We start from the raw sequence: 57100 nt of genomic DNA, 5'->3' as shown, positions 1-57100 counted from the left end.
CATGTAGTTCCTTGCGGGCAGCTGATCCACGCGCTCGGTGAAGTCTTGGGTCTTGGAGGTGATGCTTTCTGCGTCCTCCGGAAAAGAGTCATCGAGCTTGTGCAACTCTTCTGCCAAGCCCTCGGCGAGCTCGTTGACCTTGTCCATGTCCATCCACATGTGCGGATCGTCGGCGAATGCCGCGCCGTGGTTATGGCCGGAGTGATTGGCGCCGCTGTCTTCCTCGGAACCAGAAGCAGCGTGGTTGTGCTCGTCTTCGGCGTGATCGTGGTTTCCGTGATCGTGGGTATGCGCCTCGGCAAGTGGAGCGGCGGTCACCATGGGTACGGATTCGTTGACGTTATCGGTCAGCCAGTTATCGTAGCCAGCGCCGTTAGCCGCCACGAGGTCTGCGGAGCGTATCTGCGCGATATTGCGTGCGGTGGGCTCAAACTCGTGGGGATCGTCGTTGGTGGAGGACAAAATAGAGGTCACTTCCACCTTGTCGTTGCCATCGGTCAGAGCCTTGGCTAGGTCGCCGTAGATGGACGTGGAAGCCACCACGGAGATCTTTCCGTCGTCTGCGGGGCTGTCATTGGATCCGCCTTCGGCACAGGCGGTCAGGCCCAGGGTGAGGGTGGTAGCGCCAAGGAGTGCAGCAAGTGAGCGTTTCATGATCTTGAGATTAAGTAACCTGACAACCATTGTCAATTAAGGCTGTTAAAGACAAACCTCCTCCTCGTGGGCACGTTGTCCGGCCACGCCATAGACTAGAGACCATGAATCGATCCGCCCGCCGAGGCACCCTCGCCTCCATCGCTGCTGAGCTGGGCGTTTCTCGAACCACCGTCTCCAATGCGTACAACAAGCCGGATCAGCTATCTGAAGAGCTGCGGGAGAAAATCCTCAACACCGCCACGCGCTTGGGATACCCCGGTCCAGATCCCACGGCGCGTTCGCTGCGCACCCGGCACGCGGGAGCCATTGGCGTTCTCCTCACTGAGGAGCTCACCTACGCATTCGAGGATCAAGCCTCTCTGGAGTTCATGGCCGGAGTCTCCGAGTCCTGCAGCAAAATGAACGCCTCTATGCTGCTCATCCCGGCCGGCGTGGATCCCGAAACCTCTGCGAATCGCGCCGCAGAGCTGATCAACCAGGCCAGCGTAGATGGGTTCATCGTGTATTCGGTGGCGCAGGATGATCCTTTCCTCGAGGCCGTTGTTCGACGCAACATCCCCACCGTCATCTGCGATCAGCCCGCCGATGCTCATCGCATCCACTACGTGGGCATCGACGATGGCCAAGCGATCCAGCCCGTGGTGCAGCGGCTAGTGGATGCTGGACACCGCAAGATCGGCATGCTGTGCATCCGCTTAGATAGAACCCCCAACAACGGCCCGGTATCCGCAGAACGGCTGCGCACCGCAAAGATGCACGTGCAGCGCTCCCGCATCGAAGGAGCTCTCGCCGTGCTGGCAGAGGCCGGGATCTCGCAGGACAATGTGCCCATCGTGGAGCGGCACATCAATGATCAGGACAATTCCCGTAGCGCGGCCGAGGAGCTCCTCGATGCACATCCAGAGCTCACGGCAGTGATATGCACCGTGGACTCCATGGCGCTGGCCGTAGCCGACGTGGTGGAAGGCCGCGGCGGCATGATCCCGCGGGATCTGTCCGTGACCGGATTCGATGGCATTCCGCAGGCAGTCAACCGGGGCATCGTCACCGTCCGTCAGCCGTCCAAGGATAAGGGGCGGTCCAGCGGGGAAATGTTGGCGTCGAACATTGAACAAACACACAACGAACACACCGGGCGCATCAAGAAACGGGGGGCGGGCACGGGGGCCACGAGGATCCTGCTGGAGACGTCCGTGATGGACGGAGAATCGATCGGTGCACCACGAACAGGGGCTACCGAGTAGCTTCGCGCCAATCTAGCCGCGAGCGGCGCGGGCCTGCGCCAGCTGTTGCAGGAAATCGCGGACGGCCTCTGGATCTGGCAGTCGGCGGGTAGCTGCGGACTCGCCCTCGCCGACCTTGATGCCGATGTCCTGGCCAGGGCGCAGGATGTTCATCACGGTCTCGTCGGTGGTGTCATCACCAGCGAAAACCACTGCATCGATGCCTGGGTTTGCCTGCGCCACAAACTCGGAGACGTAGCCGCCCTTCGTTGCAGAGACCACCGATACCTCCACGATGTCCTTGCCCACCGTGACCTTCGCCCCCTCACAATCCAGGGCGAAATCCTGATACTCCTGCGCCGCAGTCACCGCCACAAAGCGATCCTTGGCCCCGCGAGTGTGCAGACCGACAGCAACCGGCTTGCGCTCCACCCACATGCCCGGATCCCGCTGCGCCTGCTGCTCAGCGAACAACGCCAACTGGCTGAGCAGCTCCCGCTGCGGATCGCTGAGCTTGACCAAAGGTTTATCCGCAGGTTCAGCGCCGTGGCTGCCCACCATGCGGATGATGCCATCGCCACCCCGGGCAGCCTGCGCGCTCCTGCTTGCATCCAGCTCCGTGACAGCGGAAAGCAACTCGATGTTTCGCCCCGAAATGACCATCACCGACGTACCCGGCAAACCAGCCAGGGTATGCAACGCATCCATCGCGCCGGGCACCGCACGGCAGTTAAACGGGTCCACAGAAAAAGGTGACAAGGTGCCATCGAAATCCATGGCGACCAGCAACTCTGGAACCTCGGCGAGATAAGAAACGTCAGCAGCAGATAGCACAGTCACGTGCTCCTTCACAGATGAAAATGGTGTGGTGAGGCAACAGCGCGGTGAACTTTACGCGCCGCTGATGAATTCTACGGAACCGGTGGCCTGCCACTGCGGTGAATCAGGATCCACGCGCTGCAACCGCAGGGAAGTGTCCGAGGGGCGAGACACGTGTAGGGTGCCATCGCGCAGAACCGAGCTGAGGCGATCCGCCACGTCCTCGTCACCCGGCACGCACCGAGCATCGCCGAACTCTTCGGAGTGCACCTCACCAATGGACATCTCGGAGGCGTCCTCGTTCCACTGCAGGTCCCCGCTCAGCGAAATGCAGCCGCTTGCCCCCGTGAAGGAATCTTCACCGAAAACTAGGAAAGAACGGCCCTGCAAAGATTCGGCGAGTTGGTGCGGCCGGTTGCTTGCGTCGAACACAGAGGTGACTTGCCACTGCGTGGAACCCAACGGTGCCTCGTCAGTGCCGCAGGCAGAAAGACCCAATGCACTCACGGCGAGCAAGCCCACTGCGCTCGCTCCGCGAAACCTCCGGGTACCCAGGACTGTCACTGACGTGCCTCCTTTAACTGGTGCAGGAAGGTATTGGCCCAATGGTTCACGTCATTGACCTCCACGTGCTCCCACATGGCCTTCATGCGCTCGCGGCGAGTCTCATTGGGCTCCTCCATCGCGCGGACAATCGCATCGCAAATGGACTGATTATCGTGAGGATTACACAGATAGGCCTGTGTGAGCTGCGTGGCCGCACCCGTGAACTCGCTGAGCACCAGCGCGCCGCTACCATCCGCATGGCTGGCCACGTACTCCTTGGCCACCAAGTTCATTCCGTCCTTGATGGCGGTGACCAGCATGATATCCGTGGCGGCATACAAACCCACGATCTGCGCAAACGGTAGGCCGTGGTGGATGTAGTGCACCAGCGGACGGCCCAGCTGGCCGTAGTTTCCGTTGATGCGGGAGACCACCTTCTCCACCTCTTCGCGCGCCTTGCGGTAGTCATCCAGACGCTCGCGAGAAGGGGTAGCCACCTGCACCATCACGATGTCTTCCGGATCCAGCTGGCCGGAATCCAGCAGGGATTCCACGGCCAGCAATCGGTGCAGGATGCCCTTGGTGTAGTCCAAACGATCCACGCCAGTCAGCAGGTACTTCGGCGAGCCCAGTTGAGCGCGTAGCTGGGTGGTCGCAGCCAACGTCTCTGCGGCCATGGACTGCTGCTGAACCTGTGCGGAATCGATGGAGATGGGGAATACCCCGATCTTCGCGGTGCGGCCATCCTCGAGGGCGACTCGCCCCACGATGCAGCCATCCTCCGGCATCCGCGCGCCGTGGAAGAACTCAGCGGCATCGGCATCGTCGTCGGTGGAGACCTCGTGGCCGAGCGCGCGCAGCGTATCGAGGAAGTTGCGTGCGCTGTCCTGCGTATGGAAACCGATGACATCCGCGCCCAGCGTGCCCTTGAGTAGCTCGTCGCGCCACGGCAGTTGGCGGAAAAGCTCCGGGTTGGGGAAAGGAATGTGCAGGAAGAAGCCCACGCACACATCGGAACGCTGGTCGCGGAGCAGCTGCGGAACCAAGTGCAGCTGGTAGTCCTGCACCCACACCGTGGCATCTTGGGCAGCGGTGCGCGCGGCTTGGTCGGCGAAGCGCTGGTTGACCTCTTGGTAGCACTCCCACCAGTCACGATCGAAGCGGGGCGGGACGATCAGGTCGTGGTACAGCGGCCAGAGTGTGGCGTTAGAAAAGCCCTCGTAGTACTGCTCAAAATCTTTAGCGGTGAGGTTGACGGGGATGGCGCGCAGACCGCCTGCCTCTTCCACCGTGGGCATGTCCGAATCTTCCACGCGGTCGGTGGTGCCGGGCCAGCCGATCCACGCGCCGTCGTTGGCTCGCAGTACCGGGCGTAGCGCGGTGACCAGCCCTCCGGGCGACGGCGTCCAGGACTGTTCTCCGGTCTTGGGATCTTTCGCGCGATCCACTGCCAACCGGTTGGCCACCACAACAAAATCGGCAGCGCCGGGTGCGGACGCGTGGTCAGTGGATTCTGGCTGATCAGTCACGGTGCAGCGCGTGCCTATCTGCGGCTTACTTCGCCGCCTTCTTGGTGGTTTTCTTGGCGGTGGACTTCTTCGCGGTGACCTTTTTAGTTGCCTTCTTCGCCGTCTTCTTGGCAGCCTTTTTCGCTGCCTTCTTGGTGGTCTTGCGGGTGGTCTTCTTGGCCTCTTCCTCTTCGGCGGCCAAGTCCGCGACGACCTTGCGGTGGATTAGACCTTCTGGCTCCACACCCAGCATGGACATGAGGGTGACAGCATCGAGGAAGTCTTCCGAGTACGTGGCGACGATTCGCTGAGCGGCCTCTGCAGTCTCCGCCTCCACCGCGTGCAGTGATTCGGTGTTGGCGGTGCGGTTATCGGTGACCTTCGGCGGCACGTGTCATCCCCTTGTTTCTGTGGTTCTACTTGCTGGTCTTGCTAACCATCCTACTCTAGCGGGTCGGCGTTCTTTTTTCCGCCGACGCCATACTCTGCCCCTTCCGCTTCGGAGTCCTCATCTGCCGAGTCCTCCAATAGTGGAGCTTCACGTTCGGCGACCTGGGCGTCCAGCTGCCACAGTGACTGCGAGCCCTTTTCCTGGCGCTTACGCCAGTGCAGTGGTTGGCGCACGCGGCCAGATTTGGTCATGCGTGGAGTAATGGCGATCTCGCGCATCCGAGGCAGATTAGGGCGACGGATACGGCGCGCCGTCCACTCACCCAGAACTACACCGGCGGCCAATGCCGTGGCGGTTGCCAGCGCGATGGCGAGGTTGGAGATACCAACCACGAACTGATCATTGAGGATCGAGCTCATGCCGCGGTAGAGAGCCAGACCGGGGAGGAACGGGGTGATGCCCGCGGCGGCGGTGATTTGCGGCGGAATCATGAAACGACGGGACAACACACCACCGGCAAAGCCCACGCTAATCGCCGCGATTCCACCGGCGGCAACGCTGGTGAGTTCCCAACTGTCGATGAACAGGTAGTAGAAAAAGCTGGCGATCAGTGCAGCGGCTGAGGCGACGATTGTGGCTTGACGCTCGGTAAAACACGCCACACAGAAAAACGCCGTGGCCGCGGCACCGGCGAGGATCTGAACGGTGGTGGTGCCGAAGGCGCCGACAGTTTGCGAAGTATCCAGTGGTGGAAGGGAGAAACCGAAGGCCGTGGACACTTGGATACCGGTACCGATACCGGCGATAATGCCTCCCGTATGCAGCAAAGTTTCAAAGAACCTGGCGGAAGACGTCACGGGGGCACCGGTCACGCCGTCTTGCAGGGCCTGGACCAGAGTCAAACCTGCCAGCAAGGCAACGATGCAGGAGGCGACCACCAGCGAAGGCGGCAAGTACACGCCAATTTGGTCCGCAAGGCGATAGGCCACGCCAGCAGGAATCACCGCGATGAAGCCACCGATGAAGTTCTGGAAGAACACCGGCAGAGACTTCGACGCCAGCCATGCGTTGACGAACACCGTGAAAATGGTGGTGAACGTGGCCACGACAGCTACGGCCCATCCACCGCCCAGCAACAGTGCAACAGCACCAGCGAAGAATCCCCACGCGCCCAAGGCGTAACGGTTGCGGTAGGGAAGCGGGGAGACCTCGATCTCGAAGAGAATCTTTTGCGCTTCTTCCAACTGCACACCACCGCGAACGATGGAACGGACGAGCCGATCCACCTCGGTGAGCCGAGAGAAGTCCGTGGTTAGGCTGTGCACCACGCGGAACGTGGACGCGGGATTCTTGGACTGGTCATAGTAGGCGTAGATCGTGATGGTGTTCAGCGTGATGTCCACGTGAACGTAGTGCAGACCGTACGCGGCGGTAATGCCCTTGATCTGGGCTTTGGCATCCGAATTGCCAGTGCCCGCCGCCAATAGCAGGTCGCCAATGCGGGCGGCCAAGTCCATCACCGCGTGAATCTTGGCGGTATCGGTGAAATCGATAGGGGCCAAGGGAGAAGGGGGCGGCGCCATGCGTATGGCGTCGATCGTCGCCCTATTACCGGAGAACATGAGGTCCGCACCCTTGCGGACTACATCCTTGATCTTGCTAACCACGCCCTTACCGTACATGTTGGACGAGACACGAGAATAGGGGGCGGGCGAATTGGTGGAAGCCCCGCACACACTGCTAATCTTTGGACTGCCTAAGCACGTTAAAAGTGCACGGGTGACGCTGGAGTGGCGCAATTGGCAGCGCAACGCACTTGTAATGCGTAGGTTGCGAGTTCGAGTCTCGTCTCCAGCTCAAAAGCCCCAGGTAGAACATAGTTTCTGCCTGGGGTTCTTGTGTGTTTATCTGAGGCTAGTTGTTTCAGCTCAGTGCTTCGCGAAGTCGTAGAGCATCACGTGGCACGTCTCGTCGTCGTTGAGCCCGCGATCCTCAAAGCCCAGCTTCTCGTACACGTGGAACGCGCGATCATTGCCCAAGTCCACCGCGAGGCTCACACCGGGCTTGCCCTTATCTCGAGCCACTTCCACGGCCGCCATCAGCAGCTTTCCGCCGAGACCGCCGCCAGTTTTGCCCTTGGCTAGCGCAATGGCCAGTTCGGGGATGTCTGCAGAGACAAAGCCGGCGGCATGCTCATCGTCGGTCTTGTTGAGTAGCCAGGACGCGCCGATTGGCTCACCGTTTTCCTCTAGGATGACGCCTCCTTGATTCTCGTCCCAGGCGTCGACATAAAGAACAACGTCCTGCGCATACGAGTCCGAGACATCCTTGTCCTCACCCCACGTGTCCGCCTCGCGGAACATCTCCAACAAAAAACCTCGATCCGCTTCCCGCGCAGGGCGGAAGGAGATCGAGGAGGGGAGCTTGGAAGTGTTGTGGCTGGTAGTCATGAAATCCAGACTAACAGCCGCCCACTAAAGCCCGGGGTGGCAGAAGAAACTACCAGATGAAAACGCGGTCGCCTGGGTTCAGGTTGTTGAAGTAGAACTCGGCGTCAGCGCGGTTCATGCGCACGCAGCCAGCGGACTGAGTGTTGGTGGTTCCCTGGTGGAACGCGTGGCCACGGTTGGTGAAGTAGGTGGCGAAAGGCATTGGCGCGTTGTTGAACTCGCGGGAGACCTCATCGCGCACCTTGTACTGCACGGTGAAGTTGCCACGAGGGGTTTCCTGACCCGGCTTGCCATGGGACATGGTCACCGGACCGTAGGTGATCTTGCCGTTGTTCTGCAGCCAGGTGCGGTTGTTGGCCAAGTCCACACATGCACGAGCGGACGGAGGGCAAGGGTTGTTCGCCCGAGCGCGGGCAGCAGCTGCGGCGGCCGCACGAGCAGCATCGGCCTTCTGCTGTGCGGCAATGCGTGCATCCTCGCGCTTCTGCAGCGCACCGGGGGCCACGAAGTTCGTGGTGTCATCGATGCCCTGCTGCACAGGAACGCGAGCTTCATCGGGGAGGTTGTTAGTATCGCGGATTGCTCCGTCACGCACACCAAGCACGCCGTTGTTGAAGTTCTCGCGAGCCTGGTTCAGCTCCTGCGGAGACGTTCCGGGGATGGTGGGAAGTGCGGGCTGTGCGGAAGCAACTCCACTGCCGAGGCTGGAAGCTGCGAGGAAGGCGATGCCGAAAGAGGCTGCACGTCGACCGGTACGGCTAGGACGACGGTGGGTGCCGATGTAATTGCTCATGCGAATACTGTATGCCTGCTGGTTAAACAGTGCGAATTCTTTAGGAGAGACGCGCATGAAGTTTATCAAAACGTTATGAAAACTATCCGGTCCATCTCTCACAGGAAACGTACAGTGACCATTCAGACAAACCGGACTGGGGTGAGTCACAATGACATCATGACAACGCCCAATACTCAGCCAGTCAAGGTGCTCGTCGTTGACGACGAAGCCAATATTTCAGACCTCATCAAGGTCAGCCTCAAGTTCCAAGGCTTCGACGTCGAGACCGCAGACAACGGGGCAGATGCCCTCGAGCTGGCCAAGGCGTACCAGCCAGATGCATTCATTCTGGACGTCATGATGCCGGGCATGGACGGGTTCACCCTCCTCAGCAAGCTTCGTGCCCAAGGCCACGAGGCTCCCGTGCTCTTCCTTACGGCCAAGGATGGCGTGGAAGATCGCATCCACGGACTGACCATCGGTGCGGATGACTACGTCACCAAGCCCTTCTCCCTCGAAGAGGTCATCACCCGCCTGCGCGTCATCCTGCGCCGCGTGACTCCCGAGGAAGAAGTGGAGTCCAGCGTCATCACCTACGAGGATCTCTCCCTCGATGACGACATGCACGAAGTCACCAAGGCCGGCGAGATCATCGATCTTTCCCCCACCGAGTTCAAGCTGCTGCGCTATCTGATGGTGAACGCGGAGGTTGTGCTCAGCAAGTCCAAGATCCTCGATCACGTGTGGAACTACGATTTCGGTGGAGACGGCAACGTCGTAGAGAGCTATGTTTCCTATCTTCGACGCAAGATCGATACGGACGAGCCTCGCCTCATCCACACTGTCCGAGGCGTGGGCTACGTGCTGCGTAAGCCCCGGGCTTAAGCCAGGATCTACTCGGACATAATTCACTGTGTTTTCTCCTAACCCTGAACAGGAACGTCCCGATACGCAGGAGCGTCCTAAGAGAAAGTTCTCGCGGCACATCCTGAGCCGCATGCCATTGCGCGTGTCGCTGGTGATGGTGATTGGACTGCTGACAGCGCTCGGCCTCACTGTCTTTGGCGTGGCTGTGACAACCACCCTGCAAAACGTGATGGTGCAGCAGATTGATGATCAGCTGACTAATGCGACCAACACGTGGGCGCACCAGACCATCGATTCCGGGACGCAACAGCCACAACAGCAGACGTCCGTCCCCGGCGACGACGGCCCCAAGCGGCCTCCCAGTGAGTTCTACGTACGGGTGGTAGACGGCGATTACTCGGTGGAATCCTTTAACTCTGTATTGGATTCCCTTCCAGAGGTCTCCTCGCTGACACAGCCCGGGCAACCGAGAACCGTTCCGGCGCGGGCAGGATCAGCGGATTTGTCATCGTGGCGGGCGGCCAGCGTGCAAAACTCAGACGGTACCGTAACTATCGTGGCGCTCCCACTGGCAGATGTGGAGCACACCGTGGCGCGGCTCGTGTTCTTCCAGCTGATGCTGGGAATCGCTCTGCTGGCAGGCGTCATGGCGCTGAGCATGTACATCGTGCGACGCGCGCTCAAGCCGTTGAATGAAGTGGAATACACGGCGTCATTGATCTCCCGCGGGCAGCTGGGGCAGCGCGTTCCTGAGGGTTCGCCACGCACGGAAGTGGGCAGGCTCTCTGAAGCGCTGAACCGCATGTTGCAGCAGATTCAAGGAGCATTTGTGACAGTGGCGGCGTCGGAAAGACAAGCCCGCAAATCTGAGGCCTCCATGCGCCGATTCATCGGGGACGCCTCCCACGAACTGCGCACCCCACTGACCTCCGTGCGAGGATACGCTGAGCTCTACACCTCCGGCGCGACCGACGATGCGGGCATGGTGGTGGGCAAGATTTCCGAAGAAGCCGGCCGCATGAGCCTGCTGGTGGAAGACTTGCTGGCGCTGGTGCGCATGGACGAGAGCAGGCCGATGCGCAGTGATCGCGTGGACATGCTCGAGGTGGCGTTGGAAACCGCAGAGTCGACGCGCGCAGCCTTCCCCGGCAGGGTGGTGAACGTGCGCAACCAATCGGGAAGTGTGCCGGTGGTGGTCGGCGATTCCGCTCGCCTGCACCAAGTGCTCAGCAACCTGCTGACCAACTCCATGCGCCACGCGGGAGAGGAAGCAGAGACCACCGTGGTGCTGCGGACCGATACAGACGTGGTACCAAACAGCTTGATCGTGGAGGTCAGCGACAACGGGCGCGGAATCCCGGAAAAGGATCTGCCACACCTGTTTGATCGTTTCTACCGGCCAGATGTCTCGCGCTCCCGCGCCTCCGGCGGCTCGGGGCTGGGTCTGTCCATCGTGAAGGGCCTGGTGGAACAGCATGGCGGCAGCATCACGGTGCATTCCACCGAAGGCGAAGGAACGAGCTTCCGCATCTTGTTGCCACGAGTGTCTGAAGATTCTCTCGAATCAGGTCAGTGATCATCGGCCGAGGGCAGCGGGGAAACCGGCAGCTAGCAGCCAGCAGCTAGCTGTCTTCGGTCCAGTCCAGGTCATGCTCTAACCCATCCAGCAGCGTCTCTTGGACTAAAGCCTGTACGTGGGGGTTGCTGGGCAGTTCCTCGTGCCGGCACCTCTGAATGCCGGAATCCTGCAGGTAGGCGTTTTTCACTCGGGGAGAGCCATCCGAGCGTGTTCCCTCGCCCTCCAAAAAGGCCTGATCGGGCGGGACCACGGTGGAATCATTCAGCGTGGCAAAGCAGGTGTAAATAATGTCCGGTCGTGTATCCGGACTGGCGGCCAGCGTCTCCAGCAGTGCGGAACCCATCACCTGTTGCATGCCCGCGGGGCCGAAGATGCGACGAACCATGGCGGTGGCCATGCGCTGTGTGGTCTCACTGGTGAGCAGGCCGCCGAGCATGCCCAGCAGGGACGTGCCGTGGTGTGGCGCGCCCAAAGTGATGAGGTGATGGACGTAATCCTCACCTTCCATCTCATTAATCCAGTAGCGCGCCAGCAGCCCGCCCTGAGAGTGGCCCACGATGTCCACCTGGGGTGCTCCAGTGGCGGCGATGACTTGCTCGATATACGCGCCCACATCGGCTGCTGACGTGGGAATATCTTGCGTTCCGTGTACTCCGTAATCGGGGCAGAACACCACAAAGTCATCGGCCCGCAAGCGCAGCACTAAGTTCTGCCACACGTTCTTTGAACTGATGGTGCCGTGGATCAAGATGACCGGATATGGGCGGTGCAGGGGAGGGCGGGCCTGCCACAAGTCGTCCGCGTAGCCGTGGGATACTTGCCGGGCGCCCAGTGGGGCATCCGCAGGCTCCCTGCGGAGTTGGGGTGAATTGCTGCGGTTGATGCCTAAGTTGCCGGGAATATCCCAGATGAACTTGCCGGTGGAAGCCATGCCGCTGCCCAAGCGGGAGAACAGCCCACGGGAAGCAGCTTCTGAATCTGCTTCCCCTTCCCGCAACACTAGGGCATCGTCGCCGCCGAGGTGCTCGGCCATTTCGCGTTCGTCGACGCTGCCGTCCAGTTCGCCTTCGATCTCGCCGTCGAGATCGTCATCCGGGTCATCGAAGGGGGAATTGTTGCCGATATCCTCGGCATGCAGCCATTCGTCATCGTCGGCTGCGTCCTCGATGTCGGCGGTATCGAGGTCAGCAGGATCGACTTGAGCAGGATCGACGTCGGATACGTCCGAATCCTTCGGCTGGTGACGCGATCCAGGGCGTGGTGAGTCAGTCACAAAACAATCTTCGGTTTAAGAAAGAGCGGCCCGGAGCTTCTCGGCGGCCTCGTCCATCGCGGCATCGTCGGTCTCGTCCGGCTTCATGGCGTTGGCCAAGCTGTATCCGGACATGTCGTTGGCGGGGAAAATGTGGATGTGCGTGTGGGGCACATCGAATCCGGCGATGAGGTAGCCGGCGCGTTCGGAGCCAAACACATCGATCACTGCCGCGCCGACCTTTTGCGCAACCGAGTTACAGTGCGCCCAGGTCTCTGCGTCCAGATCCGTCCATTTGTCCACTTCTTGGATCGGTACCACCAAGGTGTGTCCGTAGGCCACGGGCTCGATGGTGAGAAACGCAGCGACCTTGTCATCGCGGTAGACAAAACGTCCGGGGAGTTCGCCGTTGATGATTTTGGTAAATACGCTCGTCATGCTCACCCATGCTAGCTACATTGCGCTGACGTGGCCGGTGAAAGCGGTGACGCTACACTGTTATTCATGCGCATACTTGTGATCGGAAACGGTGCCCGCGAGCACGCTTTGGCTTACTCCTTGTCCCGCGATCCCCAGGTGACGGAGGTTCACGTTAGCCCTGGTAATGCGGGCATGAGTGCAGTTGCCACGCTGCATCCGCAGAGCGATCCGGTAGATTTGGCCAAGGATATTCAGGCCGATCTGGTGGTGATTGGTCCGGAGATTCCTTTGGTCGCCGGAGTTGCTGATGAGCTGCGCGCCGCGGGCTTCGCCGTGTTTGGTCCGTCCGCACAGGCCGCCCAGATCGAGGGCTCGAAGAAGTTTGCGAAGGACGTTATGGAGCGCGCCGGGGTCAAGACCGCACGCGCGTTGCCGGTTTCCATGGGCGCTTCTGATTCAGAGATCGACGCCGCCCTAGAGCAGTTTGGGCCTCATTATGTGGTCAAGGACGATGGTCTAGCCGGAGGTAAGGGCGTAGTAGTGACCGACGATTACTCCCAAGCCCGCGAGCACATCGCGGCTGTCCACGAAGGCGGAAACCCCGTGCTGCTGGAGAGCTTCCTCGATGGCCCAGAGGTCAGCCTGTTCTGCTTGGTCGATGGCGAAACCGTGGTTCCGCTGCTGCCCGCCCAGGATCACAAGCGCGTGGGTAATGACGATCAAGGTCCCAACACCGGCGGCATGGGTGCCTACACCCCACTGCCTTGGCTGCCGGAGGACGGCACGCAGCGCATCGTCGATGAAGTTGTACGCCCGGTGGCTAAGCAGATGGTGGAAGACGGCGTGCCGTTCAACGGTCTGCTGTACGCCGGACTGGCCTGGGGCGAGCAGGGCATTTCCGTGGTGGAGTTCAACTGTCGCTTTGGCGATCCAGAGACCCAGGCTGTACTGGAACTACTGGAGACCCCACTGGGTGGTGTGCTTAACGCGGTGGCCACCGGAACCCTGGCCGAGCTGGAGCCGCTGCAGTGGAAGGACGGCTACGCACTGACCGTGGTGCTGGCTGCTGAGGGTTACCCCGAATCGCCCATCACCGGCACCCCGATCACGGGAGCAGATCCGGGCAGCGAGTCCCGTGGCGTGAGAGCGGCGGGAGTCAAGGCAGCTGAGGACGGTTCTGGCCTGGTCAGCGCTGGCGGTCGCGTGGTCAACGTGGTGGCCACTGGCGCTACCCTTGAGCAGGCTCGCGAGGCCGCGTATGACGAGCTGAAGAACATCACCTTGCCCGGTGGACACTTCCGCACGGACATCGCTTTGCCTGCAGTTAGGGGTGCGATCAGCGTCGATGCCTGAGGGCCATCTCATCCATCGCCTGGCCCGCGAACTCAATCGTGAGTTCCAAGGCCAGGTTCTGCGCGTCACCTCTCCGCAGGGACGGTTCGCCCGCGAAGCTGCGGCGCTCAACGGTTCCCGCCTGACGCGAGCCGAAGCCTGGGGAAAGCACCTATTCCTGGACTTTGACGTGCCGGACTTCTCTGCAGGAGCGCAGCCCGGAGCACGCGCAGCTGAGCACATTGTGCACATCCATTTAGGGCTCATTGGCACCTTCCACATCGAGCCCTATCAAACGGGGCCGCCCGTAGGCCAGGTACGCCTCCACGTGCACCGCATCGACGCCGAAGGCGGCGAGGATATGTGCACGTGGGGCAACGTTTTCGCCGCAAACCTGCGCGGGCCGCAATGGTGCCGGCTCATCACCGACGAAGAAAAAGACATCGCGGTGGCCGAGCTGGGCGCGGATCCGTTGCGAAGCGACCAAGCCAATGAACAGACCCTGGCCGAGGTCATGGACAAAGTCTCGCGCACTCGCCGGACCATCGGCTCGCTCTTGATGGACCAAAAGTTCTACGCCGGGGTGGGCAACATCTATCGCGCGGAAGTGCTCTTTCGGCTAGGCATTTCGCCGGAGCGGGAGGGCGCGGAGTTGGCGTCGGAAGAAAACAAGGCCATTTGGGCAGACCTGGTCACGCTCATGAAAGACGGCGAGGCCGCAGGGCGCATCGATACTGTGCGCGAGGAACACACCCCAGAGGCGATGGGGCGGCAACCGCGCAAAGACGACCACGGGGGAGAGGTCTACGTCTACAGACGCGCAGGTCAACCGTGTTATATCTGCGGAACGGAGGTCGCGGAACGGGTAGTGGAAGGCCGGAATCTGTTCTGGTGCCCGACCTGCCAGAGCTAACCGGTCGCCCGCACGCAGACGGGTAACGAGACGCGCCTGCTTTGTGGGATAATGGCCAACGTGCAGCCTAAGAAGAAGATTTCCAACGTCCTTGCCAACCGCTACGCCTCCCCGGAAATGACCAGCATTTGGTCTCCCGAGGACAAGATCATCATGGAGCGCGAGCTCTGGATCTCCGTGATGAAGGCGCAAAAGGGACTCGGCGTGGACGTGCCAGCCGAGGCGATTACCGCCTACGAAAACGTGCTGGATCAGGTGGATCTGGAATCCATCGCCGAGCGGGAAAAGGTCACCCGCCACGATGTGAAGGCACGCATCGAGGAATTCAACGCGCTGGCTGGTCAGGAACACATCCACAAAGGCATGACCTCCCGCGACCTCACGGAAAACGTGGAGCAGTTGCAGGTTTACCGTTCCCTGGAACTGGCCCGCGATAAGGGCATTGCGGTGCTCAATCGCATCGGTAAGCGCGCCGGGCAGTACCAGTCACTGGTGATGGCAGGCCGTTCCCACAACGTTGCAGCGCAGGCCACCACACTGGGCAAGCGTTTCGCCTCTGCGGCGGATGAGCTGATGCTGGGGCTCAACCGCATCCAGGACCTGCTGGATCGCTACCCGTTGCGTGGCATCAAGGGACCCATGGGTACCGCGCAGGACATGCTGGATCTAGTGGATGGCAACGAGGACAAGCTCGCCGGGCTCGAGCGTTCCATCGCGGACAATCTGGGATTCCGCCGCGTGTTTGATTCGGTGGGGCAGGTTTATCCTCGTTCTCTCGATTTCGACGCCATCTCCGCGCTGGTGGAACTTGGTGCCGCGATGAGCTCGCTATCCATGACCATCCGTTTGATGGCAGGCAACGAGACGGTCACCGAGGGATTCAAGGAAGGCCAGGTTGGCTCTTCCGCTATGCCGCACAAGATGAACGCCCGCTCCTGTGAGCGCGTGGGCGGCATGCAGGTGCTGCTGCGCGGCTATCTGACCATGACCGCAGATCTGGCTGGAGCGCAGTGGAACGAAGGCGACGTGTTCTGTTCTGTGGTTCGCCGCGTGGCGCTGCCGGATGCGTTCTACACCTTCGACGGAATGTGCGAGACCTTCCTGACCGTGCTGGATGAGTTCGGCGCCTTCCCTGCGATGATCGAACGCGAGCTGGACCGTTACCTGCCGTTCCTGGCCACCACCCGCATTCTCATGGCCGCGGTGCGCGCAGGTGTGGGACGCGAGACCGCTCATGAGGTCATCAAGGATCACGCCGTGGGCGTGGCTTTGAACATGCGCGAAAATGGCGGAGACCAAGACCTGCTGGATCGGTTGGCAGCGGATGATCGCCTGCCGATGACCAAGGGAGACCTGGAAAACGCACTGTCTGACCGCCATGCCTTCATCGGCGCCGCAGAAACCCAGGTGGATCAGGTACTGCGCCGGGTGGCTGACTTTGTGACGCGCAATAAGGCAGCCGCCGAGTACACCCCGGGTGACATTCTCTAACTGCCCGTATCGTGCGCATTCGGCAGGATTTTCCGCACTGTGGGTGCCCGAATAGTCATTGGACATGGACAGGGCTACACTTGCTACCCATGCGTCCGGAACTTTGTATATACGAGCACCTTTCCGCAGGTAAAGTGCGCGAAATCTACGAACTCGATCACGACACTCTGCTGATGGTGGTCACAGACCGCATCAGCGCCTATGACTTCGTGCTCGAGACCGAGATCCCCGACAAGGGACGAGTGCTCACCGCCATGAGTTCCTACTTCTTCGACGAGATCGAATTCCCCAACCACCTCGTGGGCGAACTAGATGACGAGCGCATTCCTGCCTCCGTGCTGGGTCGCGCAATGGTCTGCAAGAAGCTGGATATGCTGCCTTTTGAATGCGTGGCTCGGGGCTACCTCACGGGATCCGGCCTGAAGGAGTACCAAGAGTCCGGCACTGTCTGCGGCATTGAATTGCCGGAGGGCCTGACCGAGGCGTCGAAACTCCCAGAACCCATCTTCACCCCGGCGACCAAGGCGGAGATCGGTGACCACGATGAGAACGTCTCCTTCGACAAGGTCGTTGACGCCCTCGGCGAGGATCGGGCCAACGAGATGCGCGAGGCTACGCTGCGCATTTACTCCAAGGCCGCTGCGCTGACCGAGGAGCGAGGCGTGATTCTGGCCGATACCAAGCTGGAATTCGGCCTGGATGAGGAAGGCAATCTGGTGCTGGCAGACGAGGTTCTGACTCCCGATTCCTCCCGCTACTGGCCTGCCGATAGCTACACCGAGGGCAAGGTCCAGCCGAGCTTTGACAAGCAGTACGTGCGCAATTGGCTCACCGGACCAAAGTCCGGATGGGATCCCAAGGAGGGCACCCCACCGCCACCACTGCCCGGCTCCGTGGTGGAAGCTACCCGCTCCCGCTATGTCGAGGCCTATGAAAAGATCTCCGGCCTGCGCTTTTCCGATTGGATCGGGAGCTGCGTGTAAGGCTGTCCAGCAACGGGCTACGATCGGCTGTTATGGATTTAGACTCTGCACCCACAGCACCCGTCGCCGCGAAGGTTCCTTTTACCCGCAGCTTCCACGGTCGCGATTTCGCCGATGATTACGAGTGGCTGCGGGACAAGGACAACCCAGACGTTCGCGCGTATTTGAACGCGGAGAATGAGTACACCTCAGCCCGCACTAGCCACCTCAAGCCGCTGGAGGATGCGGTGTTTAACGAGGTCAAGGCCCGCGTCCAGGAGACCGATAAGTCCCTGCCCGTGCGCTCCGGCAACTACTGGTATTTCGCCCGGACGCAAGAGGGCAAGTCCTACGGGCAGATGTGCCGGATCCCTGTTCTCGACGCAAACGCCTGGGTGCCACCAGAGATCCATCAAGAATACGCTGCTGACGATGAGCAGGTGTACTTCGATGCGAACGTCGAGGCAGAGGGCCACGATTTTTTCTCCCTGGGTGCCGCCAGCGTGACCCGCGATGGCAGTTTGTTGGCCTACTCCGTGGATACCGAAGGCGACGAGCGCTTCCTGCTGAAGATTCGGAACCTGAATACGGGAGAGGAACTTCCGGATGAGATCGCCGGAGTGTCCTACGGCGCTACCTGGGTGGGCATCAATGCCCTGTACTACCAGCGTGTGGATGAAGCCTGGCGCCCGCACGAGGTGTGGAAGCACACCGTGGGCACCTCCGTGGATGAGGACGAGCTGATCTTCCGCGAGGAAGACGAACACTTCTGGACGGGCGTGGGCACCACCCGATCCGAGCGCTACCTGATGATTTTCAGCGGTTCCAAGATCACTTCCGAGGTGCACTTCTTGGACTTGGAGGCCGAGGATGCGCAGCTGACGATGCTGCTGCCTCGGGAGAGCGGGGTGGAATACGGCGCGGATCACGTGGTGATCGACGGTGCTGACTACTGGTTCATCGTGCACAACAAGAACGGCGCCAATTCAGAGGTGGGCTACGCTCCGGTGGGCGAGGTCACCTCATTGGACGAGCTGACCGTGCTGGTTCCGCACCGCGAGGACGTGCGTGTGGAGGGCGTGGACGTGTTCTCCGATCACCTGCTGCTGGAGGTGCGCGAGAACGCGGTGGAGACGCTGTACTACATGAAACTGGAGCCAGCCCAAGGGCTGGGCGAGTTTGAGAAGGTGGAGTTCTCCGAGGACCTAGTGGGGGTCAACGCCATGGGCAACCTGGAGTGGGATTCGCCAGTACTGCGAGTGGGCCTATCCAGCTTCACCCACCCGCCGCAGATCTTCGATATTTCACTGGAGACCGGCGAGCGGGTGCTGCGCAAGCAGCAAGAAGTGCTGCCCGCACCGGACGGCACCCCGTTTGATGCGGATTCATATCGTGCACAACGGCTGTGGGTGACGGCACGCGATGGGGTGGACGTGCCGGTTTCCCTGATCCATCACGCAGACGTGGATCTCACCCAAACCAACCCAGTGATGCTCTATGGCTACGGCGCCTATGAGGCCAGCATGGATCCCGGTTTCTCATTGTTCCGACTGTCCATGCTGGACCGTGGGGTGGTTTACGCCATTGCGCACATCCGCGGCGGCGGAGAGATGGGCCGAGTCTGGTATGACACAGGTAAGGGGCTGCATAAGCGCAATACCATCACGGACTTCATTGACGTGGCGGACTACCTGATTGAGCAGGGCATGACCACGCCGCAGCAGATGGTGGCTGAAGGCGGATCCGCCGGAGGCATCCTGATGGGCGCGATCGCCAACGAAGCCGGCGATCGTTTCGCGGGCATCGAGGCCATCGTTCCGTTTGTGGACCCGCTGACCACCATGTTGAAGCCAGAACTGCCGTTGACGGTCACCGAGTGGGACGAGTGGGGAAACCCTTACGCGGACCCGGAGGTATATGACTACATGGCCTCCTACGCTCCGTATGACAATATCTCAGCCGATAACACCTACCCGCCGATTCTCGCCATCTGCGGACTCAACGACACCCGCGTGCTCTACGTGGAACCCGCCAAGTGGACCGCGAAGCTACGCGAAGTGGCTGGTGCCGATGTCTTGTTGAAGACGGACATGACCTCCGGCCACGGCGGAGTCAGCGGGCGCTACGAAGCCTGGCGACAGTCCGCGTTCGAAACCGCGTGGGAACTCGACCGGATGGGTGCCACAGAGCTGCTGCGCTAGACCGCTTGTTCTGAAGAATTCAACGCAGGCTAGGGCAGGAGACAACTAACGGTTACCTGCCGTTTACTTGAGGTGTGCACTGTCAATACCCATGACGAGGCACGCAAGCGACCACCCGCAACTCATGCTGACACTGACGGGCATCCACCGCGATACCGTTCCCGCGGCAGAAGAGATGCGGGATGCACTGCGTGAGCTGGGGATTCAGGCGGGACTCGTGGTGACAGCGCAGGCACCAGAATGGAAGCTGCAGGCAGACGAAGCAGCACTAGAATTCATCCACGAGTCCCGCGAGCAGAAGCACGAAATCCTGCTGGGTGGCATGGGACTGAGCCGCGCCGGAGCGCCGGATACGCACGGAGAGTTCCACCGCCTGGGCAAGCACGAAGCACAATTGCGCATCACCGCAGCCCGCAGGCAGCTGTCTGTGCTGGGGCTGGAGCCACAGGTGTTTGCCCCAAACAAGTGGATGGCGTCGGAAGAAACAATGGACGCGGCCCGCAACCAGGGCCTAGACGCGGCGGCTGATGCCTACGGAATTCGCGACCTGCGCACCGGAGAGCGCCACCACGTGCGCGTGCTGGCTTTCGGTGACGGATTTGGCGCTGCACGCTGGTGGCGCAGGAATGTTTCCACCGCGGTAGACCGCATGGCCCGTCGCGGAGCAGACATTCGGCTGTCCATCAACGCCAACAAGGCGGACAAAGGCAACACCACGAAGGATCTCCTGCGCATCGCCGACCGCCTGCTCCACCAGGGCTACCAACCGCAGCCCTACAACAATTACGTAGCCCAGCACCGGGTTGCGGTGGCCTAATAACCAGCCCGTTACCAGCGGGTGAGCGGCGGGGGAGGAGCCTGTCTCGACGGGTGTTAGGATAGGCGAGTATTTAACCATCAAAGTGGACTTATCCTCACAGCTGGGAGCAAAAAATCCATGGCACGTGTCGTCGTAAATGTCATGCCAAAGCAGGAAATCCTCGACCCTCAGGGACAGGCAGTTGTACGCGCACTGGGACGCATCGGTGTGGAAGGCATCGCCGATGTTCGCCAGGGTAAGCGATTCGAACTGGTAGTTGACGGCGAGGTGAGCCGCGAAGACCTGGAGAAGGTCGCGGCGAACCTGCTGGCCAACACGGTCATCGAAGAATACGACGTGCAGATTGAAGGAGAAGCCTAAGTGGGCGCACGCATTGGCGTAATTACTTTCCCCGGCACCCTCGATGATGTTGATGCCTCCCGCGCAGTGCGCTACGCAGGCGCCGAAGCCGTAGAGCTGTGGCATGCAGACGCTGATCTGAAGAAAGTGGACGCCGTGGTGGTACCCGGTGGATTCTCCTACGGCGACTACCTCCGCGCCGGAGCCATCGCATCCATCGCTCCGGCCATGCAGTCCGTAGCGGAGGTCGCGCGCAAGGGTATTCCCGTTCTGGGCATCTGCAACGGCTTTCAGATCGTCCAGGAAGCTGGTCTGCTTCCCGGCGCTGTGACTCGCAACGAAGGCCTGCACTTCGTGTGTCGCGATATCTACCTGGACGTGGAGAACACCAACACGGCCTGGACTAGTGGAATCGCCGAGGGTGGCAGCATCCACATCCCCACCAAGCACGGCGAAGGCCGCTTCCAAGCGGACGCGGAAACCCTCGAGCGCCTGGAAGGCGAAGGCCGCGTTGTCTTCCGCTACCAGGAAAACCACAACGGATCCCGCAACTCCATCGCGGGCATCTGCAGCGAAAACGGCCGCGTTGTGGGCCTGATGCCACACCCAGAGCATGCAATTGATGACCTGACCGGACCCTCCACCGATGGGCTCGGCCTGTTCACCTCCGTCCTGACCTCCCTGGTCTCTTCCTAAAAGGCATAAAGGAGCACTACTTTCATGGTTCACAACGACACAGTCGCTGATGCCCAGAAGAACCCCACTGCCCAGCAGCCTTATCTGGAACTGGGACTCAAGGATGACGAGTACGGCCGTATCTGCGAGATCCTCGGCCGTCGCCCCACGGATGCCGAGCTGGCCATGTACTCCGTGATGTGGTCGGAGCACTGCTCCTACAAGTCCTCCAAGGTGCACCTGCGCTACTTCGGTGAGACCACCACGCAGGAAATGAAGTCCAAGATGCTCGCGGGCATCGGCGAGAACGCCGGCGTGATTGACATCGGTGACGGCCACGCGGTCACCTTCAAGGTCGAATCCCACAACCACCCGTCCTACGTGGAGCCATACCAAGGCGCTGCCACGGGCGTGGGCGGCATCGTCCGCGACATCATGGCCATGGGCGCGCGCCCAGTCGCCGTGATGGATCAGCTGCGCTTCGGCGCTGTGGATGCTCCCGATACCCAGCGCGTGCTGCCCGGCGTGGTGGCTGGAGTGGGCGGTTACGGCAACTCCCTGGGCTTGCCCAACATCGGTGGCGAGACTGTCTTTGACGCTTCCTACGCCGGTAACCCACTGGTCAACGCCTTGTGCGTGGGTACGTTAAAGGTCGATGACCTCAAGCTGGCCTTTGCCTCCGGTACCGGCAACCGCGTGATCCTGTTCGGATCCAGCACTGGTCTGGACGGCATCGGCGGCGTGTCCGTGCTGGGCTCCGCTTCCTTCGAGGAGGGTGCAGAGCGCAAGCTTCCTGCCGTGCAAGTGGGCGACCCGTTCGCAGAGAAGGTACTCATCGAGTGCTGCTTGGAGCTCTACAACGCTGGCGTTGTGGTGGGTATTCAGGACCTCGGCGGAGCTGGCCTATCTTGTGCAACTTCCGAGCTGGCAGCAGCTGGCGATGGCGGCATGCACATCGACTTGGACAAGGTGCACCTGCGCGCGGACAACATGACCGCGGCGGAAATCCTCAGCTCCGAGTCCCAAGAGCGCATGATGGCCGTGGTCACCCCGGACAACGTGGACGCTTTCATGGCTGTGTGTGAGAAGTGGGACGTGATTGCGTCGGATATCGGCTACGTTTCGGACACCGAGCGCCTGGTCATTGAGCACCAGGGCGAGGTCGTGGTGGACGCACCACCGCGCACTATGGCCGAAGAAGGTCCCGTCTACGAACGTCCTGTGGCCCGCCCTGCGGATCAGGACGCCATCCAGCGCGATCCAGGCCTGCAGCGTCCGGATACCGTCATGGAGCTGCGCAATCAGTGGCTGAAGATGCTGGGCAGCCCGGCGTTGTGCTCTCGTGAGTACATCACCGAGCAGTATGACCGCTATGTGCGCGGCAACACGATCCTGGCCAAGGATGCGGATGCCGGCGTGCTGCGCATCGACGAGGAGACGGGCCGCGGCATCGCTGTGGCCACGGACGCGTCCGGTCGCTACACTCGCCTGGATCCGCGTCGCGGTGCACAGCTGGCACTGGCTGAGGCCTACCGCAACGTGTCTGTTTCCGGTGCTACGCCGGCTGCTGTGTCCAACTGCTTAAACTTCGGTTCCCCCGAGGATCCCGGTGTGATGTGGCAGTTCAGCCAGGCCGTGCGTGGGCTGGCCGACGGCTGCGCCGTGCTGGGTACTCCGGTTACGGGCGGCAATGTGTCCTTCTACAACCAGACGGGCAATGTTCCTATTTTGCCGACGCCAGTCATCGCCGTTCTGGGCACCATCGACAACGTCTCCACGCGTATTCCGCAGAAGCTCGCGCAGGGCGATGAGCAGGCTTACCACCTGATTCTTGCCGGTGCGGAGACCAAGGATGAGCTGGGCGGATCCATCTGGCAGCAGGCTATCCACAACGAGTTGGCAGGTATGCCACCCGAGGTGGACTTGGACTTTGAGAAGCGATTGGGTGAGACCATCGCTTCCTTGCGTGGCAGCATCGCTGCGGCGCACGACTTGTCAGAAGGTGGCTTGTCTCAGGCACTGGCAGAGTTCGCTATTCAGTCCGATCGTGGCTTGACTGTGAACCCGCTGCTGGGACTGCACTACAGCGCACACCTCGAGTCTGCGGAGGCTATTGCCGCCATGGACGAGCTGGTAGCTGAAGAGACTGGCCAGGGTGAGGGCGAGCCAATGAGCGCTGAGCGCCGTGCTGAGCTCGAGGAGATCGTGAAGGCTGCGGGCGGCCGTACCGCGGCAGAGGCGGCTTTCGTCTCGCTGTTCTCTGAGACCGCGTCCCGCGTGCTGTTGGCTGTTGCTCCGGAGAACTACGGCGAGGTCATGCGTGCACTGGCAGGTGCCGAGCTGACTGCTACGTGGCTGGGCATCACCGGTGCAGAGGATCTCCAAGGCGAGCCAATGGTGCGTCTGTCCACTGAGGCGATGCCACAGCAGCCGCTGAGCCAGGGCGCAGCTCTGGACACGGACTTGGGACAACCCGCCGAGGCAAGCGCCGTCACCGGGAGCGGCGAGGATAAGGTCACGGGACTGGATCTGGCCATCAGCGTGACCGAGCTGCGTGACGTGTGGACTTCCACGCTGCCAGCGCTGTTCTCCCACGCGGTGGGCAGCAACTCCGCGGTGTAGTAGCTGCTTGACCGCGTAAGAATCGCCCCGCTCCAGCTGGAAAGCTGAGGCGGGGCGCTTTTTTATTGCAAGAAACTAGTCCGTGATCTTGTAATCATCCCGCATCGGCGTCACCAGCGGCCGTGGCTGGTACTTAGAGCGCAGTTCACGCAGCTTGACAGCGTGCTGCTCCAAACGCTTGTCTTCCTTAGTCTCTGGCACAAACTGGCGTGCCTCCAGCGGATTGCCGTCCACATCCGTGGCCACGTAGGTGAAGGATGCGTGGATGGCGACGGGGAGGTTTTCCCGGCCGTCACGGGGGTCTCCCGCGCGCAGGTGGATGATCACGGACATGGAGCGAGAGTCCGTGCGAATCATCCTGGCGTCGACCTCTACGAGATCCCCGATCTGCACCGGGCGGTAGAAACGAATACCGCCGGCGTACACGGCCACGGTGCGTTCGCCGCTCCACTGCATGGTGCAGGCGGTGGCTGCTTCGTCAATCCACTGCATGGCCGTGCCGCCGTGCACGTTGCCACCCCAGTTGACGTCCGTTGGCTTGGCCAGGAATCGGTTGGTGAGCTCTGGGGCAGTGGAATCCTTGGTGTAGGTCTGCTTGAGCATTTCCTCTTCGATGGCCTTGCGCAGCTGCACACGGGACAGGGCGGCATCGGCGACGCGCTTTTCCTCTTCGGTCTGCGGCACGTACTTGGGCACGGTCTGCGGCTTGCGGTCCTCGGTCATTGCCACGAAAATCACCAGACAGTCGCAGGCGCGGGTGAAGATGCCCTCGCGAGGATCGGCTGAGAAGACCTCGTTGACGATGTGCATCGAGGAGTTGCCGGTGTAGGCGATGCGGCTTCGCACCTCGACCATGTGGCCGGAGGGGATGGGGCGGTTGAAGTGGATGTGGCCCACGTAGGCAGTCACGCAATAGGAGCGGGACCAGCCCACGGCACAGGCGTAGGCTGCCTTGTCGATCCATTCCAGGACGCGGCCGCCGTGGACGCCGTTGGCGCCGGCCATGAGCACGTCGGTGGGAGCTGCGAGGAAGCGCAAGGTGACGTCTGCAGCGCGTTCGGTTTGGTAAGCCGCGGTCATTTCTTGCTGGTTTTCGTTAGGGGCTGTTTCGGCCACTTTCCGACCTTTCGCTGTGACTTGCGTGGGTGGTCCACAAGAGAACCAATCCATCCTAGCCTGTTGAACAATTGCGCGTTGAGTAGCCTAGGGGAATGAAGAAAGGCAAGACTGGGCCGGAGTTGTCCGCTGCTGCGCGCGAGGCTGTGAACGAGGTCCTGGAGTGGGTTGTGCAGCCGGACGCACCTCGGCCGCCGCGTGCTTCTGTGGCCGCGGCTGTGCGCTTATCTGTGCAGGTCTTGGGTGATATTGCACCTGGTCATAGTGTGGAGGTGCGAGTCCCGCCCTTCGCTGCTGTGCAGTGTGTTGCGGGTCCGGAGCACCGGCGCGGAACCCCGCCCAACGTGGTGGAGTGCGAGCCGCGCGAGTGGTTGCGTTTGGCGGTGGGTGAGGTTTCTTTATCCGTCGCCAACACTGAACTGTCTGGCACTCGAGCCCACGAGGTGCAGGAGTATCTTCCTCTGTTTCGTTTCGCTCGATGACTCGTTGGGGCAGATGGCGGTTGGGATTGTCTGGGTGGACTAGTAGTGTGTGACGTGTGGCAAACACGAACAGCCAGGAATCGTTGCGAGCACGCCAGATGAATTACCCAAATGAGCAGGACAATGGCCATTTGGATGGACACGGCGTGAGCACGCTCCCTACCCAGAGTTCTCCATTTGATGACCTGGGTGAAATCAGCCCACGCGAAGAGTGTGGAGTTTTTGGCGTATGGGCTCCGGGGGAAGATGTCTCAAAGCTCACCTATTACGGTCTCTATGCTCTGCAGCACCGCGGTCAAGAGGCCGCAGGTATTGCCGTGGGCAATGGGGACCAAGTATTGGTGTTTAAAGATCTCGGCTTGGTCAGTCAAGTCTTTGATGAGCAATCTTTAGATGCGTTGCGGGGCCATGTGGCTATCGGTCATACTCGCTATTCCACTGCCGGCGGCGCTGGTTGGGAGAATGCTCAGCCCATGTTCCGCATGAGCCCGGATGGGGTGGACGTGGCTTTGGGGCACAACGGCAACTTGGTCAATCACCGCGAGCTCACCGAAGAAGCCGCGCGTTTGGGACTTGTTGATCCTAAGACGAACCCCTCGGATTCAGATGTGATGTGCTCCCTGCTGGCCAGTTCCACGCGGGAGGATCGCCCGCTGGAGGAAGCGGCGATGGAGCTGTTCCCACACGTGAAGGGTGCATTCTGTCTGACTTTCACCGACGGTGAGTCCCTCTATGCGCTGCGCGATCCGCGTGGCATTCGTCCGTTGTCCTTGGGTCAGTTGGACAAAGGTGGTTGGGTCATCGCTTCGGAGACATCCGCGCTGGACATTGTGGGCGCGAAGTTCGTTCGCGATGTGGAGCCTGGTGAGCTGATCGTGGTCAACGCAGACGGCGTGCGGTCCCGTCGTTTCGCCTCCGCCAGCCCTAAGGGTTGTGTATTCGAGTACGTCTACCTCGCCCGTCCGGATTCCGTGATCAAGGGGCAGCCCGTCAACGCGACCCGCGTGGAGATCGGACGCAAGCTGGCCGAGGAAGCACCTGCGGATGGCGACATGGTTATCCCCGTGCCGGAATCTGGCACTCCCGCTGCGGTGGGCTACGCCCAGGGCTCTGGCATCCCCTTTGCTCAAGGCTTGGTGAAGAACGCTTACGTGGGACGCACCTTCATTCAGCCCTCGCAGACTATCCGCCAGATGGGCATTCGCCTGAAGCTCAACCCGCTGCGCCACGTTATTGAAGGCAAGAAGCTGATCGTGGTGGATGATTCGATCGTCCGTGGCAACACGCAACGCGCGCTTGTCAAGATGCTACGAGACGCGGGAGCAGCGGAAGTGCACGTGCGCATTGCGTCGCCGCCGGTGAAGTGGCCATGCTTTTACGGCATCGATTTCGCCTCCCCACAGGAACTCATCGCCAACACGGTGGAACAAGATGACCCGGTGGCACGGATCTGCGAGGAAATCGGCGCGGATTCCCTCGCCTACGTCTCCACCGAAGCCATGGTGGAAGCCTCCCGCCAGCCCTATGATGAGTTGTGCGCGGCGTGTTTCGACGGCAACTTCCCACTGGGGATGCCCACCAATAATCCCAACACGGGTTTGGTGCGGGCCATGCAGCGGCAGAACGGATCCTGCGAAAACGCAGAGCCCTTGGAAGAATTCGTAGAGCAGTAGCCCTCCAGCCAACGGGCCTGCTCACATGCCCATCACCCTTATTACAAACACCATCTACTTGTAACGGACCACGGACTGACATGACTGAAAACCAGAACTCGCAAGGCGCCTCTTACGCATCCGCTGGCGTGAGCATCAAGGCAGGCGACCGCGCCGTGGAGCTGTTTGCCCCACTCGCCAAGAAGGCCACTCGCCCCGAGGTGCGCGGAGGGCTCGGCGGGTTCGCCGGTCTGTTTGCACTGGGAGATTACGACAAGCCACTGCTGGCTGCCGCTTCTGACGGCGTGGGCACCAAGCTGGCTGTCGCACAGGCGATGGACAAGCACGATACGATCGGCCGCGACCTGGTAGCCATGTGCGTGGATGACCTCGTGGTGTGTGGTGCTGAGCCGCTGTTCCTGCAGGATTACATCGCGATTGGCAAGGTTGTGCCAGAGCACGTCGCCAGCATCGTCAAGGGCATTGCCGATGGTTGTGAGGATGCCGGATGTGCACTGCTGGGCGGCGAAACTGCTGAGCACCCTGGACTGATGAAGGAAGGCGAATACGATGTCTCCGCCACCGCCATCGGCGTGGTGGAAGAGACCAAGGTTTTGGGGCCAGACAAGGTTCGCCCAGGTGACGTGGTCATCGCTATGGCCTCTTCGGGCCTGCACTCCAACGGCTACTCCTTGGCACGCCACGTGTTGCTGGACATGCACAACCTTCCACTCGATGGATTCGTGCAGGACTTTGGACGCACCCTCGGGGAAGAGCTGCTGGAGCCAACCCGTATCTACGCCAAGGACTGCCTGGACCTGGCCAACGAGTGCGAAGTGCACACCTACGCGCATGTCACCGGTGGTGGACTTGCAGCCAACTTGGCTCGTGTGATCCCCGACGGCCTGACCGCAGAAATGTCCCGCAGCACCTGGACTCCTGCGCCCGTGTTCCGCACCATCGCTCGCCTGGGTCAGGTTAACCAGGAAGAGATGGAAAAGACGTTCAACATGGGCGTCGGAATGGTGGCGGTAGTTGCCGAAGACGATGCCGAGCGCGCATTGGCTATGCTGACTGCCCGCCACATCGATGCGTGGCGCTTGGGCGAAGTTCGCCCAGCTGAAGACGGCGCCGAAGGTGCGGTACTGAACGGCGAGTACAAGCGCGCCTAGCGGAAAAGGATTCGTGCCTGCAGGAATCGGGCACGAAAAAGCTCCCGCCGTGAAAACCGTGGAATTTAATCCGCGTGGTTCAGGGTGGGAGCTTCCCTGTAATTAATTACAGCGCGAGCAGGTGCGTCAGTTGCTGGTGTTCCATTCGTCCCACTCTTCATCTTCCTCTACGGAATCAAAAGACTGGTCACCCCGATCCGAATCACCAGAGAGCTCTCGTTGGAGCCTCTCCAGATCCATTTCTGGAGTGTTGTACTTCAGCTGACGGGCAACCTTAGCTTGCTTAGCTTTGGCACGGCCGCGACCCATGGCCTGACCCCCTTGCGTTTCCTTGGGATGGCGCGGGGAGCGACCATCCACAAACTGTTATGAGCTTCTTCCTGTTGTACACCATAGCGGGTACGGTCTCAGTTTTCCGAAACGTGGGCAGACTTAAGCACCCCACGTACTCCAGCAGTAGCTGGGGTACGTGGGGTTGAACAGCGAAAATAAGCAGCTAGCGGGACCTTAATTAATTTTTGCGCAAGGCGTTGATGGCTTGGCGCCCAGGACGTGCAGAATCATCGATTCGGATGTCTTCAGGATCCACTGCTGTATCCACCCCGTCAACGGTCATAGGAGGAACGGAGGAGGGATCCTTGGCTAACTTATCCAGCACTGAGCGTTTGATAAGCCCCAGCGCAATGGGGCCGAAGTCTGCGTCGTGCACACTGGTGCCCACACGACCCACAACCTTGCCACCGGCCTGCACGCTTGCGCCCACGTCCGGCAAAGAACCCTTGGAGCCATCAAGGTGCAGCAACACCAACACGCGTGGGGAGCGGCCCAGATTGTGCACGCGGGAAACAGTTTCCTGACCGCGGTAGCATCCCTTGTTCAAGTGGACAGCAACTGCGGTGGGGCCGGAATTGATATCTTCGCGCTGGGTGGCGCCGGAGATGTCGGTTCCGATGAAGGCGGGGACCTCGTGGGGGATCGTCTTTTCGTCGGTATCGAAGCCGACCTCTGGTTCGCGAGCCTGCACCCGAAGTGCAGTGTAGGCCATCAAACCAGCAGGTTGGGCGCGCTGCGTGAGCTCATCCCAACGCTGCAGCAACTGATCGCGAGGCACCCAATAATCGGTGACGGGGAGATCTCCCAGCATCCTGGTTCGGTAGCTTTCCGTCGCGTCTCCACGGGCTTGATCGGATCCGGAGAGCCCCACGGCGCTGAAATCCTCACCGAGGATGGTCAGCTGAACCAGCTCCAAGCGCTGCACGGTCACCTGGGACCAGAAAATCATCTTGGTGAGGTGATCCTCGAGGTCATCGGCCTGCTCGCCGGGGACGTCCAGCAACAGGCTCGAATCGTCCAAACAGGAAATGCCAAAGTTCTGCAGGATCCTGCCCTGGATATCCAAGTTCAAACCCCATGTGGCCTGACCAGGCTGGATCGCATTGACCTTCTGCGAGATCAAGGTATTGAGCCACGTGGCGGCTTCCTCGCCGCTGATCAGAATGGCAACGCGATCCCAGCGATCCACCAGACCGGGCTTGGATGAGGTGATTCGGGACTGCTCTACCAGAGGTTTCCCGTAATGCCACGCGACATTGAGCGTGCGCCCATCGGCCTCATTGCTGGCACCGGGCACATGGGACAACAGAGGGCTGGGAGAGCCGTTGTCCACGGCGGGAGACACGGAGGCGACTGCATCAGCGCCTTCGTTTGGAGAAGATGTGTGGGCAGAAGTGACGTTTTCCACATCTCCATTGTTACCAGCTGGGGTGAATGAGGTATAGGGCAGGTGGGGGATAAGACATAACCCACTAGAGTGAGGAGTCATGAGCCAAGCAACAGCCAGCCAGCAATCGCGACAGACCATCGTCGATGTACTGGGCGCAGAGAGCCCGCAGCTTTGGGATGCAGAAGCGCCACTGGTTTTCGCTGACGACCTCGCGGCGATCCGCGGCGACGGTGTGTTTGAAACCATGATGTTGCGCGACGGGGTGGTGCACAACATGGAACGGCACCGAGCGCGCTTCTTATCCAGCGCAGCAATGCTGGAGCTGGATATCCCCGATATGCAGCGGTGGGCGCAGGCCACCGAGCTGGCGGTTGCACACTTTCAGGACACTGTGGGCGCGCCAGAAGCCGCATTGCGCTGGGTATACTCCCGAGGCCGGGAGTCTACGGGTGCTGCTACGGGCTGGATCACCGTCAGCCCAATCGGCAGCGAGATCGAGCGGGCGCGCGCCGAAGGTGTGACAGTGATGACTGCGGAACGAGGATTCCGCATCGACCTCTCGGAGCGCTCACCGTGGGCGCTCATTGGTGCGAAAACGCTGTCCTACGCGGCCAACATGGCGGCACTGCGCTACGCCAAGGCCCGCGAGTTCGACGATGTGATCTTCGTGTCCGACGAAGGGCAGGTCCTTGAAGGACCCACCTCCAGCATCATTGCTGTGTTCGGACGCCCCCTCGTCCCCCCGCCGATAGAGGCGGGAGTGCTTCCCGGCACTAGCCAAGCTGCACTATTCCGTCTGGCAGAGCACCGGGGATGGGACGTGGGGTATCGTTCGATGCAGCCTAGCGACCTGCACACGGCCGACTGCGTATGGCTGGTCTCCTCCGTTCGGGCCTTTGCCCGGGTCAAGGAGATCGACGGCGTGGTTCTGGGCAACCCGGACAACGCTGAAGAAATCCAGCAGATGATGTGGGAAGCTGTCACCAGTTAGACCTCAGTGAGAGTAAAAGGAACAGCTAGGCCTAGCTCTCCGGAAACTAGCCCACCACGCGCTGCAGCTGTGCGGACATCCACGGAGTCATCTCACCGTTGACGAGGCGCTCATCCACCCAACCGAGGTCGTTGTTCGGCATCAGACCGTACAGCCGCTTGCCGGGACCCAAGTCCGCAGGACCCGTCTCGGTAACCATGGTGGACGCGCTTTCCAGCTGCCACGCGCGCTCGGTCAATGGCTTGCCGTAGAGGATCTCCACAATTCCATCGGAGTGAGCCACGGTCATCTCGATGTTGTCGTCCTCACCTATGCGCAACCAACCGGACTCGCGGCGGTCTGGCGTATCCAGCGGCTGGCCGTCATCGTCCATGCGCCAGGAGCGGGACTCATAACGGATGCGGTTCTCGCCATCGTGGGCGAAGACTACCTGCTGGCCAAAGGTGAACTCCTCTTCGCCGGGCTGGGCGGCCTGCCCCTGTCCACGCCACACACCAATCAGCGGTAGCAGGGCCAGCAGGCCATCGTGCAGATTGGGGCCAAGGCGTAGGTTGGCAGTGTCTTCCGGGATCGGCAGATCATTAAAATCCGGAAGGTTCCTACTGCTGGTGTTCTTCGCGCTTTCCTCGGCTTGAGCGATTGCCTCGTTGGGGTTGACAGGGCCGGGGTTGTTTTGGCTGTTGTCAGTCATGCCATTCACTGTACCGCGCGGCACTCCCACCAAAGGTCTCTAGAGTCCCGGCTCTTCTTCCTCGGGCAACGGACGCGTGTACGGCATGAGATCTTCAATGCTCACCGAGGTGTAAAACTGCTCGGACTCGATGAAGACACTGCCACCGGCCACATAGACCCTGATGGGCTGGCCTTTTAGAGGAAGCGATTCTGCCCCAACGTCCAACTGGAATGCATCAAGAATCTCTTGCTTGGTGATGGCGGGAAGGTGATCCTCGGCAACCCTGGCGTCGGAACTATCTTTCGCCTTTGGCGCCTTCACGATCGATTCCGGCGACAATCGTACCCGGCCCTCCCGCACACGAAGCTTCATCTCCACGGTGACGGGTTGCGCGAATCCCTTCGGTGTTCCCTCGAAGACGGCCTCGGTTTCCCAGCCGCCGCGAGGGGAGATGTCCTCTAGGTTCTGGATCATCAGGTCATCAATGCCCATGCGCGAGCCGATGCTCACGCCATCAAGCTGCAGGCGAGTAAAGACCTTGCGGGAGGGGGAGTCCTCGATGGTGCCGTTGAACACATCCTCAGCGGAGACGGTGACGTACTGTGCGGAGGACTGCACACTCATCAAACCCCACCCGGGGACATCCACGTCCTGGGCAGTGACGGTGATGGAAGGGAGCTCGTGGGTAAAAGCGGCGCTGACGTAAGGGAAGCCAGCAACCTCCACCGCGGGAGGGGTGGGCAGATTGCTCGCTTCGTACAGCGTTTGGGAGACCCCGTGTTCGGTACGGGCTGCCACGAGACTGTCGGCCAACACCGCGAGGAAAGAGGTGATGACCAATCCAATCGCGATGCGCGAGAGGACTCGTTTCCGTTTGCTTGACGCGCTCATCAATCTAATTTTTACCTCAAGTAAGGCTATGGACGGGTATTGTTGCGCTCATAGGCATGCTCGGATTGTCTCCCGGGCATGCGTAACTATTACCCCCAAGGCGGGCCAGTGAGGATTGATGTGACGTGAAAGTAGCGGTTGTTACTGACGCTTCCGACGCCTCCGACGTGCTGTCTTCCCTCCCTCTGCTCAGTCATGAGTTACAGCTGGTGCCCGCAAAATCAGCTTCGATCCGGCAGCTCGAGGGCAGCGATGTGGTGGTGATTGATGTCACTGGCAACAATCTGTTGGCTGCTCGTGATTTCTGCCGGGCTGTGGCTGCCGCGCATCAAGATTTGCCGGTGGTCGCGGCGATTGCGGAGACGTCGTTGATCGCGCTGGATGGGTCGTGGGCTGTGGATGATTTTCTGTTGCCTTCTGCCTCGCCCGTGGAGATCGACGCTCGTCTTCGTCTGTTGTTGACTCGCCGTCCTGTGCCGGTGGAGACCGCCGAGGATTCTCAGGTGGTGGCCATTGGCCGGCTGGTGGTCGACGAAATGACGTATGTGGCGCGGCTGGGTAGCAAGCCATTGGATCTGACGTACAAGGAGTTTGAGCTCCTGCACTTCCTCGTGAAAAACGCTGGTCGGGTGTATAGCCGTGAGCAGTTGTTGCAGGACGTGTGGGGCTATGACTACTTCGGTGGTGCGCGCACCGTTGATGTGCATGTCAGGCGCTTGCGGGCGAAGTTGGGCCGTGAGTACGAGGGCGTGATCCTGACGGTTCGCAATGTGGGTTATAAGGCAATAGATCCAGAAGAATTGGAGTAGGACATGCCGAACAATGTGACGTTCCGAAAGTTCCGAGACCTCTCTGAGCATCCTGAGCTCGTCGAAAAAATCGATCAGCTGCTGGAGGAGGTGTGCCAGCACGATGGCGTCGCGGCGTTCAGTGAGGCTTTTGTCCGCGGTATTGCGGAGGATCAGGGCCACCGTCATATCGTTGCGGTGGAGTCCACGGGGGAGAGTAAGGACGACGTGGTTGGGGTGTTGGGTCTGGATCCTTCCTCCACCGTGGAGATGGCCGTTTCTCCTTCCCGACGCCATTGCGGCGTGGGACGCGAACTTCTGGATCGAGCCATCACTGATTTCCAGCTGGAGGGCGCGCTGGAGGTGTGGGCTCATGGAGATAGTTCGGCGGCGCAGAAGCTCGTGGAGTCCGTGGGGGGACGGCGTACGCGCGAGCTGTTGAAGATGGCGGTGAGCTGCGAACCGGGTTCGTCACGACGTGAGGAATTGGAGCGCGGTGCGGAGGAGGCGCGGGAGCGCATTGTCGGCCAGGACGTAGAGATTCTCAACTATGTTGCTGCCATAGATAAGTACGGTGAAGAGCTGGTGGATCAAGAGTGGGTGCGCGTTAATAATGAGGCTTTTGCGTGGCATCCAGAACAAGGCGGTTGGGATCTCGAGCGGCTGGTAGAGGCGCGGAATACCGCGTGGTTTGAGCCTGCCGGTGTATGGATGTTGTGGGCCGAGGACCCGGTGTCTGAGGAGCCGCGGTGCCTTGGTTTCCACTGGACGAAGATTCCCGTGGACCAGATGGAGAAGCCGGAGGGGAAGCGCGCTGGGGAAGTATATGTGGTGTGTTTGGCGGACGAGGCTCGCGGTCGTGGGCTGGGTGGAGCCATCACGCTGGTGGGAATTGAGTATTTGCTGGAGCAAGGCGCGGGGCTAGTCGAACTCTATGTTGAAGGCGATAACGCACCTGCTGTGGCTACCTATCAGCACTTGGGCTTTGAAGTGGTACAGACTGATGTGGTCTATCGAGGAGAAAAGCGTGAGTAGATAGTGGGCTGCGTTCCTGAGAATTTCTTCATAATCGGCCACATTTGGTAAATGCAGGGTTAACAAATGGGCAAAGTGGGGAATTTCGATGGGAATGTTGGTGGGGGCGCGGGGGTGCTTCGGAAGAAACTTTTTAGAAATTTCGGGCGCATGACCAGCTAGATCACGGTTGTTAACCTTCTGTTCATTCTCAGTGCGAATTGAGTCCATCCAGGCTCGTTAGATTCTTAAACGTTGCATAGGCGACTGTGCGTTCAATAGGAAAATTCTTCGGAGAGGCTCAAAGTGACTGGGCTTCGGGAGAAACCAGAATGTGCAATCGCGATGCGAGTAATCCACAACTTTTTTTGACACTGACTAACTTCGGAGGAAAACCGTGAAGTCTAACCTGAAGCGCTCCGGCGCAGCAGCTGCAGCCCTTTTTGCCAGCACCCTGGTTCTGGCAGGCTGCTCCAACGCAGACAACAACAGCGGCGACAGCAACGGCGGTGAGTCCAACTACGACATGGCGGACGTCTCCGGCACGCTGAACGGCGAGGGCGCAAGCTCCCAGCAGAACGCAATGGAGAACGTCTTCGGACCAGCTTTCTCCGAGTCCGGTTCCACCCTGGCTTACAACGCCACCGGTTCCGGTGCCGGCCAGGAGCAGTTCCTGGCTAACCAGGTTGACTTCGCTGGTTCTGACTCCCCACTGAAGGACGAGCAGGTTGAAACCGCTGCAAAGCGTTGCGGTGGCAACGAAGCATGGCACCTGCCAATGGTTATTGGTCCAGTTGCCGTGGCCTACAACCTCAACGGTGTAGACACCCTGAACCTGAACACCGAGACCATCGCCAAGATCTTCAAGGGCGAGATCAAGAAGTGGAACGACCCAGCAATCGCTGAGTCCAACGAGGGCGTCGAGCTGCCAGACACCAACATCAACGTTGTGTACCGCTCTGACGAGTCCGGCACCTCTGACAACTTCCAGAAGTTCCTGAAGGCTTCCGCAGGCGATGTCTGGGAGGACGAGGGCAAGGCATTCCCAAGTGGCGTGGGTGCAGGCGCTAACGGCTCCACCGGTGTTGCTGACCAAGTTGCAGCAACCCAGGGCGCAATCACCTACGTTGAGTCCGGCTTCGCTAAGGAGCGCGACGAGCTGAACATGGCCAACGTCGATTTCGGTGCTGGCCCAGTTGAGCTCAACGCTGAGAACGTGAACAACGCTCTGTCTACTGCAGAGTTCAAGGGCGAGGGCCACAACTTGGTCGTCGATTCCGAGAAGCTGTACGCAGAAAAGGAAGAAGGCCAGTACCCACTGGTTCTGACCACCTACGAGATCGTCTGCTCCGCAGGCTACGAAGGTGACACCGCCGCACTGGTGAAGAACTTCATGTTCACCATGTTGGACAACCAGGATGAGGCTCTGGAAGAGCAGGGCTACATTCCTGTGGATGGCGAATTCAAGTCCAAGCTGGAAGAAGCTGTAAAGGCTCTGAAGTAATCCAAGATTCGGAGAGGTGACTCTCTAACGTCTTGAACTGAGAGACCCCCGAATGGAATTGACCATCGGGGGTTCCAGTGTGAAAAACCACGCCCTTGTTGTACGAAGCGCCACCACTCGTGTAGCGCAACTTTCTTAAAGGACAACTTACATGGCACATGCCAATCAGACTGAGGTAGAAGCAGACGCTAACCTCACTGCAGCTGCAACTCCCGTTGCAGCAGGCGCACCGAAAAACGAAGACAGCCAGCGCTCCGGCGGTGGCAGTAACGTAAAGCGTCCCGGAGATATCATTTTCGAGTCTTTGGCCAAGGGATCAGCAATCCTGATCACCGTCATCATCGGACTCATCGCCCTATTCCTTATCGCTCGCGCGGTACCTGCACTGGATCGCTTGCGCGATGGTTTGCTCAGTTTCTTCACCTATGGAGATCGCTGGGACACTGCGTACAACACCAATGACGGTGGATGGATGCAGTTTGGTATCCCGAACTTGTTCTTTACCACTGTTCTGGTTTCTCTAGTGGCGCTCGTCATCGCGATGCCCATCGCGCTGGGCGTGGCTATCTTCCTTTCCAACTACTGCCCAAAGCAGCTGATCAAGCCTCTCGGTTTCTTGGTCGACCTGCTGGCAGCAGTACCATCCATCGTGTTCGGCATCTGGGGTATCCAGGTGCTCGGCCCTGCACTGGGCCCATTCTTCGAATGGCTGTCTGGTTGGGCTGGAGGATTCTTCCTCTTCAACGTTGACCCGATGTCATCTCCATCGTTCTCCACCTCCCGCAACATCTTCACCGGTGGCGTGGTCTTGGCGATCATGATTCTTCCAGTGATCGCTGCGACGGCTCGAGAGGTGTTCGTACAGACTCCAAAGGGCCACGTCGAGGCAGCTCTTGCTCTGGGCGCAACCCGCTGGGAAGTCGTCCGCATGACCGTGCTTCCTTTCGGACTATCCGGCTACATTTCCGGTTCCATGCTGGGACTGGGTCGTGCGCTGGGCGAGACGATGGCCCTGTACATGGTCGTTGCATCTTCCCCAGGCTTCCGCGGATCCCTGATGGATGGTGGTACGACCTTCGCTACCGCAATTGCAAACGCAGCCCCCGAATTCAACGATGACCTCAAGGCCGGCGCCTACATTGCCGCGGGCCTCGTGCTGTTCGTGCTCACCTTCGTGGTGAATGCTGCTGCGCGTGCTGTCGTCGCGAAGAATTCTTAGGAGATCGAGAAGATGACTAACGCAGTAGCTCCAAGCAAGTCCAACAAGAACAACCTCTTCGTCGATATCTCCGGAAGCCGCAAGGCCAAGGACAAGATCGCCCAGATCATCATTTACTTGTCCATCATCATTGCCCTGGCCCCACTGGTGTGGGTCCTGGCAACGGTGCTCTTCAAGGGTCTGCCTGTCATGCTGAACGCAGACTGGTGGATGTTTGACATGACCGGCCAGCCAAACAGCATGCCTGGCGGCGGCATGGTGCACGCCATCATCGGTACTATCACCCAGGTTTTCGTCACCTCGTTGATCTCCGTGCCAATCGGAGTCTTCACCGCTGTGTACCTGGTGGAGTACGCCAACGGAAACTTCCTGGGACGCATCACCACCTTCATGGTGGACATCCTCTCCGGTGTTCCTTCCATCGTCGCGGCACTGTTCGTCTACGCCATGTGGGTGACCACCCTGGGCTTCGACCGCTCCGGCTTCGCAGTGGCCTTGGCCCTGGTTCTCCTGATGGTTCCGATCATCGTCCGCAACACGGAAGAAATGCTCCGCATCGTTCCTATGGACCTGCGTGAAGCGTCCTTCGCACTGGGCGTTCCTAAGTGGAAGACCATCCTCAAGATCGTTCTTCCTACCGCTTTGTCCGGCATCGTCACCGGCATCATGCTGGCAGTGGCCCGAGTCATGGGCGAGTCCGCCCCTGTGCTGATCCTCGTGGGTTCCACCCCGGCTATCAACTGGGATGTGTTCGAGGGCAACCAGAACTCTCTTCCTCTGTTCATGCTGCAGATGTACCGCGCCGGCAACAACCCTTATGTGCTGGAACGCATCTGGGGCGCCGCACTGACCCTGGTCATCCTGGTGGCTGCATTGATGATTGGCGCGCGAATTGTCTCCAAGCGCTTCTCCGTCAAGGTCTAGCTCCCGCACCATCAACAACCCGCAAGTCACCACTCTTAGGAGAAAGTAGTTCATTATGGCTAAGCGCCTTGACCTAAACGACGTCAACATCTACTACGGCGATTTCCACGCCGTGCAGAACGTCAACCTGAACATCCCACCAAAGGCCGTTACCGCCTTCATCGGCCCATCCGGCTGCGGTAAGTCCACCGTGCTGCGCACCTTGAATCGCATGCACGAAGTCATCCCAGGCGCTCACGTCAAGGGCGAGATCTTGCTGGACGGCGAAGACATCTACTCCAGCAAGGTTGATCCCGTAGCAGTGCGCAACACCATCGGCATGGTGTTCCAGAAGGCCAACCCGTTCCCAACGATGTCCATCGAAGAGAACGTGGTTGCTGGCCTGAAGCTGTCCGGCGAGAAGGACAAGAAGAAGCTCAAGGAAGTTGCCGAAAAGGCCCTCCGTGGCGCTAACCTCTGGGAAGAGGTTAAGGACCGTCTGGACAAGCCAGGTGGCGGCCTCTCCGGTGGTCAGCAGCAGCGTCTGTGCATCGCTCGAGCAATTGCTGTGGAGCCAGAAGTTCTCCTCATGGACGAGCCATGCTCCGCTCTTGACCCAATCTCTACCCTGGCTGTGGAGGATCTCATCCATGAGCTGAAGGAAGAGTTCACCATCGTCATCGTGACGCACAACATGCAGCAGGCATCCCGTGTGTCCGACCAGACCGCTTTCTATTCCCTGGAAGCTACCGGCCGTCCCGGCCAGTTGATCGAGGTTGGTCCAACCACCAAGATCTTCGAAAACCCAGACAAGAAGGAAACCGAAGACTACATCTCCGGTCGCTTCGGATAAATCGTTTCCTTTCCTCCCGCTTAGGGGCTGTGCACCAATAAGGTCTACAGCTCCTACGCACGGTCGTTGCGCCGAATAAGCAGCGGTGAATAGTGGATTATTCGCTTTGAGCAGCGTAGACGATTAACGTCCCGCGCTGGACAAAGGACCCACCGTTATTTTGCGGTGGGTCCTTTATCTATATCTGTACTCCCTAGTTCTAAGACTGCCTACAATGGGAGATGAAGCATGGCACCCGTGGAAACCAGATGAGCGGGAGCCTTGGGCGCGCGTGAGGAGAAAAGCAATGGGAACTCAACCACTGCATATCGTGGTCATGGGAGTCAGCGGAAGCGGCAAGACTACCTTGGCACGCAAACTCGCGGAAAAGACCGACCGCCAACTTCTGGAAGCGGATGACCTGCATCCCGCTAGCAACATGGCCATTCTCCAGGACGGAAAAATGCCTGATGCGGAAGCGCGGATGGCCTGGCTGACTACCGTTCGAGATTGGATGACCGAGCAAGCCGAAGCTGGCAAGTCCACCGTGGTGGCCTGTACCGCGCTCAAAAAGCGGCATCGTGAACTGTTGAGCGAGGCAAAAGGCACCGTGTTCTACGTGCACCTCTATGGCACGGAAGATGTATTGGCCCGCCGCATGGATAACCGCATCGGAGAGAACATGCCGCCGGAACTGCTCCACGAGCAGCTGGCGATGCTGCAGACCCTCACGCCGGATGAGCTGGGTATTCAGCTAGATGTCGGTCGCACTCCTGAGCAGTTAGCGGAAGATTCCCTTGCTGCGGCAAGCTTCGCGGAGAAGGCGTACCGCGACAGCTAAACCATCACGGAAGTAGGGGAGTGGGAACTAGTCCCAGTAGTCCTGGTAGCGGCGCGAGATCTCGTCGAACTGGCTCTCCAGCGCCTGCTGCTGCTCCTTGGTGCGCTCGGATTCTTGGTATTCCGGCAGGCGCATGCCCGTGACCATGTACACCACTCGGGAAGCGATCGAGACTGCGTGGTCGGAGTATCGCTCTAGGTAGCGAGATATCAGTGTGAGATCCACCGCCTCGCGCGTGCTGTATTTCCATTCCCGCTGTGTGGTCAGGATGAACAGGTGACGGTGGATGTCATCCACGGCATCGTCTTCGGCCGCCAGCTCCGTTGCCTGGGAGACGTCCGTGTTGATGAGAAGGTCCTTGATTTTCGACGCCGAGTTGATCGCCTGCCGAGACATTTCTTCGACGTAGGGCTTAATTTCATCTGGCACTGCGGATTGCGGGTGACGCCTGCGGGCGAGTTTGCCCACGTGGACGCTCAGGGCCGCCATACGGGCGAGGTCTTCGACGATGTAGATTCCGCTGACTACCTGGCGCAGGTCGCTGGCCACTGGGCCTTCGAGTGCGAGGAGCTCGAACGCTGCGGTTTCGCACTTGGCGCGTAGCTCCTCGATGACATCGATGCTGCTGACCACTTTTTCCGCCTTGGCCAGATCCGCGTCGAGTAGAGCTTCGGAGGCGGAGGCCATAGTATTGCGCACAAGATCACTCATAACCAAGAGGTCATGAGTGAATCGATCCATCTGTTCGCGGTAGGCGGTACGCATGATAACTAATTTTAGCCTTAAATTTGCTGCATTGCCATGTGAGTAATTGTTGCATGCAAAGAAGCAGAATTGCAGTTCACGCCAGGAAAATACGTAAATTATCCGCCACTATTAGCCATCTCTGCGCCAACTGGAACTGTTTCGTCCTCTGGGTCGTCCAGCCATCCCTCGGGGAGGATGACCTTGCCGGGCGAGCCTTGACGGCCACGGGCGCCGTCGGCGTCCTCCGCGAGGTCCGTGGAATCCCACACTGGGTCGAGTGTTTCGCGCAGCTGGGCGAGAGTGGATGTCTGGGCGAGTTGGCGTCGAAGATCCCCACCTGCGGGGAAACCACGGAGGTACCAGGTCATGTGCTTGCGTAAGTCCCTGCATGCCTTGGTCTCGCCGTCGTGCTCGGCAAGCAGCTCGCCGTGTCGAAGGATGATCCGGGCGACCTCACCAAATGTCGGCTCTGAGGGCACAGGAAGGCCACGCAGCTCGGCGGAGAGCTCCGCGAACAACCAGGGGCGGCCCAAGCAACCGCGACCCACGACCACGCCGTCGCAACCGGTCTGGTCCATCATGGCCCGGGCATCCGTGGCCTTGAAGATGTCGCCGTTGCCCAGCACGGGAACTCGGCCATCCATGTGCTCGACCAGCCGGGAAATCTCGGACCAGTCGGCCTGGCCGGAATAGCGCTGGGACGCAGTGCGGGCGTGGAGGGCCACGGCCTGAGCGCCTTCGTCGGCGGCGATGCGGCCAGCGTCCAAGTGAGTGTGGTGCTCATCGTCGATGCCGATGCGGAACTTGACCGTCACGGGGATATTGGTGCCCTCGGTGGCCTTCACGGCTGCGGCGACGATGTTCGCGAACAAGCGACGCTTATAAGGCAAGGCGGAGCCGCCACCGCGACGGGTGACCTTGGGGACGGGGCAGCCGAAGTTCATGTCGATGTGATCGGCGAGATTCTCGTCCACGATCATCTTCGCTGCCTCATAGGTGTACTTCGGGTCAGTGGTGTACAGCTGCAAGCTGCGGGGGTCCTCATCCGGAGCGAAGGTGGTCATGTGTAGCGTCTTTTCGTTGTGTTCCACCAAGGCGCGGGCGGTCACCATCTCGCACACGTATAGACCGGCCACGCTGCCCATCCGTTCGCGTTCTTGCTCGCGACACAGCGAGCGAAATGCGACGTTGGTGACCCCAGCCATGGGGGCCAGGATCACGGGGCTTTCCAAATCGAATGGGCCGATGCGTAGTGCGGGTTCCTGCGAAGAGATGGTGGTAGTCACGGTGCTATTGTCACACTGCAGGCGGCGGATTCCCAAGTGCTGGCTTAGTGGTGCGATCTACGTGTGTGGGTGTGGCAGGGCGATAGACTGGGTCGGCGGGGGAGGTTGACTGGCGAGGTTGGCCAGTGTGGCAAGAATAATTGGGGAAGATTGGGGCTAAAGCACTTCGCGTGCCAAACATTTAGGTAGGGTGACAGACATAGGCATAAGCGCTCTACCTGCGGGAATGCAGTTATGAATGTATCTGTAGTTGCGTAGTTCGCGTGCCAGCGAGGTCACCCCTCGCACCCTAAACAGCACCAATTTTTGGAGGAAAGATGTCTGAACGCATCGCCAACGAACTTCTCAAGAGCAAGGTTATGAGCGCGGACGAAGCCGCTCAATTCATCAACAACGGTGATGCCATTGGCATGTCCGGCTTCACAGGCGCCGGCTACCCCAAGGCCCTTCCCACCGCGATCGCTAACCGCGCCAAGGAAGCCCAAAGCAAGGGCGATGAGTACAAGGTAGACGTCTACACCGGTGCCTCCACCGCCCCTGACTGCGACGGTGTGATGGCGGAAGCAGATGCCATCAACTACCGCATGCCATACATGGGTGATCCGTCCCTGCGTAAGTCCATCAACGAGGGCAACGCGAAGTACCAAGACATCCACTTGTCTCACTCTCCGCAGTACATCGAGCATGGATTTCTGCCGATCGACGTTGCGGTCATCGAGGTCACCCGCATAACCGAAGAGGGTCACCTGGTCCCTTCTTCCGGCGTGGGCAACAACGTGGAGTTCCTGGACCACGCAGACAAGATCATCCTCGAGGTCAACTCCTGGCAGTCGCTGGACCTGGAGGGAATGCACGATATCTACCGCATTCAGAAGTTGCCCAACCGCACGCCAATCCCAATCAACCAGCCCGGCGACCGTATCGGTAAGACCTACATCGATATCGACGTCAACAAGGTCGTGGCCGTGGTGGAGACCAACTCGGCTGACCGCAACTCTCCATTCAAGGCGCCCGATGACGTCTCCAAGCAGATCGCAGGCCACTTCCTCGACTTCCTCGAAGGAGAGGTCAAGGCAGGTCGCTTGGCGTACGACGAGTACATCATGCAGTCCGGCGTGGGTAACGTACCGAACGCCGTGATGGCAGGGCTGCTGGATTCCAAGTTCGAAAACATCCGCGCCTACACCGAGGTCATCCAGGATGGCATGTTGGATCTGATCGACGCAGGCAAGATGACAGTCGCCTCGTCCACCTCCTTCGCACTGTCCCCGGAAGCCGCGGAGAAGATGAACGAACAGGCTGCGCACTACGCCAAGCACATCATCCTGCGCCCGCAGCAGATCTCCAACCACCCCGAGGTGGTGCGCCGCATGGGGCTGATCGCCACCAACGGCATGATCGAGGCCGATATCTACGGCAACATCAACTCCACCCACATCGCTGGATCCAAGGTGATGAACGGCATCGGCGGTTCCGGAGACTTCACCCGAAACGCGCTCATCTCCTCGTTCATTTCGCCATCCATGGCCAAGGGAGGGGACATCTCGGCGGTCGTGCCGTTTGCGTCGCACATCGACCACACGGAACACGACGCCATGGTGATCATCACCGAACGCGGTGTGGCTGACCTGCGCGGACTGGCCCCACGCGACCGCGTCAAGAAGATGATTCGGATTGCCAATCCGGAGTACCAGCCACTGCTGGAGGAGTACGTGGAAGCCGCGAACAAGGGCTCTGCGCTGGCTACCCCGCACGACCTCTCGCAGGCATTCGCATTCCACACGCGATTCCTGGAGACGGGCTCCATGAAGAAGTAGCGCGCCGACGTTGCTCGCGTTGGATGAACGCGACGGTTGTAGACGGGTCCTAGTTTCATCGCCAGTTCGGCGATGCGCTAGGATCTGTAGCGTTAACGGGCCTTTAGCTCAGTTGGTAGAGCTGCGGACTTTTAATCCGTAGGTCGTGGGTTCGAGCCCCACAGGGCCCACCGTTTTCCCCCGCCTTAGCTGCGGGGGTGGTGCACGATGAGGATCGTGCGCTGAGGCAGCTCGCCCACCAGCTGCTGTGGATCCAGAAGCAGATCCAGGATTTTTTGAGTGGAGGTATCCACGTGTTCCACCGGCTCATCCAGCAACAGAATGGGTGCGGTGGAGACCAGAGCGCGGGCCAGGATGAGGCGGCGGCGCTGACCGCCGGACAGCGAGGCGTCACCGTCGGCGAGCACGGTATCGAGCCCGTCGTCCAAGCCGCGCACCCACTCGCCGAGCCCCAGGGCATCGGTCACATCACGGATCAAGGCATCTGTGGCCTGTGGGTTTCCTACCGCGATGTTGTCCCGGATCGTGGTGGAGAAGACGTGCTCATCCTCAGCCACGAAACGCACGATCCCGCTGGGAGGCTCCACCGCGTTGCCTTCGAGGAGGATGTGGGAGTAGGGGGAGTTGGCGTCGGAAATAAGAACCGAACCAGAACGCGCGGGAACTAGGCCAGCGAGCGTGCGCAACAGGGTGGTTTTGCCTGCGCCAGACGGCGCGATGATTTCCTTGCGGGTGCCGAATGGCAGGTCCAGATCCCAGCGTTGGAGATCGGAAGTATAGCCCGTGACCAGCTCGTGAGCTTGCAGACTCGGCTGGCGTAGCGGGGGATAGTCGGAGTGGGTAGAGCGTGATTCCTCGACGGCGCGCAGACGTGCCAGGGCAGCACGGGCCTGCGCGAGCGATTCAGCCGCCGCAGGTAGGGCGCCCACCGATTCGAACGCGGCCAGCGGCACCAGAATCAGCACCGTGAGCCACTCCTGCGTGTGCAACGGCGTGCCCGCCGCATCGGTGTACGTCCACAGCGCGATCAGTACCGTCGCAATGGCTGTGAACACCACGCTGGCCTCCGCCACGCCGGCCGAGCGCGCAGTCGCTGGCGCCGGAAGACGCTGCGCTCGAGCTACGGCGTGAGTGGCCGCATGCGCCCGCTCCAACTCGTCCTCGAGCGTGTCGTGAATGCGCAGAGCCGCCGAGTGTGACAGCACGTGATCCACCGCGTGATTGTGCGCGCGGGAGGCCTCGTACTGCGCGTTCTGCGCCCTCACCGTGGCCTTGTAGTGCAGGTATGGTGTTCCGACGCCAGCTACGATAAGCCCCACCGCAAGAGTCAGCGCCGCAGCCGGGGAGAGCAGCGCAACAAAGACGATAGCGATGACGCTGGTGAGAAAAGCCACCGCGCCAGGCACCACCGCGCGGACCACGAGGTCAGTGACGGCGTCAATGTCCCCGCCCAGCCGCGTGAGCACGCTACCGCGCTGCCATCCGGACCACAGGCTGGCCGGTGCGTTGGCGAGTCTGCGCCACAGTGCGGTGCGGGTGCGTCCGCTGCTTTCGAGAGCCACGTCATGGGTGATGAGACGGTCCAGATAGCGAAAGGCGGCGCGAGAAATGCCCAAGGCACGCACCGCGGTGACGGCCACGGTGATGTCCATGATCGGTGGCATCTGCCAGGAGCGCGTGATCAGCCAGGCAGAGACCACCGTGAGCGTGAGCGCGGAGAGGAGTGTGAGCGTGCCCGCCAGTACGGGCAGAACGAGGGTACGGGGGCGGATGCCCAAGGAGCGCAAGAACGAGGAATCCCGGGAAGGTACTGATGCAGAACGTGTCATTTCTTAAACCTCCACGACGAGATCAGCGGCGGCGAGCACCAGCGGATCATGGCTGGCGATGACGACGGTGGATCCAGCATCCGCGTGCTCGCGGATCTGTGTGAGCAGTGCGCGGGCGGAATCTTGATCGAGGTGGGCCGTGGGCTCGTCCAAAACGAGTAGTGGCTTGATCCCGGTGGAGCTTTCCTTCGCGAAGGCGGCGAGTTGGCGCTGCCCGAGCGAGAGTTGGGAGGTATCGCCCATCACCTCGGTATCCAAGACCGGGCGCTGTGGCAGATAAGTGCACCGCTGCCAGATTTCCGGGCCGTGGAGTGTACGGGTGTCACTATCGACGCTGACGTGTCCGGCGATGTCCTCCGTGACGATGTCCAGGGCGGCCAATAGCGCGGTGGACTTTCCGGAGCCGTTCGGCCCTGCCAGCACCGTGATGCGTCCGGGCTCTGCGGTAGCGGAGAGATCACGGGGACGGTTGCCGTCTCGTCCGGCGGCGGAAAAGTGATGGAAGTGCACCGTCAGCGGAGCTGGGGCGGCACTTGCGTTGGTATCGGCGGGAGTGGAGGTGCTTGGAGTTGGCGTCGAAGAATCCAACAAATCCAACACGGTGGTGGAGGCAAACACGCCATCCTGCGAGTCATGGAAACGCCGGCCCACCTCGCGGACGGGGCCATAGACCTCAGGAATGATGATGAGCACCGCCAGCCCGGCACCGAAGGTCATATCGCCTGCGAGCAGTCGGAAACCGATGCCCACAGCCACCAAAGCCACAGACAGCGTGACCAAAAACTCCAGCGCCATGCTGGACAAAAACGCGATGCGCAGCACGGACATGGTGGAACGCTTATGTGCGTCCGAAAGACGCTCGATCTCCGCGGTAGGGCTGTCCAGCATGCCGTGTGCACGCAGCGTGGGCAGGCCGCGAATCAGGTCAAAGATCTGCTCGCGGATCAAGCCGACATCGCGCAAACGTGCCTCGGTGCGTCCTTCTGTCAGCAAGCCGATCAGCCACATAAACAGTGGAACTAACGGCAACGTAACCACCGCGATCAGCGCAGACGAAGGATCCAAGTAGGCCACCGCGGCCAGTGCCAGGGGAGTGGCCAATGCGGTGGCTAGCAGCGCGGGGAGGAAGCCCGAAATGTAGTGGGTTAATCCATCCAGACCAGTGCCGAGGATCGTCCGCCACGGGGCGGAATGCAAGAAGCGGGGATCGCGCCGGGAGAGAACGGACAAGGCATCGACTCGAAGGTCCGCGATGACCCCCGCCGCAGCGGAAAGACCAAAACGGGTCTGAGCCCACGCAACGGCAACCCGGATCGCGGCGAAGGCGGCCAGTGCGACCAGTGAACCGGTGTTCTGCGCGAACAATTCGGATCCAGGCAGCGGTTGCTCGGCCACGCGAGCCACCAGCTGACCTGCAACGATGCCAATTCCGATGGTCGCTAAGCTGCGTACCACCACGAGGATCGCTGAAAGGATGATCCAGGACATAGCCGCCCGGGAGCGGGACAGAAGCCGAGGATCAAAAGGGGCGCTAGCCATGGCCTAGTAACCCGCAGACGAATCCGCCAGGGCCTGCGGATCAGCAGAAATGCGTTTGCGGAACACCCAGTACGTCCACGTCTGATAACCAATGACCAGGGGTGTAACCACCAGCGCGGACCACGTCATGATCCGCAGCGTGTACGGGTTGGACGCTGAGTTCCAAATGTCCAGCGATACACCGCCTTCCACCATGGACGGCATGAGAAACGGATATAGGGAGCCGAACAGCAACACAGTCGTACACAGGACAGCCAGAGAACTGGTGAAAAACGCCCATCCATCGCGGTTGCCCAGCGCAGCCAGAACGCTGGCCACCACACACACCAGAGCAATGCCGGTAGCAATCCATGTCCAGTCCTTGCCAAATGCCAGTTGCGTCCACACTGCGAAGCCGCCACAGAACAGCACTGTGAGTCCGGCAGAAACTGGGAGTGCGGCGCCGATGTGCTCCCGCAGCGTGCCGGTGGTCTTCAGCCGCAGGAAAGCCACGGCGTGGAGTACAAACAGCGCGCTAAAAGCGAGGCCACCCAGCAGCGCATAGGGGTTGAGCAGAGCCAGTAGATCAGAAAAACCTGTGGCCATTTGCTTGTTCTCATCGATGCGCACGCCGCGCACCAGGTTGGCCATGGCGATACCCCACAACACGGGCGGGAGCCAAGAGCCGAAGATGATGCCGGCATCGCACAACGAGCGCCAACGTTCCTCCTGCACCTTGGATCGCCATTCCAGCCCCACCACGCGTACGATCAGCGCCAGCAGGATGAAAAACAGCGGCAGGTAGAAGCCGGAAAACATCGTGGCGTACCACTCTGGGAACGCAGCGAATAGCGCACCGCCAGCGGTGATAAGCCAGACCTCGTTGCCATCCCAGACCGGGCCGATCGTGTTGATCATGGCCTTACGTTTCCGCTCCTCCCTGCCCAGAATGGGCAGCAGCATGCCCACGCCGAAATCGAAGCCCTCCAGCAAGAAGTAACCGGCGAATAGCACGGCGACCAGGATGAACCATAAGACGGGAAGTTCTACACCAAACATGATCGTGATCTCCTAAGCCTGGTCCGTACCGGATTGGTCTGTGTGGGGTTCGTCTGTGTTGGGACTGTCCGCGTCCGCATCCGCACGGGAGGTGCCCCCACCTGCGCGGGAAAAACGCACTGGTTCCGGAATCTTGGCACCGAACTGCGTGGCCGTGGGGGTCGCTGGTCCTGGAGATTGAGAGCCGCCGGAGCCATCGAACGTCGGCGCATCATCGTCTGGCGGGCCAGCGATGACGATCCGACGTAACAGCCAGAACCACAGCACCGCCAAGCCCAGATACAGCAGTGTGAAGCCAATCAGCGTGACCCACACCGTGGCCGCGGAGTGATTGGATACACCCATGTCCACCGTCATCCGGATCAGTTCCGTCCGTGGGTCACCCTTGCTTTCTGGGTTGGGGTGCACAATCCATGGTTGGCGGCCCATTTCGGTGAATACCCATCCAGCGGAGTTGGCCAAGAACGGGAAAGGAATGGCCAGCAAACAGCCCAGGCTAAAGATGTGTGCCCACTTGCCCTTGGGCACCCGGCCGCTTCGGGTGAATAGCCAAGCGAAGAATGCCAACGCGAGGGATCCCGCCATCAGGCCGATCATCATGCGGAAGGCCCAGTAGGTCACGAACAGGTTGGGCGAATACAGTCCCGGCCCATACAGCGCCTCCGCCTGAGCCTGCAGGTCCTGCACACCCTGCAGGGTTACGCCAGAGAACTTCCCCTCGGCCAAGAACGGCAGCACCCACGGCAGTTCGATCAAGTGCATGACGGAATCACAGTTGTTGTGCGTGCCCACCGTCAGCACGGAGAACATTGGATCACTGGTGGTGTGGCACAAAGACTCCGCAGAAGCCATCTTCATTGGCTGCTGAGAGAACATCAGCTTTGCCTGGCTGTCACCCGTGAGAACCAGGGCCACAGCGCTGACGATCGTGGTCCAGAAACCCACCCGCATCGCAGAGCGGTGGGTGGCTTCCTGCGGGGAATGTGGACCGTGGTTGCGCTGTTCCCGAACCAACCACCACCCACCGACACCCAGGACGAGCGTGCCGGCGGTGAGGAAGGAACCGGCAACCGTGTGCGGAAACGCAGCTAACGCGGTGGGGTTGGTCAGCAGTGCGCCGAAGTCATTGAGCTCCGCGCGGCCAGTCTCCGGGTTGTATAGCGCGCCCACCGGATGCTGCATGAAGGAGTTGGCCACGATGATGAAGTAGGCAGAGACGTTCACCGCCACCGCGACCACCCAAATACACAGCGTGTGCAGCCACGCGGGGATCCTGCCCCAACCGAAGATCCACAGTCCTAAGAACGTGGACTCAAGGAAGAAAGCAATCAAACCCTCCAGAGCCAACGGGCCGCCGAAGACGTCGCCGATCATGCGCGAGTATTCGGACCAGTTCATGCCGAACTGGAATTCCTGCACGATGCCCGTGGCCACGCCCATGGCGAAGTTGACCAGGAAGATCGTGCCGAAGAAGCGGGTGGCCCGGTACCAATGCTGCTTCTTTGTGGCTAGCCACAAGGTCTGCATGAGCGCGACCAGCGGGGCCAGGCCAATGGTGAGGGGGACGAAAATGAAGTGATAAACGGTGGTGATGCCGAATTGCCAACGTGAGATGTCTACAACATCCATGACGATCGTGCCTTCTTACATCGAAGCGAAAGTGCGGTTGCCTCTGTGGTGTGCGGCGATCCAGCTGGCGGTATGTGATGCACAGCGAAGATCCTTCTAATTTAATAGTCGTTTGCGGGCAAGCGATAGTTCCGAGTTGTGCAATGAATGTGTATCGGGGGTGATGTGGATGCTGTGAACTGCTGATTTGTTCCCGTTCCTAGCCTTGGTTTAGACTAAGCGAGCTGTTAAACGACGCGCATGCGCAGGTGTGTGCTGACTTTGGCATTGCTCCCATCGTCTAGAGGCCTAGGACTCCGCCCTTTCACGGCGGCAACACGGGTTCGAATCCCGTTGGGAGTACGGCCCTGTGGCGCAGTTGGTTAGCGCGCCGCCCTGTCACGGCGGAGGTCGCGGGTTCAAGTCCCGTCAGGGTCGCCATCTTTTACTGGGTGGAACACTTTACATAGTGTTCCACCCGGTTTTGTTTTCCTTGTTTTCTTCTTCTCGACGCCATGCTTGTCGCCTCTTCTGCGGGATTCTAAGGAACAGGATTTTGTCACCACCAGCGGATTTGTAGGTGATCGATAGGTCTGTGTAAAGTATCGGTTCGTGCACAAAACGCGCTGCTAACGTAGCGAATAATGTGCGTGGCCCTGTGGCGCAGTTGGTTAGCGCGCCGCCCTGTCACGGCGGAGGTCGCGGGTTCAAGTCCCGTCAGGGTCGCGTCGGATTCATCTGTCATGGATGAGTTCGCGGCCAGATAGCTCAGTCGGTAGAGCGTTCGCCTGAAAAGTGAAAGGTCGCCGGTTCGATCCCGGCTCTGGCCACCATAGTGGTTAAGAAAATCCCCCAGCCTTCGCGGCTGGGGGATTTTTGCATTCAGCTCGCCCGGAGTGTCCCGGCTCGTAGCTACACTGGGGAACCTGACACCGACACTCAGCAAACGAATGCTGACAGAGGCGGTTGAAAGACTCGCGTTTGGCGTCGGATGAATAAGGAAAAAGGAAGGTTCACACCATGGCACAATCAGTGCGCAAGAAGATTGACCGCTTCGTCATCGAGGTCGATGGCCAGGAGGCCGGCTTCGCGGCGTTCGTTGACTCCCCAGAGGGCGATGTGCGGGATTTCAACCACACGGTGGTGGATTCCGATTTCCGTGGGCAGGGCCTGTCCAAGCCGCTGATTACGGAGGCACTGGATGCCACGCATGAAGAGGGCATGAAGATCAAGGCCACCTGCTCGGCAGTGGCTGGGTTCGTGGAGAAGAACCCGGAGTACCAAGACCTGCTGGCTTAAATGTTGTTCTGCATGTCGTCAACGTATTTGACGGCATCCACCAGCGGGGTGTTCTGATCCGGCTTGCGCGGGCGGATCTTGGCTGGGATACCCGTGAGGATCGAATTCGCAGGGGCATCCTTGGTCACCACGGCGTTTGCACCGATCGCGGAGCCGGCGCCGATGGTGATGGGGCCTAGCACCTTAGCTCCCGCACCCACCATCACGCCGTCTTCGAGGGTGGGGTGGCGCTTGCGCTGTACCAGCTCGGAGCCGCCGAGGGTCACGCCGTGATAGAGCATCACATCATCGCCGATCTCTGCAGTCTCACCGATGACCACGCCCATGCCGTGGTCGATGAAGAAGCGACGGCCGATCGTGGCTCCGGGGTGGATCTCCACGCCCGTGAAGAAGCGGGCGAGCTGGCTCAAGATGCGCGCAGGAGCCCGGTGGCCGCGCTCCCATAGGGAATGCGAAACGCGGTGCGACCAAATGGCGTGCAGACCGGAGTAGACCAGTGCGTTTTCCAAGTCGCCGCGGGCGGCTGGGTCGTGGGAGCGTGCATTGTTCAGATCCTCGCGGAGAAGCCCCAGGATGCTCACGTGAATACCTCTTTCATGCCACAGCGTAGTCTCCTGCAGCCTTACATAGACTAACGCGCTACTTAACCAATTGAAGGATAAGTAGCGCGTTGCTATTCCCTGCAATGATTGTTGGGGTGAATAGCGGGGGAGTATGATTACTGCCTTGTGCCTGGCGGCGGGGGATTAATCGCGCAGGTCTTCGAACAGCACAGTGGAGACGTAGCGCTCGCCGAAGTCGCAAACGATGACCACGATGGTCTTGCCTTCATTCTCGGGCTTCTTGGCTTCTTCCAGTGCGGCCCATACGGCGGCACCGGAGGAGATGCCGGCGAGGATGCCCTCTTGCACGGCGAGTTCGCGGGCCACGCGGATAGACTCATCGAGTGGCGCATCGTGGACGCGATCCAGAATGTCGCGGTTCAGGTTGTCTGGGAAGAAGTTGGTGCCCAGGCCCTGGATCTTGTGTGGTCCAAAGCGGCCTTCGGACAGCAGTGGGGAATCGGCTGGTTCCACGCCGACGACCTCGAGGCCTTCCTTCTGCTCCTTGAGGTACTTGCCAGCGCCGGAAACGGTGCCGCCGGTGCCGACGCCGGCGACGAAGATGTCGATGTCGCCGTCCGTGTCAGCCCAGATCTCTGGGCCGGTGGTGTTGTAGTGGATTCCCGGGTTGGCTGGGTTGGAGAACTGGCGTGCGAGCACGGCGTTCTCGGTGGATTCCACGATCTCGTTGGCCTTGTCCACGGCGCCCTGCATGCCGCCGGTGCCTGGGGTGAGAACCAGCTCTGCGCCGAGTGCGCGGAGCATGACGCGACGCTCGGTGGACATGGTCTCTGGCATGGTCAGGATGACCTTGTAGCCGCGTGCTGCGCCGACCATGGCCAGGGCGATGCCGGTGTTGCCGGAGGTTGCCTCGACGATGGTGCCGCCGGGCTTGAGGGAGCCGTCCTTCTCGGCGGCTTCCACAATGGCTACGCCGATGCGGTCCTTGACGGAGTTGCCGGGGTTGGAGGCCTCTAGCTTGGCGATAACAGTTGCGCCTAGTCCCTCGGTGAGCTTGTTTAGCTTCACCAGTGGGGTGTTTCCAATGAGGTCAGTGAGGTTTTCGTAGATCTTAGCCATGAGCGTGCGTGCTCCTTACTGCATCAGCATCATCGTGTAGACCGTTCGGTCTACTTGGGTATGTAAGCGAGTCTACCCCCACCGTCTCGTGTTCGTCCACCTGGTTTCGAACCCCAATCTTTTTCTTCTTTTCGACGCCAATCTCCAGCGCATTTCCACTACCGTCCATTGGCCCTAAGGGGTTAGAACGTTCAAAAGGTGGCGAAACGACGTGCAGGTCGTGGACAATGGCACCCATGAGCAGCTTTGAAACCATTCAGACATCCGTAGAGGGCGCAGTAGCCACCATCACCATCGACCGCCCCAAGGCATTGAATGCCTTGAATAGCCAAGTGCTCGAGGAGGTTGTGGCCGCTGCCGAGGGCTTCGACGCTGACGAGAACATCGGCGCGATTGTGCTGACGGGCAGCGAGAAGGCGTTTGCCGCGGGCGCCGATATTAAGGAAATGCAGACCAAGTCCTACCCAGGCATCCGCATGGAGCGGATGTTTGAGGATTGGGAGCGCTTGGCGAAGCTGGAAACTCCGCTGATCACCGCAGTGTCCGGCTACGCGCTGGGCGGCGGCTGCGAGGTGGCCATGTTGGGCGACATCCTGCTGGCCAGCGAATCCGCGAAGTTCGGACAGCCAGAGATCACGTTGGGCATCATCCCAGGCATGGGCGGCACGCAGCGCCTGACCCGCGCGGTGGGCAAGTACAAGGCCATGGATCTGATCCTTACCGGACGCACCATGGATGCAGAGGAAGCCGAGCGCAGTGGCCTGGTCTCCCGCGTGCTTCCAGTGGAGGGCTTCCAGGAGGAAGTGGCCAAGGTCGCCCAGAAGGTGGCAGGAATGTCTCAGGTGGCCACCGCTGCCGCCACGAAGATGGTGGATGCCGCATACGAAACCACGCTGACCCAGGGTGTCGCGACCGAGCGCGATACTTTCTGGGCTCTGTTTGCCACCGAGGATCAGTCCGAGGGAATGGATGCCTTCGTGAACAAGCGCAAGCCAGAGTGGAAGAATTGCTAACCTGCCACTTGCCGCTGATAGGGCCTTTGAACTGCCCTAATTTAGAGTTGAGTGAAAGGTTGAGCCATGGGAGACGGACTGTCGTGGCAGACTGAAACCCATGGCAAAGAAGAAAAAGTTCACCCTGCACAGTGCCCTGCCCATTCAGGAGTTGCACGCGGTGCTCACCTCAGAGCGCTACTTGCTGACCAACGAGGGCATTGAAAATCCTGGAAACTCCCGCGTGGTGGACGCTGAGCAGAGCGTTCGAGACGATGGCACGGTCACTGCCCGCGTGCATATGGCGAGCCAGGTCAAAGCTGCAGGAGCTGCCGAGCAGCCGGAGGCTGAAGCGGCGGGCGGCGACGAGGTTGGCGTGGAAAATAATGGCGAACCAGCTGCATCCCAACCAAACGAAATGCACGTCGAGCAGACCACAACCGTCTCGCCGATAGAAGAAGACCGCAAGGGACTGAACTTCCGATTCGCCACCATCATGCCGCTGCCAGGCCGCATGGGCACGGTGTTTACGGACATGGATGTTCGCCCCGATGACGCTGGAACGGGCAGTGACGTAGACGTAGAAATGCGGGTCGACACTAGCATTCCGATCATTGGCCCGAAGTTGGCTAAGCACCTGCTGGGAAATTCCGAGGAATCTGTGGGCAAGGGTCTGCGACGGGCCGAGCGGCTAGTGACATTTCCCACTGACGAGACGGGCCCTAATCAATCCTGACCTGCACTTTATGCTTTCCCGTTCATCCCGGCATGCTTGCACGGCGAGGCAAACTTGGTTGTGAGTTTTGGGGGTATTCGGGGGGTGGTTTATACTCACCTCAGACATGTCACCCAGACGATTGATATCCCCCAGGTAGGTGTCCCACAAAGTGGGTCGCCGAGCAGTGGTCAGGTTGTTTACCAATACTTCTGACCTGCGCCTAGAGGATCTGAGATATTTTTCGGGCCAGCCCGGAAAACCTGTAAAGGGAGTGAGTCCGTGGAGCAGCAGCGCCATCGTGATGACGAAGACGCGATCTACAACGCGCTGAATTCGTTGAAGAATGCTACGGGCATTCCAGCGACCATGTACGCAGCAACTTTTCCGGACGGCAAGTTGCGCATAACCAACTGGGTCGGGCTTCGCACTCCGGCGCTGCACAACCTGGAGATCGCACCAGGACTCGGCGTGGGGGGACGCGTGGTGCAGACCCGTCGCCCAGTAGGCGTTTCTGATTACACGCGGGCCAAGTCCATCTCTCATGATTTCGACCGGCAGATCCGCGACGAGGGAATGCACAGCATCGTGGCAGTCCCCGTCATCGTGAGCCGCGAGGTCAAGGGCGTTTTGTACGCCGGCGTTCATTCTCGGGCGAGGATGGGGGACAAGGTCCTCGAGGAAGTCACCATGACCGCCCGCTGTCTCGAGCAGGAATTCGCGATCAACGAGGCCTTGCGCCGTTCCGGAGGTGCCCGAGGTGCAGCCTCTGGCACGGGGGTCAAGCAAGTGCGCTCCATGTCCGGCGCGGAGTGGGAGCAGGTGCGCGCTACGCACTCTAAGCTGCGGATGCTGGCCAACCGCGTCAACGATGAAAGCCTGCGCCGCGACCTCGAAGTGCTGTGCGATCAGATGGTTTCCCCGGTTCGCGTCAAGCAGACCACCAAGCTTTCCGCCCGTGAGCTGGACGTTTTGGCTTGCGTCGCACTGGGGCACACCAACGTTGAAGCCGCCGCGGAGATGGGAATTGGCGCCGAGACCGTCAAAAGTTACCTGCGCTCTGTCATGCGCAAGCTCGGAGCACACACCCGTTACGAGGCCGTGAATGCTGCGCGGCGTATCGGTGCGCTGCCCTGATCCCCTCGGTCTCTTTTTTTCTCGACGCCACCACGGTTCCGACCGGGTGGTGTCTCGCATGAAATCTGTACTCCTTTCTGGCTAGGGTGGGACGTGTGAAAGATAGCTTTCTAGTTCATGGAGGGGCGCGCCTGCATGGCGCCGTCAAGGTAGCTGGCGCGAAGAACAGCGTGCTGAAGTTGATGTCTGCCGCATTGTTGGCGCCCGGCACAACGGTTTTGACCAACTGTCCGGACATCGCGGACGTCAGTTATATGGCTGATGTGTTGCGCGGCCTCGGCTGTGAGGTGGAACTGTCTGGGGATACTGTGCGGATCTCCACTCCGGAAGTGGTGGAATACAATGCGGACTTTGACGCGGTACGCCAGTTCCGTGCGTCGGTGGCAGTCCTGGGGCCGTTGACTGCTCGTCGACACAAGGCGCGAGTGGCGCTACCGGGCGGTGACGCGATTGGATCCCGTCCATTGGATATGCACCAAAGCGGGCTGGAGCGTATGGGAGCGACCACCCGCATCGAACATGGCTGTGTGGTGGCAGAGGTAGAGTACCTACGTGGCGCGACCATCAAGTTGGACTTTCCTTCCGTGGGTGCGACGGAAAACATCCTGACGGCGGCGGTACTTGCTGAAGGAACGACAGTGCTGGACAACGCAGCGCGGGAACCGGAGATCGTTGACCTGTGCAACTTCCTCATCGAGATGGGAGCACAGGTAGAGGGAGCCGGAAGCAACACCATTACCGTGCACGGCGTGGATCACTTGAGCCCCGTGGAACACGAGGTAGTGGGTGACCGAATCGTCGCCGGCACGTGGGCATACGCCGCAGCGATTACCCGCGGCGATATCACAGTGGGCGGAATTGATCCTGCTCATCTGCACTTGGTGCTGGGCAAGCTAAAGATGGCAGGCGCGCAGGTGGAGACATACCCCAGTGGCTTCCGCGTGGTGCAAGACAGGCAACCGACTGCGGTGGACTACCAAACTCTGCCTTTCCCAGGTTTCCCAACGGACCTGCAGCCTCTAGCTATCGCACTGTGTGCAGCCAGTGAGGGAATGTCCGTGATTACGGAGAACATCTTTGAGTCTAGGTTCCGCTTCGTGGACGAGATGATGCGACTGGGAGTGGACGCGTCTATTGATGGCCATCATGTAGTGATCCGTGGCGGACGTGAACTTTCCTCGGCACCGGTGTGGAGTTCCGATATCCGCGCGGGTGCTGGATTGGTGCTGGCCGGGCTGATCGCCGATGGAGTGACTGAAGTCCACGATGTCTATCACGTAGATAGGGGATACCCAGGCTTCGATCAGCAGCTCAATGCGCTGGGCGCGCGCGTGGAGCGCAAGTCTGTGTAGCTTTCGGTCTTGCGTTTTGCTGGTGTGACCTGCGGGGTTGTGTTCGTTCGGGGTGGTGTGTACATTTATTCAAGTCAGCGCGACCGACACCGCCACTGCGAGTCAGTGGTTGGCAGGACAACAGGCCCTGACAAATCCCTTTTCTTTCACGGTCTGAATTTTTTCAGCGTTGTGTCCGAGAGCGCGTGGAAGATAAAGAGTTCACGAAGATTTTGCTTTTCAGTAACTTTGTGGATAGACTCGGAAATCCGTCACAGCGACCAGCACACTTTGAGTGTGTGAGTGTTGGTGTGTGCATATGATGTTTGAGAACTCAATAGCGTGATGAACCAAGTTATTTTTTGGATTCCACAGTGCCGTGCTGTCACATTCTGGTGATGGTCGGTATCACGGATAACCGATTGGCAAACGCAACG

Annotated in this window: 52 protein-coding genes and 6 tRNA genes (1 of these 58 cut by a window edge); 35 read left to right on the top strand and 23 right to left on the bottom strand. The window is 60.2% G+C overall.

Annotated elements, in window-relative coordinates:
- Nucleotides 1-654, bottom strand: the 5' portion of a protein-coding gene (locus CS919_RS03355) for a metal ABC transporter solute-binding protein, Zn/Mn family (protein ID WP_099298280.1). It extends 324 nt beyond the left edge of the window; only the first 654 of its 978 coding nucleotides appear in the window; its start codon is at nt 652-654; the stop codon falls past the left edge of the window.
- A gap of 104 nt (nt 655-758) precedes the next feature.
- Between CS919_RS03355 and CS919_RS03350 the strand changes: the two genes are divergently transcribed.
- Nucleotides 759-1901 carry a LacI family DNA-binding transcriptional regulator gene (locus CS919_RS03350; RefSeq protein ID WP_099298087.1) on the top strand — a complete coding sequence of 381 codons (1143 nt, stop codon included), beginning with the start codon at nt 759-761 and terminating at the stop codon, nt 1899-1901.
- Nucleotides 1902-1913: 12 nt separating this feature from the next.
- Here CS919_RS03350 and otsB read toward each other — a convergent pair whose 3' ends face one another.
- The 5 genes from otsB to thrE are packed head-to-tail and all read right to left on the bottom strand — an operon-like array spanning nt 1914 to nt 6811.
- Nucleotides 1914-2720 (bottom strand): trehalose-phosphatase, encoded by an 807-nt coding sequence (otsB, locus tag CS919_RS03345; protein ID WP_234990791.1) that lies wholly within the window; start codon nt 2718-2720, stop codon nt 1914-1916.
- Nucleotides 2721-2771: 51 nt separating this feature from the next.
- Complete coding sequence (locus CS919_RS03340; RefSeq protein WP_234990790.1) at nt 2772-3263, bottom strand: hypothetical protein; 492 nt, start codon at nt 3261-3263, stop codon at nt 2772-2774.
- On the bottom strand, nt 3260-4774 hold the full coding sequence (locus CS919_RS03335; protein WP_099298086.1) for an alpha,alpha-trehalose-phosphate synthase (UDP-forming): 1515 nt from the start codon (nt 4772-4774) through the stop codon (nt 3260-3262). Before CS919_RS03335 ends, CS919_RS03340 begins: the two co-directional genes overlap by 4 nt.
- Nucleotides 4775-4799: 25 nt before the next feature.
- Nucleotides 4800-5144: a hypothetical protein gene (locus CS919_RS03330; RefSeq protein WP_099298085.1), complete on the bottom strand. Its 345-nt coding sequence runs from the start codon at nt 5142-5144 to the stop codon at nt 4800-4802.
- 50 nt (nt 5145-5194) lie between these two features.
- Nucleotides 5195-6811: a threonine/serine exporter ThrE gene (gene thrE / locus CS919_RS03325; protein ID WP_306345839.1), complete on the bottom strand. Its 1617-nt coding sequence runs from the start codon at nt 6809-6811 to the stop codon at nt 5195-5197.
- Between the two features lie 117 nt (nt 6812-6928).
- On the opposite strand from thrE, the gene CS919_RS03320 reads away from it, so the two are divergent.
- A tRNA-Thr gene (locus CS919_RS03320) sits at nt 6929-7001 on the top strand.
- A 71-nt stretch (nt 7002-7072) separates the two neighbouring features.
- On the opposite strand, the gene CS919_RS03315 is transcribed toward CS919_RS03320, so the two are convergent.
- Together CS919_RS03315 and CS919_RS03310 are read right to left on the bottom strand one after the other, a co-directional pair.
- Entirely contained in the window at nt 7073-7594 is a 522-nt protein-coding gene (locus CS919_RS03315; protein ID WP_099298084.1) for a GNAT family N-acetyltransferase, read from the bottom strand.
- Nucleotides 7595-7643: 49 nt separating this feature from the next.
- The gene (locus CS919_RS03310; RefSeq protein WP_234990789.1) at nt 7644-8444 is read right to left on the bottom strand and encodes a L,D-transpeptidase; all 801 of its coding nucleotides are present in this window, start codon (nt 8442-8444) and stop codon (nt 7644-7646) included.
- Nucleotides 8445-8546: 102 nt separating this feature from the next.
- Here CS919_RS03310 and CS919_RS03305 point away from each other — a divergent pair, with 102 nt between their 5' ends.
- Both CS919_RS03305 and CS919_RS03300 read left to right on the top strand, forming a co-directional pair.
- Nucleotides 8547-9254, top strand: coding sequence for a response regulator transcription factor (locus CS919_RS03305; protein ID WP_099298275.1), 708 nt, complete (start codon nt 8547-8549; stop codon nt 9252-9254).
- Between the two features lie 112 nt (nt 9255-9366).
- Complete coding sequence (locus CS919_RS03300) at nt 9367-10812, top strand: sensor histidine kinase (RefSeq protein ID WP_099298083.1); 1446 nt, start codon at nt 9367-9369, stop codon at nt 10810-10812.
- 46 nt (nt 10813-10858) lie between these two features.
- On the opposite strand, the gene CS919_RS03295 is transcribed toward CS919_RS03300, so the two are convergent.
- Together CS919_RS03295 and CS919_RS03290 are read right to left on the bottom strand one after the other, a co-directional pair.
- Nucleotides 10859-12088, bottom strand: a complete 1230-nt coding sequence (locus CS919_RS03295) for an esterase/lipase family protein (RefSeq protein WP_234990788.1) — start codon at nt 12086-12088, stop codon at nt 10859-10861.
- Nucleotides 12089-12103: 15 nt separating this feature from the next.
- A complete protein-coding gene (locus tag CS919_RS03290) occupies nt 12104-12505 on the bottom strand; it encodes an HIT family protein (RefSeq protein WP_099298082.1) in 402 nt (133 codons plus the stop codon).
- A 66-nt stretch (nt 12506-12571) separates the two neighbouring features.
- On the opposite strand from CS919_RS03290, the gene purD reads away from it, so the two are divergent.
- From purD to purL, 9 genes are all read left to right on the top strand, one after another.
- Nucleotides 12572-13840 (top strand): phosphoribosylamine--glycine ligase, encoded by a 1269-nt coding sequence (gene purD / locus CS919_RS03285; protein WP_099298081.1) that lies wholly within the window; start codon nt 12572-12574, stop codon nt 13838-13840.
- The gene (locus CS919_RS03280) at nt 13833-14732 is read left to right on the top strand and encodes an Fpg/Nei family DNA glycosylase (RefSeq protein WP_099298080.1); all 900 of its coding nucleotides are present in this window, start codon (nt 13833-13835) and stop codon (nt 14730-14732) included. Before purD ends, CS919_RS03280 begins: the two co-directional genes overlap by 8 nt.
- Nucleotides 14733-14783: 51 nt before the next feature.
- Nucleotides 14784-16223, top strand: coding sequence for an adenylosuccinate lyase (gene purB, locus CS919_RS03275; protein ID WP_200818332.1), 1440 nt, complete (start codon nt 14784-14786; stop codon nt 16221-16223).
- 89 nt (nt 16224-16312) lie between these two features.
- Entirely contained in the window at nt 16313-17206 is an 894-nt protein-coding gene (locus CS919_RS03270; RefSeq protein ID WP_099298079.1) for a phosphoribosylaminoimidazolesuccinocarboxamide synthase, read from the top strand.
- 32 nt (nt 17207-17238) lie between these two features.
- Nucleotides 17239-19386, top strand: coding sequence for a S9 family peptidase (locus tag CS919_RS03265; protein ID WP_099298078.1), 2148 nt, complete (start codon nt 17239-17241; stop codon nt 19384-19386).
- A 91-nt stretch (nt 19387-19477) separates the two neighbouring features.
- The gene (locus tag CS919_RS03260; RefSeq protein WP_099298077.1) at nt 19478-20203 is read left to right on the top strand and encodes a DUF2334 domain-containing protein; all 726 of its coding nucleotides are present in this window, start codon (nt 19478-19480) and stop codon (nt 20201-20203) included.
- Between the two features lie 120 nt (nt 20204-20323).
- The gene (gene purS / locus CS919_RS03255; protein ID WP_099298076.1) at nt 20324-20566 is read left to right on the top strand and encodes a phosphoribosylformylglycinamidine synthase subunit PurS; all 243 of its coding nucleotides are present in this window, start codon (nt 20324-20326) and stop codon (nt 20564-20566) included.
- Entirely contained in the window at nt 20567-21241 is a 675-nt protein-coding gene (purQ, locus tag CS919_RS03250) for a phosphoribosylformylglycinamidine synthase subunit PurQ (RefSeq protein ID WP_099298075.1), read from the top strand.
- Nucleotides 21242-21265: 24 nt separating this feature from the next.
- Complete coding sequence (purL, locus tag CS919_RS03245; protein WP_099298074.1) at nt 21266-23842, top strand: phosphoribosylformylglycinamidine synthase subunit PurL; 2577 nt, start codon at nt 21266-21268, stop codon at nt 23840-23842.
- A gap of 75 nt (nt 23843-23917) precedes the next feature.
- On the opposite strand, the gene CS919_RS03240 is transcribed toward purL, so the two are convergent.
- Nucleotides 23918-24922: an acyl-CoA thioesterase gene (locus CS919_RS03240; RefSeq protein ID WP_099298073.1), complete on the bottom strand. Its 1005-nt coding sequence runs from the start codon at nt 24920-24922 to the stop codon at nt 23918-23920.
- A 131-nt stretch (nt 24923-25053) separates the two neighbouring features.
- On the opposite strand from CS919_RS03240, the gene CS919_RS03235 reads away from it, so the two are divergent.
- The 3 genes from CS919_RS03235 (at nt 25054) to purM (ending at nt 28264) form a co-directional block, all read left to right on the top strand.
- Nucleotides 25054-25440: a sterol carrier family protein gene (locus tag CS919_RS03235; protein ID WP_099298072.1), complete on the top strand. Its 387-nt coding sequence runs from the start codon at nt 25054-25056 to the stop codon at nt 25438-25440.
- 98 nt (nt 25441-25538) lie between these two features.
- On the top strand, nt 25539-27113 hold the full coding sequence (purF, locus tag CS919_RS03230) for an amidophosphoribosyltransferase (RefSeq protein WP_099298071.1): 1575 nt from the start codon (nt 25539-25541) through the stop codon (nt 27111-27113).
- An 80-nt stretch (nt 27114-27193) separates the two neighbouring features.
- Entirely contained in the window at nt 27194-28264 is a 1071-nt protein-coding gene (gene purM, locus CS919_RS03225) for a phosphoribosylformylglycinamidine cyclo-ligase (RefSeq protein ID WP_099298070.1), read from the top strand.
- A gap of 126 nt (nt 28265-28390) precedes the next feature.
- Here purM and CS919_RS03220 read toward each other — a convergent pair whose 3' ends face one another.
- Nucleotides 28391-28573 carry a DUF3073 domain-containing protein gene (locus CS919_RS03220; RefSeq protein WP_099298069.1) on the bottom strand — a complete coding sequence of 61 codons (183 nt, stop codon included), beginning with the start codon at nt 28571-28573 and terminating at the stop codon, nt 28391-28393.
- Between the two features lie 202 nt (nt 28574-28775).
- The gene (gene ygfZ, locus CS919_RS03215; protein ID WP_099298068.1) at nt 28776-30086 is read right to left on the bottom strand and encodes a CAF17-like 4Fe-4S cluster assembly/insertion protein YgfZ; all 1311 of its coding nucleotides are present in this window, start codon (nt 30084-30086) and stop codon (nt 28776-28778) included.
- On the opposite strand from ygfZ, the gene CS919_RS03210 reads away from it, so the two are divergent.
- Nucleotides 30085-30978, top strand: a complete 894-nt coding sequence (locus CS919_RS03210) for an aminodeoxychorismate lyase (protein ID WP_099298067.1) — start codon at nt 30085-30087, stop codon at nt 30976-30978. The genes ygfZ and CS919_RS03210 overlap by 2 nt on opposite strands.
- A gap of 46 nt (nt 30979-31024) precedes the next feature.
- On the opposite strand, the gene CS919_RS03205 is transcribed toward CS919_RS03210, so the two are convergent.
- Together CS919_RS03205 and CS919_RS03200 are read right to left on the bottom strand one after the other, a co-directional pair.
- Complete coding sequence (locus CS919_RS03205; protein ID WP_099298272.1) at nt 31025-31669, bottom strand: heme-binding beta-barrel domain-containing protein; 645 nt, start codon at nt 31667-31669, stop codon at nt 31025-31027.
- 39 nt (nt 31670-31708) lie between these two features.
- Entirely contained in the window at nt 31709-32542 is an 834-nt protein-coding gene (locus tag CS919_RS03200) for an LmeA family phospholipid-binding protein (protein ID WP_099298066.1), read from the bottom strand.
- Between the two features lie 125 nt (nt 32543-32667).
- On the opposite strand from CS919_RS03200, the gene CS919_RS03195 reads away from it, so the two are divergent.
- The 7 genes from CS919_RS03195 (at nt 32668) to CS919_RS03165 (ending at nt 39643) form a co-directional block, all read left to right on the top strand.
- Nucleotides 32668-33351 carry a winged helix-turn-helix transcriptional regulator gene (locus CS919_RS03195; RefSeq protein WP_099298065.1) on the top strand — a complete coding sequence of 228 codons (684 nt, stop codon included), beginning with the start codon at nt 32668-32670 and terminating at the stop codon, nt 33349-33351.
- A gap of 3 nt (nt 33352-33354) precedes the next feature.
- The gene (mshD, locus tag CS919_RS03190; protein WP_099298064.1) at nt 33355-34365 is read left to right on the top strand and encodes a mycothiol synthase; all 1011 of its coding nucleotides are present in this window, start codon (nt 33355-33357) and stop codon (nt 34363-34365) included.
- Between the two features lie 376 nt (nt 34366-34741).
- Nucleotides 34742-35848: a phosphate ABC transporter substrate-binding protein PstS gene (gene pstS, locus CS919_RS03185; protein WP_234990786.1), complete on the top strand. Its 1107-nt coding sequence runs from the start codon at nt 34742-34744 to the stop codon at nt 35846-35848.
- 151 nt (nt 35849-35999) lie between these two features.
- Nucleotides 36000-37067, top strand: coding sequence for a phosphate ABC transporter permease subunit PstC (gene pstC, locus CS919_RS03180; RefSeq protein ID WP_099298063.1), 1068 nt, complete (start codon nt 36000-36002; stop codon nt 37065-37067).
- 12 nt (nt 37068-37079) lie between these two features.
- Entirely contained in the window at nt 37080-37991 is a 912-nt protein-coding gene (pstA, locus tag CS919_RS03175) for a phosphate ABC transporter permease PstA (RefSeq protein WP_099298062.1), read from the top strand.
- 55 nt (nt 37992-38046) lie between these two features.
- A complete protein-coding gene (pstB, locus tag CS919_RS03170) occupies nt 38047-38823 on the top strand; it encodes a phosphate ABC transporter ATP-binding protein PstB (RefSeq protein WP_099298061.1) in 777 nt (258 codons plus the stop codon).
- A gap of 286 nt (nt 38824-39109) precedes the next feature.
- A complete protein-coding gene (locus CS919_RS03165) occupies nt 39110-39643 on the top strand; it encodes a gluconokinase (protein ID WP_099298060.1) in 534 nt (177 codons plus the stop codon).
- 27 nt (nt 39644-39670) lie between these two features.
- On the opposite strand, the gene phoU is transcribed toward CS919_RS03165, so the two are convergent.
- Nucleotides 39671-40408 carry a phosphate signaling complex protein PhoU gene (gene phoU / locus CS919_RS03160; protein WP_099298059.1) on the bottom strand — a complete coding sequence of 246 codons (738 nt, stop codon included), beginning with the start codon at nt 40406-40408 and terminating at the stop codon, nt 39671-39673.
- A 98-nt stretch (nt 40409-40506) separates the two neighbouring features.
- The gene (gene dusB / locus CS919_RS03155) at nt 40507-41676 is read right to left on the bottom strand and encodes a tRNA dihydrouridine synthase DusB (RefSeq protein ID WP_268803744.1); all 1170 of its coding nucleotides are present in this window, start codon (nt 41674-41676) and stop codon (nt 40507-40509) included.
- A gap of 317 nt (nt 41677-41993) precedes the next feature.
- Between dusB and scpC the strand changes: the two genes are divergently transcribed.
- On the top strand, nt 41994-43493 hold the full coding sequence (scpC, locus tag CS919_RS03150; protein ID WP_099298057.1) for a succinyl-CoA:acetate CoA-transferase ScpC: 1500 nt from the start codon (nt 41994-41996) through the stop codon (nt 43491-43493).
- Nucleotides 43494-43590: 97 nt separating this feature from the next.
- Nucleotides 43591-43663 (top strand) — tRNA-Lys (locus CS919_RS03145).
- 15 nt (nt 43664-43678) lie between these two features.
- On the opposite strand, the gene cydC is transcribed toward CS919_RS03145, so the two are convergent.
- The 4 genes from cydC to CS919_RS03125 are packed head-to-tail and all read right to left on the bottom strand — an operon-like array spanning nt 43679 to nt 49528.
- On the bottom strand, nt 43679-45322 hold the full coding sequence (gene cydC / locus CS919_RS03140) for a thiol reductant ABC exporter subunit CydC (protein WP_099298056.1): 1644 nt from the start codon (nt 45320-45322) through the stop codon (nt 43679-43681).
- Nucleotides 45323-45325: 3 nt separating this feature from the next.
- Nucleotides 45326-46861 (bottom strand): ABC transporter transmembrane domain-containing protein, encoded by a 1536-nt coding sequence (locus tag CS919_RS03135; protein WP_099298055.1) that lies wholly within the window; start codon nt 46859-46861, stop codon nt 45326-45328.
- Nucleotides 46862-46864: 3 nt separating this feature from the next.
- Complete coding sequence (cydB, locus tag CS919_RS03130; protein ID WP_099298054.1) at nt 46865-47899, bottom strand: cytochrome d ubiquinol oxidase subunit II; 1035 nt, start codon at nt 47897-47899, stop codon at nt 46865-46867.
- Nucleotides 47900-47911: 12 nt separating this feature from the next.
- The gene (locus CS919_RS03125) at nt 47912-49528 is read right to left on the bottom strand and encodes a cytochrome ubiquinol oxidase subunit I (protein ID WP_099298053.1); all 1617 of its coding nucleotides are present in this window, start codon (nt 49526-49528) and stop codon (nt 47912-47914) included.
- 269 nt (nt 49529-49797) lie between these two features.
- On the opposite strand from CS919_RS03125, the gene CS919_RS03120 reads away from it, so the two are divergent.
- From CS919_RS03120 to CS919_RS03100, 5 genes are all read left to right on the top strand, one after another.
- Nucleotides 49798-49870: transfer RNA gene (locus CS919_RS03120), tRNA-Glu, on the top strand.
- A 1-nt stretch (nt 49871) separates the two neighbouring features.
- Nucleotides 49872-49948, top strand: a tRNA-Asp gene (locus CS919_RS03115).
- Nucleotides 49949-50159: 211 nt separating this feature from the next.
- Nucleotides 50160-50233 (top strand) — tRNA-Asp (locus CS919_RS03110).
- 31 nt (nt 50234-50264) lie between these two features.
- Nucleotides 50265-50340: transfer RNA gene (locus CS919_RS03105), tRNA-Phe, on the top strand.
- A gap of 187 nt (nt 50341-50527) precedes the next feature.
- Nucleotides 50528-50806, top strand: a complete 279-nt coding sequence (locus CS919_RS03100) for a GNAT family N-acetyltransferase (protein ID WP_099298052.1) — start codon at nt 50528-50530, stop codon at nt 50804-50806.
- On the opposite strand, the gene epsC is transcribed toward CS919_RS03100, so the two are convergent.
- The gene (gene epsC, locus CS919_RS03095; protein WP_099298051.1) at nt 50803-51387 is read right to left on the bottom strand and encodes a serine O-acetyltransferase EpsC; all 585 of its coding nucleotides are present in this window, start codon (nt 51385-51387) and stop codon (nt 50803-50805) included. The genes CS919_RS03100 and epsC overlap by 4 nt on opposite strands.
- Before the next feature lie 165 nt (nt 51388-51552).
- Nucleotides 51553-52488, bottom strand: a complete 936-nt coding sequence (cysK, locus tag CS919_RS03090) for a cysteine synthase A (protein WP_099298050.1) — start codon at nt 52486-52488, stop codon at nt 51553-51555.
- A 227-nt stretch (nt 52489-52715) separates the two neighbouring features.
- Here cysK and CS919_RS03085 point away from each other — a divergent pair, with 227 nt between their 5' ends.
- From CS919_RS03085 to murA, 4 genes are all read left to right on the top strand, one after another.
- Nucleotides 52716-53501, top strand: coding sequence for an enoyl-CoA hydratase-related protein (locus CS919_RS03085; RefSeq protein ID WP_099298049.1), 786 nt, complete (start codon nt 52716-52718; stop codon nt 53499-53501).
- A gap of 100 nt (nt 53502-53601) precedes the next feature.
- Entirely contained in the window at nt 53602-54216 is a 615-nt protein-coding gene (locus tag CS919_RS03080) for a DUF2505 family protein (protein WP_099298048.1), read from the top strand.
- Between the two features lie 261 nt (nt 54217-54477).
- Entirely contained in the window at nt 54478-55332 is an 855-nt protein-coding gene (ramA, locus tag CS919_RS03075) for an acetate metabolism transcriptional regulator RamA (RefSeq protein WP_099298047.1), read from the top strand.
- Between the two features lie 95 nt (nt 55333-55427).
- Entirely contained in the window at nt 55428-56684 is a 1257-nt protein-coding gene (gene murA, locus CS919_RS03070) for a UDP-N-acetylglucosamine 1-carboxyvinyltransferase (protein WP_099298046.1), read from the top strand.
- Nucleotides 56685-57100: the final 416 nt, after the last annotated feature.

Source organism: Corynebacterium dentalis, assembly GCF_900232865.1.
Lineage (GTDB): Bacteria > Actinomycetota > Actinomycetes > Mycobacteriales > Mycobacteriaceae > Corynebacterium > Corynebacterium dentalis.
This window is presented reverse-complemented; position numbering and strand designations above follow the sequence as displayed.

What these genes read in the sequence shown, in the direction of transcription:
- CS919_RS03350 (WP_099298087.1), top strand. Translation starts at nt 759, where the DNA reads ATGAATCGATCCGCCCGCCGAGGCACCCTCGCCTCCATCGCTGCTGAG.
- CS919_RS03315 (WP_099298084.1), bottom strand. Translation starts at nt 7,594, where the DNA reads ATGACTACCAGCCACAACACTTCCAAGCTCCCCTCCTCGATCTCCTTC.
- CS919_RS03310 (WP_234990789.1), bottom strand. Translation starts at nt 8,444, where the DNA reads ATGCGCGTCTCTCCTAAAGAATTCGCACTGTTTAACCAGCAGGCATAC.
- CS919_RS03305 (WP_099298275.1), top strand. Translation starts at nt 8,547, where the DNA reads ATGACAACGCCCAATACTCAGCCAGTCAAGGTGCTCGTCGTTGACGAC.
- CS919_RS03300 (WP_099298083.1), top strand. Translation starts at nt 9,367, where the DNA reads ATGCCATTGCGCGTGTCGCTGGTGATGGTGATTGGACTGCTGACAGCG.
- CS919_RS03290 (WP_099298082.1), bottom strand. Translation starts at nt 12,505, where the DNA reads ATGACGAGCGTATTTACCAAAATCATCAACGGCGAACTCCCCGGACGT.
- purD (WP_099298081.1), top strand. Translation starts at nt 12,572, where the DNA reads ATGCGCATACTTGTGATCGGAAACGGTGCCCGCGAGCACGCTTTGGCT.
- CS919_RS03280 (WP_099298080.1), top strand. Translation starts at nt 13,833, where the DNA reads ATGCCTGAGGGCCATCTCATCCATCGCCTGGCCCGCGAACTCAATCGT.
- purB (WP_200818332.1), top strand. Translation starts at nt 14,784, where the DNA reads ATGGCCAACGTGCAGCCTAAGAAGAAGATTTCCAACGTCCTTGCCAAC.
- CS919_RS03270 (WP_099298079.1), top strand. Translation starts at nt 16,313, where the DNA reads ATGCGTCCGGAACTTTGTATATACGAGCACCTTTCCGCAGGTAAAGTG.
- CS919_RS03265 (WP_099298078.1), top strand. Translation starts at nt 17,239, where the DNA reads ATGGATTTAGACTCTGCACCCACAGCACCCGTCGCCGCGAAGGTTCCT.
- CS919_RS03260 (WP_099298077.1), top strand. Translation starts at nt 19,478, where the DNA reads ATGACGAGGCACGCAAGCGACCACCCGCAACTCATGCTGACACTGACG.
- purS (WP_099298076.1), top strand. Translation starts at nt 20,324, where the DNA reads ATGGCACGTGTCGTCGTAAATGTCATGCCAAAGCAGGAAATCCTCGAC.
- purL (WP_099298074.1), top strand. Translation starts at nt 21,266, where the DNA reads ATGGTTCACAACGACACAGTCGCTGATGCCCAGAAGAACCCCACTGCC.
- CS919_RS03240 (WP_099298073.1), bottom strand. Translation starts at nt 24,922, where the DNA reads ATGACCGCGGCTTACCAAACCGAACGCGCTGCAGACGTCACCTTGCGC.
- CS919_RS03235 (WP_099298072.1), top strand. Translation starts at nt 25,054, where the DNA reads ATGAAGAAAGGCAAGACTGGGCCGGAGTTGTCCGCTGCTGCGCGCGAG.
- purF (WP_099298071.1), top strand. Translation starts at nt 25,539, where the DNA reads ATGAATTACCCAAATGAGCAGGACAATGGCCATTTGGATGGACACGGC.
- purM (WP_099298070.1), top strand. Translation starts at nt 27,194, where the DNA reads ATGACTGAAAACCAGAACTCGCAAGGCGCCTCTTACGCATCCGCTGGC.
- CS919_RS03220 (WP_099298069.1), bottom strand. Translation starts at nt 28,573, where the DNA reads ATGGGTCGCGGCCGTGCCAAAGCTAAGCAAGCTAAGGTTGCCCGTCAG.
- CS919_RS03210 (WP_099298067.1), top strand. Translation starts at nt 30,085, where the DNA reads ATGAGCCAAGCAACAGCCAGCCAGCAATCGCGACAGACCATCGTCGAT.
- ygfZ (WP_099298068.1), bottom strand. Translation starts at nt 30,086, where the DNA reads ATGACTCCTCACTCTAGTGGGTTATGTCTTATCCCCCACCTGCCCTAT.
- CS919_RS03205 (WP_099298272.1), bottom strand. Translation starts at nt 31,669, where the DNA reads ATGACTGACAACAGCCAAAACAACCCCGGCCCTGTCAACCCCAACGAG.
- CS919_RS03200 (WP_099298066.1), bottom strand. Translation starts at nt 32,542, where the DNA reads ATGAGCGCGTCAAGCAAACGGAAACGAGTCCTCTCGCGCATCGCGATT.
- mshD (WP_099298064.1), top strand. Translation starts at nt 33,355, where the DNA reads ATGCCGAACAATGTGACGTTCCGAAAGTTCCGAGACCTCTCTGAGCAT.
- pstC (WP_099298063.1), top strand. Translation starts at nt 36,000, where the DNA reads ATGGCACATGCCAATCAGACTGAGGTAGAAGCAGACGCTAACCTCACT.
- pstA (WP_099298062.1), top strand. Translation starts at nt 37,080, where the DNA reads ATGACTAACGCAGTAGCTCCAAGCAAGTCCAACAAGAACAACCTCTTC.
- pstB (WP_099298061.1), top strand. Translation starts at nt 38,047, where the DNA reads ATGGCTAAGCGCCTTGACCTAAACGACGTCAACATCTACTACGGCGAT.
- CS919_RS03165 (WP_099298060.1), top strand. Translation starts at nt 39,110, where the DNA reads ATGGGAACTCAACCACTGCATATCGTGGTCATGGGAGTCAGCGGAAGC.
- phoU (WP_099298059.1), bottom strand. Translation starts at nt 40,408, where the DNA reads ATGCGTACCGCCTACCGCGAACAGATGGATCGATTCACTCATGACCTC.
- scpC (WP_099298057.1), top strand. Translation starts at nt 41,994, where the DNA reads ATGTCTGAACGCATCGCCAACGAACTTCTCAAGAGCAAGGTTATGAGC.
- cydC (WP_099298056.1), bottom strand. Translation starts at nt 45,322, where the DNA reads ATGACACGTTCTGCATCAGTACCTTCCCGGGATTCCTCGTTCTTGCGC.
- CS919_RS03135 (WP_099298055.1), bottom strand. Translation starts at nt 46,861, where the DNA reads ATGGCTAGCGCCCCTTTTGATCCTCGGCTTCTGTCCCGCTCCCGGGCG.
- cydB (WP_099298054.1), bottom strand. Translation starts at nt 47,899, where the DNA reads ATGTTTGGTGTAGAACTTCCCGTCTTATGGTTCATCCTGGTCGCCGTG.
- CS919_RS03125 (WP_099298053.1), bottom strand. Translation starts at nt 49,528, where the DNA reads ATGGATGTTGTAGACATCTCACGTTGGCAATTCGGCATCACCACCGTT.
- CS919_RS03100 (WP_099298052.1), top strand. Translation starts at nt 50,528, where the DNA reads ATGGCACAATCAGTGCGCAAGAAGATTGACCGCTTCGTCATCGAGGTC.
- cysK (WP_099298050.1), bottom strand. Translation starts at nt 52,488, where the DNA reads ATGGCTAAGATCTACGAAAACCTCACTGACCTCATTGGAAACACCCCA.
- CS919_RS03085 (WP_099298049.1), top strand. Translation starts at nt 52,716, where the DNA reads ATGGCACCCATGAGCAGCTTTGAAACCATTCAGACATCCGTAGAGGGC.
- CS919_RS03080 (WP_099298048.1), top strand. Translation starts at nt 53,602, where the DNA reads ATGGCAAAGAAGAAAAAGTTCACCCTGCACAGTGCCCTGCCCATTCAG.